Source organism: Escherichia marmotae, from assembly GCF_002900365.1.
In the GTDB taxonomy this organism is placed as follows: domain Bacteria; phylum Pseudomonadota; class Gammaproteobacteria; order Enterobacterales; family Enterobacteriaceae; genus Escherichia; species Escherichia marmotae.
This window is the reverse complement of sequence record NZ_CP025979.1, coordinates 1603898-1661028: the sequence shown is the minus strand read 5'-3', so window position 1 is coordinate 1661028 and position 57131 is coordinate 1603898. Positions and strand designations below refer to the sequence as shown.

Sequence of the window (57131 nt, the reverse complement as noted above, 5' to 3'; positions counted from 1 at the left end):
GGTTTCTACAGATGGGCGTTTCAAAGCGCGTCTTCCGGCAACTGATGGACAGGTCAAATTCCCTGCCTGGTCGCCGTATCTGTGATAATAATTAATTGAATAGTAAAGGAATCATTGAAATGCAACTGAACAAAGTGCTGAAAGGGCTGATGATTGCTCTGCCTGTTATGGCAATTGCGGCATGTTCTTCCAACAAGAACGCCAGCAATGACGGCAGCGAAGGCATGCTGGGTGCCGGCACTGGTATGGATGCGAACGGCGGTAACGGCAACATGTCTTCCGAAGAGCAGGCTCGTCTGCAAATGCAACAGCTACAGCAGAACAATATCGTTTACTTCGATCTGGACAAATACGATATCCGTTCTGATTTCGCTCAAATGCTGGATGCACACGCAAACTTCCTGCGTAGCAACCCGTCTTACAAAGTCACCGTAGAAGGTCACGCGGACGAACGTGGTACTCCGGAATACAACATTTCCCTGGGTGAACGTCGTGCGAACGCCGTTAAGATGTACCTGCAGGGTAAAGGTGTTTCTGCTGACCAGATCTCCATCGTTTCTTACGGTAAAGAAAAACCTGCAGTACTGGGCCATGACGAAGCGGCATACTCCAAAAACCGTCGTGCGGTACTGGTTTACTAAGAGAATTGCATGAGCAGTAACTTCAGACATCAACTATTGAGTCTGTCGTTACTGGTTGGTATAGCGGCCCCCTGGGCCGCTTTTGCTCAGGCACCAATCAGTAGTGTCGGCTCAGGCTCGGTCGAAGACCGCGTCACTCAACTTGAGCGTATTTCTAATGCTCACAGTCAGCTTTTAACTCAACTCCAGCAGCAACTCTCCGATAATCAGTCCGATATTGATTCCCTGCGTGGTCAAATTCAGGAAAATCAGTATCAACTAAATCAGGTCGTGGAGCGGCAAAAGCAGATCCTGTTGCAGATCGATAGCCTCAGCAGCGGTGGTGCAGCGACGCAATCTGCCAGCGTTGAGCAAAGCGGGGCGGCGGCAACAACGCCAACGGCTGATGCTGGTACTGCGAGTGCTGGCGCGCCGGTGAAAAGCGGTGATGCAAACACTGATTACAATGCAGCTATTGCACTGGTGCAGGATAAATCCCGCCAGGATGATGCGATGGTGGCATTTCAGAATTTCATCAAAAATTATCCTGATTCAACTTACCTGCCAAACGCCAATTATTGGCTGGGTCAGTTAAACTACAACAAGGGTAAGAAAGATGATGCGGCATACTATTTTGCTTCGGTAGTGAAAAACTATCCGAAGTCACCGAAGGCTGCAGATGCGATGTTTAAGGTCGGCGTCATCATGCAGGACAAAGGTGACACTGCGAAAGCGAAAGCCGTGTACCAACAGGTTATCAGTAAGTACCCTGGTACTGATGGCGCCAAACAGGCACAAAAACGTCTGAACGCCATGTAATGCATAACACGCGACCAGAAGTCGCATTATTTCTGGTCGTGTCGTGCGAATCATAAGCAGTTGAGTGATCTACATCGAAATTTTTGTTGCGCTCAAATCTGAAATCAGTAATATATGCCGCCGTTGCCACGGGATATCAAACAAACCGAAAGCAACACTAAAGTGGGTCGTTAGCTCAGTTGGTAGAGCAGTTGACTTTTAATCAATTGGTCGCAGGTTCGAATCCTGCACGACCCACCACTAGCATAGTTAGTTGTAGTATCCAGCGTAGTATCGGGTGATTAGCTCAGCTGGGAGAGCACCTCCCTTACAAGGAGGGGGTCGGCGGTTCGATCCCGTCATCACCCACCACCGGGTCGTTAGCTCAGTTGGTAGAGCAGTTGACTTTTAATCAATTGGTCGCAGGTTCGAATCCTGCACGACCCACCACTAATTATGGTGGGTTAGGTGGAAACAGTTAGTAGTATCCAGCGCAGTATCGGGTGATTAGCTCAGCTGGGAGAGCACCTCCCTTACAAGGAGGGGGTCGGCGGTTCGATCCCGTCATCACCCACCACTCGGGTCGTTAGCTCAGTTGGTAGAGCAGTTGACTTTTAATCAATTGGTCGCAGGTTCGAATCCTGCACGACCCACCATCCTGAATGATTAAAGCAGTATAATCCCGCAAGGGGTCGTTAGCTCAGTTGGTAGAGCAGTTGACTTTTAATCAATTGGTCGCAGGTTCGAATCCTGCACGACCCACCAATGTGAAAAGGCACCCTAAAGGTGCCTTTTTGCTATCTTAACATCCCTCGATTTTAATTCGTAAGTTCCCACGCTTGATGAGTGAATAACCTTATGTAGGTCGGATAAGCGCAAGGCGTTGCATCCAATATCACGTACGTAATTCTTGTGACTTTTCCCTGCCATTCGGTTATCTTGTTTAGCATATAAAACAAATGAAATCGGTAATAGCGATATCACGCTTCATATCGGTTTAAATGTTAAGTCTGCAAAACGAGATAGCAAGATGAGCGTGATGTTTGATCCTGAAGCAGCGATTTATCCTTTCCCAGCAAAGCCGACGCCGTTAAGCATTGATGAAAAAGCGTATTACCGCGAGAAAATAAAACACCTGCTAAAAGAACATAATGCGGTTATGGTCGCCCACTACTACACCGGCCCTGAAATCCAACAACTGGCGGAGGAAACCGGCGGCTGCATTTCCGATTCGCTGGAAATGGCGCGCTTTGGTGCAAAGCATCCTGCTTCTACGCTGTTAGTTGCTGGGGTGAGATTTATGGGAGAAACCGCCAAAATCCTCAGCCCGGAAAAAACAATTCTGATGCCCACACTTAAGGCCGAATGTTCACTGGATCTCGGGTGCCCCATTGAAGAATTTAACGCATTTTGTGATGCCCATCCCGATCGTACTGTCGTCGTCTACGCTAACACGTCTGCTGCGGTAAAAGCGCGTGCAGATTGGGTGGTGACTTCAAGCATTGTCGTCGAACTTATTGATCATCTGGATAGTTTGGGGGAAAAAATCATTTGGGCACCAGACAAACATTTGGGGCGTTACGTGCAAAAACAGACGGGCGCAGACATCTTATGCTGGCAAGGTGCCTGCATCGTTCATGATGAGTTTAAGACTCAGGCGTTAACCCGCTTACAAAAACAATACCCTGACGCTGCCATACTGGTACATCCGGAGTCACCCCAGGCCATTGTCGATATGGCCGGTGCGGTCGGTTCCACAAGTCAGTTGATCAATGCTGCGAAAACATTGCCGCATCAACGGCTTATTGTGGCGACGGATCGGGGGATCTTCTACAAAATGCAGCAAGCGGTGCCTGACAAGGAGCTACTGGAAGCGCCAACCGCTGGCGAGGGTGCAACCTGCCGTAGCTGTGCGCATTGCCCGTGGATGGCCATGAATGGCCTCCAGTCCATCGCAGAGGCATTAGAACAGGGAGGAAGCAAACACGAGGTTCATGTTGATGAAAAGCTGCGAGAGAGGGCGCTGGTGCCGCTCAACCGTATGCTGGATTTTGCGGCTACACTACGTGGATAGCTGACAATAAGGCATCATGCTACGCATTGGAGGAAAGATGGATTTTTTTAGCACACAGAACATTCTGGTTCATATACCGATCGGTGCTGGCGGTTACGATCTCTCATGGATCGAAGCGGTAGGGACGATCGCTGGGTTACTGTGTATTGGTCTTGCCAGCCTGGAGAAGATCAGCAACTACTTTTTTGGTCTGATCAACGTTACCTTGTTTGGCATTATTTTCTTTCAGATTCAATTGTATGCCAGCTTACTGCTGCAGGTATTTTTCTTTGCCGCTAACATTTATGGCTGGTATGCCTGGTCGCGACAAACCAGTCAGCATGAAGCCGAGTTGAAAATTCGCTGGCTGCCACTGCCGAAGGCATTAACCTGGTTGGTTGTTTGCGTCGTTGCCATTGGTCTGATGACGGTATTTATCAACCCGGTATTTGCGTTCCTGACCCGCGTGGCGGTAATGATTATGCAAGCGTTGGGTCTACAAGTGGCTATGCCAGAATTGCAACCAGACGCCTTCCCATTCTGGGATTCCTGCATGATGGTACTCTCCATCGTGGCAATGATCCTGATGACACGTAAATACGTCGAAAACTGGTTACTGTGGGTCATTATTAACGTGATCAGCGTGGTGATTTTCGCCTTGCAGGGGGTTTATGCCATGTCGCTGGAGTATCTGATCCTGACCTTTATTGCCCTGAACGGCAGCCGGATGTGGATAAACAGCGCACGCGAAAGAGGTTCACGCGCGCTGTCTCATTAATGGTGATGATGTGAATGGCCGGAAACCCCTTGATTAAGGTGGCAATCCGGCCCATGACAAGGCTGATATTCCATCTGAATCGTGGCGTGCTCAATCTGATAGTTGTCCATCAGATAGTGTTGGATCTTGTCCAACAATGCGTCGTGATCGTGTGGCGGGATCACCTGCACATGCAGCGTCATTACTGGCTTCTCGCCCACCATCCACACGTGTACATGATGCACATTGCGCACTTCCGGGATTTCCCGGCACATGCGGCGCTTCAGTTCAGCGATATCCAGCGAAACCGGCGCACCTTCAAGTAATTCATTCACGCTGTCTTTCAATAATCGCCAGGCACTGCGCAGAACCAGAAGTGAAACGAGAATGGAAAGAATAGGGTCAGCAGGCGTCCAGCCGGTCCAGATAATAATCAACGCCGCGATGATAGCGCCGACAGAACCCAGCAGATCCCCCAGGACATGCAACGCTGCCGCGCGTACATTGAGATTTTTCTCTTCACTGCCACGATGCAGCAACCAGAAAGAAAGCACATTCGCCAGCAATCCAGCCACGGCAATAGTCATCATCATACCGCCTTCAACCGGACGTGGCGTGCGGAAGCGTTCTATCGCCTCCCAGACAATCAAAATAGTAATCACCACCAGGGCGATGGCATTTACAAACGCCGCGAGGGTGGTCAATCGAAGCCAGCCGAAAGTATGGCGAAAGGTGGGGGGACGACGGGAAAATTGAACGGCAAGTAGGGCGAAAAGCAGGGCGGCAGTATCGGTCAGCATATGACCCGCATCGGCCAGCAATGCCAGAGAACCGGAAAGAAAGCCGCCAATAACTTCAACCAGCATAAAACCGGCGGTAACGCCGAAAGCATATAACAAGCGACGAGCATTATTATCTTCTGGCAGATGTGCGGAAGTGTGTGAGTGCGCCATGACGAGTCATCCCTTAATTAATCTCACTTAACTTTATGACATCATACTGCTTTTAGAAGGGAAAAATTAAAAGGGAGAGACTCCGCTCTCCCTGTATTGGCTTTATTGCAGGATTACTGTGTTGTACCGTCGGTTTTGGTATCGACATCATTGTTGATGCCATCACCGGTTTGGACTTTTTTATTGATGTCCGGACAGCGACCATCTTTGCACATCGTATTTTTGTGCTCTTCATCTTTGGTCATGCCATCATTATCCATTGATGAACCGTTCGGGTGCAGCATGGTGCCGCCCGAGTTGCTATTAACCCCGCTATTATCGACGTTATTTGGCGTGACATTTTCACGGGCATCTGGGGCAACCTGGCCCGCATCAGCCGCAGCGTTTGCCTGGCCGTTATTAGTTTGCGCGCCGCTATCGGCAGCCAGTGCAGCTCCGCTGGCAAGACTAAGAGTGGCAGTCAGAAATAGAGTGGCCAGTTTTGTCATTTTCATACGATGCTCCTGTTATGGTCGTTATGTCGGATAACCTCTTCCAACAGTGCATTTGCAGGTGATTGTCAGGCAATGGTTTAAGATTTCAGCCAGAAGAATAAATCCAGCAGAGAATCTTGAAAAAATTAATAAACAAAGAAGTTACAGTTAGAAATTGTAGGTGAGATCTCGTTTTTCGCGACAATCTGGCGTTTTTCTTGCTAATTCCAGGATTATTCCGTTCATAGTGTAAAACCCCGTTTACACATTCTGACGGAAGATATAGATTGGAACTATTGCATTCACTAAATTAAGTATGGCAACACTGGAACAGACATGAATTATCAGAACGACGATTTACGCATCAAAGAAATCAAAGAGTTACTTCCGCCTGTCGCATTGCTGGAAAAATTCCCCGCTACCGAAAATGCCGCGAATACGGTTGCCCATGCCCGTAAAGCGATCCACAAGATCCTGAAAGGTAATGATGATCGCCTGTTAGTGGTGATTGGCCCTTGTTCGATTCATGATCCTGTAGCCGCTAAAGAGTATGCAACCCGCTTGCTGGCGCTGCGTGAAGAGCTGAAAGACGAGCTGGAAATCGTCATGCGTGTCTATTTTGAAAAGCCGCGTACGACAGTGGGTTGGAAAGGGTTGATCAACGATCCGCATATGGATAACAGTTTCCAGATCAACGACGGTTTGCGCATTGCTCGTAAATTGCTGCTCGACATTAACGATAGTGGCCTGCCAGCAGCAGGTGAGTTTCTCGATATGATCACCCCGCAGTATCTGGCCGACCTGATGAGTTGGGGCGCAATTGGCGCACGTACAACCGAATCGCAGGTTCACCGTGAACTGGCGTCTGGTCTTTCTTGCCCGGTAGGATTCAAAAATGGCACCGATGGCACGATTAAAGTGGCTATTGATGCCATTAATGCTGCTGGTGCGCCGCACTGCTTCCTGTCAGTGACCAAATGGGGTCATTCGGCAATTGTGAATACCAGCGGTAACGGCGATTGCCATATCATTCTGCGCGGCGGTAAAGAGCCTAACTACAGTGCGAAACACGTTGCTGAAGTGAAAGAAGGGCTGAAAAAAGCGGGTTTACCGGCGCAGGTGATGATTGATTTCAGCCATGCAAATTCGTCCAAACAATTCAAAAAGCAGATGGAAGTTTGCGCTGACGTTTGCCAGCAGATTGCCGGTGGTGAAAATGCCATTATTGGCGTGATGGTGGAAAGTCACCTGGTTGAAGGGAACCAGAGTCTGGAAAGCGGTGAGCCGCTGGCCTATGGCAAGAGCATCACCGATGCCTGCATTGGCTGGGAAGATACCGACTCTCTGTTACGTCAACTGGCGAACGCCGTAAAAGCACGTCGCGGATAAGGTTTATAGTCCCGACCTGCGAATTGCCATGACTGTACGTTTGTAGGCCTGATAAGACGCGTAGCGTCGCATCAGGCAATGTGCTCCGTTGTCAGTTACGTACGCCTTGTGCAAAAACAAAAAAAGCCGACTCACTTGCAGTCGGCTTTCTCATTTTTTCAACGGATTACGCTTACTTTGCTTTACCCTGGTTCGCAACGGCCGCTGCTTTCGCCGCGATCTCGTCAGCATTACCCAGGTAATAACGTTTCAGAGGTTTGAAGTTTTCGTCAAACTCATACACCAGCGGTACGCCAGTCGGGATATTCAGCTCAAGGATCTCTTCTTCACTCATGTTATCGAGATATTTCACCAGCGCACGCAGGGAGTTACCATGTGCCGCGATGATCACGCGCTCACCGCTCTTCATGCGTGGCAGAATGGTTTCATTCCAGTAAGGGATCACGCGGTCAATGGTCAGCGCCAGGCTTTCCGTCAGCGGCAGCTCTTTTTCGCTCAGTTTAGCGTAACGCGGATCGTGGCCCGGATAACGCTCATCATCTTTAGTCAGTTCCGGCGGAGTTACCGCAAAACCACGACGCCACTGTTTCACCTGCTCGTCGCCATATTTTTCAGCGGTTTCCGCTTTGTTCAGACCCTGCAACGCACCGTAGTGACGTTCGTTCAGTTTCCAGGATTTCTCAACGGGCAGCCATGCCTGATCCAGTTCGTCCAGCACATTCCACAGAGTATGGATAGCGCGCTTCAGCACAGAGGTGTAAGCAAAGTCAAAGCTGTAACCTTCCTCTTTCAGCAGCTTGCCTGCTGCTTTTGCTTCGCTTACGCCTTTCTCAGACAGATCCACGTCGTACCAACCGGTGAAACGGTTTTCTTTATTCCACTGGCTTTCGCCATGACGAACCAGAACCAGCTTAGTTACAGCCATATACTTACTCCTCAAATCATTATTTAATGATAATAATTCTCATTATATTGCCGTGGGATAACAACAGCAATGCTTACGCATAACCATAGCGAAAATAGTGTCGCAGTGTAAGGTTGTTGTGAATATTGAGTTGCAAATATGTCTTCATTTGCTGGCAAGATGAACGATACGATGAGAAAGCCCTCATATTGAGGGCTTGAAGTCACTGTGCAATAAACTGATATTCCGTCTGGCTGGAATACTCTTCGCCTGGGCGTAAGAAACAGTCCGGCTGCGGCCATTCAGGATGGTTCGGGCTGTCCGGCAAAAACTCGCTTTCCAGCGCCAGACCTTGCCAGTCGGCGTAAGGTTCTGTTCCCCGTGAGGGTGTGCCACCAAGGAAGTTGCCGGAGTAAAATTGCAAAGCCGGAGCGGTGGTGTAGACCTTAAGCTGCAATTTCTCATCTGCTGACCAGACATGCGCTGCCACTTTCTTGCCATCGCCTTTGGCCTGCAACAAGAACGCGTGATCGTAACCTTTCACTTTGCGCTGATCTTCGTCGGCAAGAAACTCACTGGCGATGATTTTGGCGCTGCGGAAATCAAAAGACGTACCGGCAACAGATTTCAGTCCGTCGTGCGGAATACCGCTTTCATCTACCGGCAGATATTCGTCAGCCAGAATCTGCAGCTTGTGATTACGCACGTCAGACTGTTCACCGTCGAGGTTGAAATAGACGTGGTTAGTCATATTCACCGGGCAAGGTTTATCAACCGTGGCGCGATAGGTGATAGAGATACGGTTATCATCGGTCAGACGATACTGCACCGTCGCGCCGAGATTACCCGGAAAGCCCTGATCGCCATCTTCTGAAGTCAGGGCAAACAGCACCTGACGATCGTTCTGATTTACAATCTGCCAGCGACGTTTATCGAATCCTTCCGGGCCGCCGTGTAGCTGGTTGACACCCTGACTTGGCAACAGCGTTACAGTTTCGTCGTCAAAGGTATAACGGCTATTGGCGATACGGTTGGCATAGCGACCAATAGAGGCCCCCAGAAATGCGGCCTGATCCTGATAGCATTCCGGGCTGGCACAGCCGAGCAGCGCCTCGCGGACGCTGCCATCGGAAAGCGGAATACGGGCGGAAAGTAAAGTTGCACCCCAGTCCATCAGCGTGACTACCATCCCTGCGTTGTTACGCAAAGTTAACAGTCGGTACGGCTGACCATCGGGTGCCAGTGCGGGAGTTTCATTCAGCACTGTCCTGCTCCTTGTGATGGTTTACACACGTAAAAAGTCTCTTTAATGCCTGTTTTTGCTTCATATTGTTCAGCAACAGCGTGCTGTACTGCAGGCACCAGTTCTTCCGGGATCAGCGCAACAATACAGCCGCCAAACCCACCACCGGTCATGCGCACGCCCCCTTTGTCGCCAATCACTGCTTTTACGATTTCTACCAGGGTATCAATTTGCGGTACGGTGATTTCGAAGTCATCGCGCATAGAGGCATGAGACTCCGCCATCAACTCACCCATACGTTTCAGGTCGCCTTGCTCCAGCGCGTTGGCAGCTTCAACGGTACGGGCGTTTTCGGTCAGAACGTGACGCACGCGTTTTGCGACGATCGGATCCAGTTCATGCGCTACGGCGTTGAACTCTTCAATGGTGACATCGCGCAGGGCTGGCTGTTGGAAGAAACGCGCACCGGTTTCACACTGTTCACGGCGGGTGTTGTATTCGCTGCCGACCAGAGTGCGTTTGAAGTTACTGTTGATAATCACCACCGCCACACCTTTCGGCATGGAAACAGCTTTAGTCCCCAGTGAGCGGCAGTCGAGCAATAATGCATGATCTTTCTTGCCCAGAGCGGAAATCAACTGATCCATGATCCCGCAGTTACAGCCCACAAACTGGTTTTCAGCTTCCTGACCGTTAAGCGCGATTTGTGCGCCGTCCAGCGGCAGATGGTAAAGCTGTTGCAATACAGTACCGACTGCGACTTCCAGCGAAGCGGAAGAACTTAACCCGGCACCCTGCGGCACGTTGCCGCTGATCACCATGTCCACGCCACCAAAGCTGTTATTGCGCAGTTGCAGATGTTTCACCACGCCACGGACATAGTTGGCCCATTGGTAGCTGTCATGCGCGACAATGGGCGCATCAAGGGAAAACTCGTCAATCTGATTTTCATAATCGGCAGCCATAACGCGTACTTTGCGATCATCACGCGGCGCACAGCTAATTACCGTTTGATAATCAATCGCGCAGGGCAGAACAAAACCATCGTTGTAGTCGGTGTGTTCGCCAATTAGATTCACGCGGCCAGGCGCCTGAATGGTATGAGTGGCAGGGTAGCCAAATGCGTTGGCAAACAGAGATTGTGTTTTTTCTTTCAGACTCATTTCTTACACTCCGGATTCGCGAAAATGGATATCGCTGACTGCACGCAAACGCTCTGCTGCCTGTTCTGCTGTCAGGTCTCGCTGGGTTTCTGCCAGCATTTCATAACCGACCATAAATTTACGCACGGTGGCAGAGCGTAACAGAGGTGGATAAAAGTGCGCGTGCAACTGCCAGTGTTGGTTCTCTTCGCCATTAAACGGCGCACCGTGCCAGCCCATCGAGTAAGGGAAGGAGCACTGGAAAAGATTGTCATAACGACTGGTCAGCTTTTTCAACGCCAGTGCCAGATCGCTGCGCTGGGCGTCGGTCAAATCGGTGATCCGCAGAACATGGGCTTTGGGCAGCAGCAACGTTTCGAACGGCCAGGCAGCCCAGTAAGGCACCACGGCTAACCAGTGTTCGGTTTCAACAACGGTACGGCTACCATCAGCCAGTTCACGCTGGACATAATCCACCAGCATGGGGGATTTCTGTTGGGCGAAATATTCTTTTTGCAGGCGGTCTTCGCGCTCAGCTTCGTTAGGCAGGAAGCTATTTGCCCAAATCTGTCCGTGCGGATGCGGGTTCGAGCAGCCCATTGCCGCCCCTTTGTTTTCAAACACCTGCACCCACGGGTACGTTTTTCCCAGCTCTGCGGTTTGTTCCTGCCAGGTTTTGACGATTTCCGTCAACGCGGCAACGCTTAACTCTGGCAGCGTTTTACTGTGATCCGGTGAAAAGCAGATCACCCGGCTGGTGCCACGTGCGCTCTGGCAACGCATCAGCGGATCGTTGCTTTCTGGTGCATCTGGCGTGTCAGACATCAATGCCGCAAAGTCATTGGTGAAAACGTAAGTCCCGGTGTAATCGGGGTTTTTATCGCCTGTAACCCGCACATTACCTGCGCAGAGGAAGCAATCAGGATCGTGCGCAGGCAACACCTGTTTAGCTGGCGTTTCCTGCGCCCCCTGCCAGGGGCGCTTTGCGCGATGCGGTGAAACCAGAATCCATTGCCCGGTGAGCGGGTTATAGCGGCGATGTGGATGATCAACGGGATTAAATTGCGTCATGGTCGTTCCTTAATCGGGATATCCCTGTGGATGGCGTGACTGCCAGTGCCAGGTGTCCTGCGCCATTTCATCGAGTGTGCGCGTTACGCGCCAGTTCAGTTCGCGGTCGGCTTTGCTGGCATCCGCCCAGTAGGCCGGGAGGTCGCCCGCACGGCGCGGTGCAAAATGATAGTTAACCGGCTTGCCGCAGGCTTTACTGAAGGCATTAACCACGTCCAGCACGCTGCTGCCTACGCCTGCACCGAGGTTGTAGATGTGTACGCCTGGCTTGTTCGCCAGTTTTTCCATCGCCACGACGTGACCGTCCGCCAGATCCATTACGTGGATGTAATCGCGAACACCAGTGCCATCTTCGGTCGGATAATCGTTACCAAAAATAGCCAGAGAGTCGCGACGGCCTACAGCAACCTGGGCGATATATGGCATCAGGTTATTCGGAATACCTTGCGGATCTTCGCCCATATCGCCCGACGGATGCGCACCAACCGGGTTGAAGTAGCGCAGCAGAGCAATGCTCCAGTCCGGCTGGGCTTTTTGCAGGTCGGTAAGGATCTGTTCCACCATCAGCTTGCTTTTGCCGTAAGGGCTTTGCGGTGTGCCGGTCGGGAAGCTCTCAACGTAAGGAATTTTGGGTTGATCGCCATAGACGGTGGCGGAGGAGCTGAAGATAAAGTTTTTGACGTTCGCGGCGCGCATGGCGCTAATCAGACGCAGGGTGCCATTGACGTTGTTATCGTAATATTCCAGCGGTTTTTGTACCGACTCGCCAACGGCTTTCAGCCCGGCGAAGTGGATCACGGTATCGATAGCGTGATCGTGCAGGATCTCGGTCATCAACGCTTCGTTGCGAATATCGCCTTCAACAAATGTCGGATGTTTGCCGCCTAAACGCTCGATAACAGGCAGTACGCTGCGCTTACTGTTACAGAGGTTATCAAGAATGATGACATCATGACCGTTTTGCAGTAATTGCACACAGGTATGACTTCCAATGTAACCGCTACCACCGGTAACCAGAACTCTCATAATTCGCTCCATCAGGCTTATGGTATGAAATAACCATAGCATAACAAAGATGCGAAAAGTGTGACATGGAATAAATTAGTGGAATCGTTTACACAAGAATTTAGCCATCTTTTATGTGCGATTAAGCGATTATAAAACAGAGAGTTGGTGAATGATTGCGTCTTTTATCTGAAAAAAGAGGTGTTTTCATGCCTGGATGTGTCTAACCGTAGGCCGGATTAGGCGTTTACGCCGCATCCGGCACAGTCAGCATTACAGACTTAGCTTATTTTTGTCAGCGCATAGCGATAGAGGTTGCCATCCGGCACGAACTCCAGCCGATGGGTAATACAGGCTGGTGCATCTTCAGCGTGGTGCGAAACAAACAACAACTGCGTTTCACCTTCGCTAATCAGTATATCCACAAAACGGCGGATAAGCTGGCGATTCAGCGGGTCAAGCCCTTGTAAAGGTTCATCGAGAATAAGCAATGTAGGATGCTTCACCAACGCCCGCACGATTAACGCCAGACGCTGCTGTCCCCAGGAAAGACTATGGAAGGGCGCGTCAGCGGTGCGTTTATCAATGCCGAGAATATCCAGCCACTGTTGCACCAGTTTTTTCTGGCGATCTGAAACGGCCTGATAAATGCCAATGGAATCAAAATAACCAGAAAGGATCACGTTGCGCACGGTAGTACTGACGCGGTAATCCAGATGCAAACTACTGCTGACGTAACCGATATGTTTTTTGATATCCCAGATGGTTTCACCGCTGCCGCGACGCCGTCCGAAAAGCGTCAAATCGTTGCTGTAACCTTGCGGATGATCGCCAGTAATCAGGCTTAATAACGTCGATTTTCCCGCGCCATTTGGCCCGACAATTTGCCAGTGTTCGCCAGGATTCACCTGCCAGCTAAGGTTGTTAAGAATAGGGCGATCGTTATAAGAAACCACGCCGTTGCTTAGTACAATTCGTGGTTCGCTGGCGGGTAAGGTGTGACGTGCTGAAGGCTCATCCGGCTCTGGTAGATGCACGCCATCAAGCCGCTCACTGTGTGCCAGTTGGGCGACGAGAGCCTGCCGGAGCAGTTCCTCTTTAGCGCCAGTTTCCGTTAATGTGCAATCCGCCAGCACACCGGCAAACTGGACAAATTCCGGGATCTCATCGAAGCGATTGAGTACCAATACCAGAGTAATCCCTGACTGATGTAACGAAGCGAGTAGTTCTGCCAGTTGCTGACGTGAGGCAACATCAAGACCATCGAACGGTTCATCTAAAATCAGCAAGTCAGGCTCCGACATCAGCGCCTGACACAAAAGGGTTTTGCGCGTTTCGCCAGTAGAAAGATATTTAAAACGTCGGTCGAGGAGAGCGGTAATGCTGAACTGTTGCGCCAGTTGAGCGCAACGCTGAGTATCCTTAACTTCATCCTGAATGATCTCTGCCGTGGTGCGCCCGGTGTCATCTTCGCCAGGGCTGAGCATATCGGTGTTATTACGCAGCCATTCATCGCTGACGAGCTTTTGCAATTGCTCGAAGGAGAGACGAGTGATGTGGGAAAACTGGCTTTGCCGTTCGCCTTTCAATAGCGGAAGTTCACCTGCCAGCGCGCGAGCCAGCGCCGACTTCCCGCTACCGTTAGAACCGACAAACGCCCAACTATCACCCGCGTTTAAATTTAGCTGATGCAATTGCAGCGTTTTTGTGTCGCTAAGACGAAACGTGCCTTGCAAAATTTGCAACGATGACATTTTGTATCCCATTTTGTGCAGCGATTACTGACAGGGATACGTGTTTCATAACAAATTGTCAACACGCTTAACACAGCGTGGCGATAATCACACTGTCGGCGTTAAAGTAAGCCGTGACATTTTGCCCTTGCTTAAAAGATGCGGCTTCATTTACCGGCACCGTGGCGCACAGGGTTTGCCCGTCTGGTAACGCCATTAATACTTCGCACTGTTCCGCGCCGCGCTCAATATGACTAATAATACCCGGTAATTGGTTGTCGGCACCCTGGGCCACCGTGTCATCCTGGGTAATGTTCACCCACGGCGCTTTCAGCAGAATCAACACTTCTTTGCCTTCATCCAGCCCCAGACGCGCGCCACTTTGCGCGGTAATTGCGACTTTTAACCGTGTTTTGCCGTCGGCCAGTAAGACATCAACATGCTGTTGAACGTCATCATGATCGCGTGCGGTGATGGTGCCGAACCATTGGTTACGGGCGCTGGTTTGCAGTGAGAAACGTGAGATAGCTGCCAGCAGGCTGTTCAGCGGCAGGGCGTCATCGTCACTTAACACATCAAAGGCTTTTTGCTGGATCTGGGCGAGAAGATCGTAAAGCTGAATCAGCCGCTGACCATAGCGGGTCAGTACCGCACCGCCGCCGCCTTTTCCACCCGTTGCACGCTCAACCAGCGTATGCTCACTTAACTGATTCATCTCGTTAATGGCATCCCAGGCGCTTTTATAGCTGATACCGGCATCTTTTGCCCCCTGGCTGATGGAACCGGAAAGCGCGATGTGCTTTAGTAGCGAAATGCGGCGTGGGTCGGCAAAGAGCTTTTGTTGAAGCTTAAGAGTGAGAAGGATTTCGGCCTGCATAACAATGTCCTGGCAAAAGTCTTATTGTGACGGAAAATGAGCGCCACGCAAAGCTGACCGCACAAAAGGGGAGTGCTTTTCTGTGCTTAGCGGTTAGAATAATGACAGGACTATATCTGGAGTTGACCATGTTAGAGTTATTAAAAAGTCTGGTATTCGCCGTAATCATGGTACCTGTCGTGATGGCCATCATCCTGGGTCTGATTTACGGTCTTGGTGAAGTATTCAACATCTTTTCTGGTGTTGGTAAAAAAGACCAGCCCGGACAAAATCATTGATTCCATGAATGCCCGCTCGGTCGGGCATTTTCTTTGTGTGCCGGGCATGTTCAGCAGCTCGGGGGTGAAAGTCCCCTGTCCAGCCTGATGGTGGCGAAGGACTAGCGAAGCGCAAGGGCGTCGTCGTGAGGCGGGGTCTGAAGGAAGCGTGAAGCAAATCCATGACCTGACGAACAGAAATCCGATACGAGGCCTACCCGGTTGGCGGAGCAAGCAAAGAATTGCGAAGGCCATAACCATCAAGAACCGGGGTGGTAAATCGGACAGGTGTGTGGTGAAGGCGGCTGAACTTACCCCGGGAGGCCTGTCCGTCGTTCTGTATCCAGAACTGAGCGTACCGTAAGGGGCGCTGACCGGCGGACAGGAGTCAGCAGAGGGCATAGTAGGGCATGACACCCGAAGGCCCGAACGGTAATGAGTGACGAGTATCAACGGAGGTTCTGAACGGTCATGCAGCAGAAAACGCATCGCGACCCTGAGGCCGGGGAACGGGGTGAAGCCCCGAACGCCGCCCTTCCGGGGGCTGAAACCGTGCAGGCACCGACGAACAGAGAAAGTCCGTCGTCAACAGTGTGGCTGATGGAAGCCATTTGTGAACCAGTCAATCTCAGGCAAGCCCTGAAAAGAGTTAAAGCCAACAAAGGTGCAGCGGGAGTCGATGGTATGCGCGTAAGCGAACTGCCGGACTACCTGAGGCACCACTGGCCAGAGCTGAAAGCGCAACTGCTGTCCGGCAGATACCGCCCATCTCCTGTGAGAAGAGTGTCCATACCGAAGCCCGGCGGCGGCGAACGTCTGCTGGGCATCCCGACGGTGGTGGATCGCTTCATCCAGCAGGCGATGATGCAGGTATTGCAGGCACAGTGGGATAGCTCGTTCAGCGACAACAGCTACGGGTTCCGTCCCGGTCGTTCGGCCCACCAGGCAGTGATACAAGCCCGGGAACATATCGGGGCCGGGTATCACTGGGTGGTCGACCTCGATCTGGAGAAGTTCTTCGACCGGGTAAATCACGATGTGCTGATGAGCCGGATAGAGAAACGAGTATCGGATAAACGGGTGTTGTCACTTATCCGCAGGTTCCTGAATGCAGGGGTGATGGACGCAGGTCTGGTAAGGCCGGTGACAGAAGGAACGCCGCAGGGCGGCCCACTGTCGCCGCTGCTATCGAACCTGCTGCTTGACGACCTCGACAAGGAACTGGAGAAACGTGGTCTGAAGTTCGTGCGGTACGCAGACGACTGTAATGTCTACGTGAAAAGCGAACGGGCAGGCAACCGGATCATGGCGGGGTTGACGCACTGGCTGAGCCATAAACTGAAGCTGAAGGTCAACGCGAAGAAGAGTGCTGTAGCACGCCCTGAAACGCGCAAGTTCCTTGGATACAGCTTCATAAGGGGGCGGAAGGTATGGTGCGTGGTATCGCCGGAGTCGATAAAACGGTTCAAAATGCGGATAAGAGCACTGACCGGACGCAACACAGGGAGAAGCCTTGAACAGCTAACTCAGCCGCTAAGACGATATCTGACGGGCTGGAAAAGTTACTACGGGCTGAACCAGAGGCCATCGCTGATGCGAGAGCTGAACGGATGGATAAGGCGCAGGCTGCGAAGCATACTCTGGAAACAGTGGAAAACGGGCCGCAACCGCTTCAGGGAGTTGCGCAGTCGAGGCGTAAGCAAGGACCTTGCGGCGCAAACAGCAGGAAGCTGCCATAAAGAGTGGCGGATAAGCTGTAGTCCGGCACTGAATATAGCACTCCCCAATAAGCTGTTCTCCAGACTGGGCCTGCCAGAAGTATAGGCAGGCGACGATCAACATAACCGAACCGCCGTATACGGCCCCGTACGTACGGTGGTGTGGGAGGAAGCTGATCGTGAGATCAGCTCCTATCCGAGCCTGTTTAAGATTCTGTGTAAATGCCTTTTCTCAGAAGTGACCGTCCAGGCGGTCACCGAACTCGATAATAAAGCGGCTCATTGCCATTCGCCAGTCCTTCAACGGCATCGTCCATTTCTGGGACGCAGACTGGATTGCCAGCCACACCACTTTTTTCACCGAGTCGTCTGTCGGGAACACTTTACGCTTTTTGAGCGCATGGCGGATCACGCTGTTTAGCGACTCGATGGCATTCGTCGTATAGATCACTTTGCGGATGTCCGTTGGATAAGCGAAGAACGTGGCAAGATTCGGCCAGTTAGCCTGCCAGCTTCGGCTTATCTGAGGATAGCGACAGTCCCAGGCCGCAGCGAACGCTTCCAGTGCCTGCTGGCCTGCCTCTTCCGTGGGAGCCTGATAAATCGCTTTCAGGTCGCGAGTGACGGCTTTGTAGTCCTTCCATGACACGAAGCGCAGGCTGTTGCGCACCATATGCACGATGCATAACTGGATGCGGGCCTTCGGATATACTGTGTTGATGGCATCCGGGAAGCCTTTCAGGCCATCCACACAGGCGATGAGGATATCGTTCAGACCGCGGTTTTTCAGTTCAGTCAGCACATTGAGCCAGAACTTCGCCCCTTCATTTTCGGCCAGCCACATACCCAGCAGTTCTTTCTGACCTTCGATATTGATGCCCAGTGCCAGGAACACCGATTTGTTGATGACGCGACTGTCCTGCCGAACTTTCAGGACGATACAGTCAAGATAAACAATGGGGTAAACAGCATCCAGTGGTCGGTTTTGCCATTCTACAACCTGCTCCATCACGGCATCGGTAACCTTTGATATCAGTGCCGGTGAAACATCTGCGTCATACAGTTCTTTGAACGCAGCAGCTATCTCACGGGTGGTCATCCCTTTGGCATACAACGAGAGGATCTGGTTATCCATCCCGGTAATACGGGTCTGATTTTTCTTTACCAGTTGTGGTTCGAAGGTACCGTCACGATCGCGCGGAGTACGCAGTTCCAGTGGACCGTCGCCTGTGATAACGGTCTTTGTGGAAAAACCGTTGCGGGAGTTAGCTCCTGGTCTGGACTGATTTTTCTCATACCCAGGATGGTGTGTCATCTCTGCATTGAGAGCGGCTTCAACGCTGAGCTTTTTCAGCAGCCGATCAAACTGACTGAGGTCTTCAGGGGTTTTGAGGTTTTTGGCCAGTTCGTTAGCCAGAGCCTGTAACTGTTTTTCGTCCATAAATTAACCTTCATTTGATGCTGGATTGAACATATCAAAATCAGGCAATTACACAAATCTATGTACAGGCTCTCCTATCCCGATTTCCTCAACTTCCTGCTTTTCCTGCCGATATTTTTTCTAACTACCTCTCAAAGGTTAACAATAACTGCTGGGAAAATTCTGAACTTGCCGTTATATTGACGCCTACATAACGTTAAATAAAGGGGTTACAAATGGCTCGTAAATGGTTAAACCTGTTTGCCGGGGCGGCGCTCTCTTTCACCGTTGCTGGCAACGCGTTGGCGGATGAAGGGAAAATCACGGTTTTTGCTGCAGCATCACTGACCAATGCGATGCAGGATATCGCCACACAGTATAAAAAAGAGAAGGGCGTGGATGTCGTTTCTTCTTTTGCCTCTTCTTCTACCTTAGCTCGTCAGATTGAAGCTGGCGCACCAGCGGATCTGTTTATTTCTGCCGATCAGAAATGGATGGATTATGCAATTGATAAAAAAGGGATTGATACCGCTACGCGTCAGACATTGCTCGGCAATAGCCTGGTCGTTGTAGCACCGAAAACCAGCGAGCAGAAAGAGTTCACCATCGATAGCAAAACTAACTGGACCACTTTACTGAATGGCGGTCGCCTGGCTGTTGGTGATCCGGAACATGTTCCGGCCGGCATTTATGCGAAAGAAGCTCTGCAAAAACTGGGCGCATGGGATACCCTCTCCCCGAAACTGGCTCCGGCAGAAGATGTTCGCGGGGCACTGGCGCTGGTTGAACGCAATGAAGCACCGCTGGGCATTGTTTACGGTTCTGACGCGGTTGCCAGCAAAGGGGTAAAAGTGGTTGCTACCTTCCCGGAAGATTCGCATAAAAAAGTGGAATATCCGGTTGCTGTCGTGAAAGGGCATAACAATGCGACAGTGAAAGCATTTTACGATTATCTGAAGGGACCGCAGGCAGCGGAAATCTTTAAACGTTACGGATTTACAACTAAGTAATGATACTGACCGATCCAGAATGGCAGGCAGTTTTATTAAGCCTGAAAGTTTCTTCCCTGGCTGTGCTGTTTAGCCTGCCGTTTGGGATCTTTTTTGCCTGGTTACTGGTGCGCTGCACGTTTCCGGGCAAAGCTCTGCTCGACAGTGTACTGCATCTACCTCTGGTGTTACCGCCAGTGGTCGTCGGTTACTTGCTGTTAGTTTCGATGGGGCGGCGCGGATTTATCGGTGAACGTCTGTATGACTGGTTTGGCATTACCTTCGCGTTTAGCTGGCGTGGCGCAGTCCTCGCTGCCGCAGTCATGTCTTTTCCACTGATGGTGCGGGCGATTCGTCTGGCGCTGGAAGGGGTTGATGTCAAACTGGAACAGGCCGCAAGAACGCTGGGGGCCGGGCGTTGGCGCGTTTTCTTTACTATTACGTTACCGCTGACGTTGCCGGGAATTATCGTCGGTACGGTACTGGCTTTCGCACGTTCGCTCGGTGAATTTGGCGCCACCATCACCTTTGTTTCGAACATTCCTGGCGAAACGCGAACCATTCCTTCTGCCATGTATACCCTGATCCAGACTCCTGGCGGCGAAAGCGGCGCGGCAAGACTTTGTATTATCTCTATTGCGCTGGCGATGATCTCCCTGCTGATCTCGGAATGGCTGGCCAGAATCAGTCGTGAACGGGCGGGGCGTTAATCATGCTGGAATTGAATTTTTCCCAGACTTTGGGCAACCATTGCCTGACCATTAATGAAAAGCTGCCAGCTAATGGCATCACCGCTATCTTTGGTGTTTCCGGTGCGGGAAAAACCTCGCTAATTAACGCTATCAGTGGGCTGACTCGTCCGCAAAAAGGGCGAATTGTCCTCAATGGTCGGGTATTAAATGATGCCGAAAAAGGTATCTGCCTGACGCCGGAAAAGCGTCGCGTTGGCTATGTTTTTCAGGATGCGCGGCTGTTTCCGCATTACAAAGTGCGTGGCAATCTGCGCTATGGCATGGCGAAAAGCATGGTCGATCAGTTCGACAAACTGGTGGCGCTTTTAGGTATTGAACCCTTGCTTGACCGCTTACCGGGCAGTCTTTCCGGGGGCGAAAAACAGCGCGTGGCGATTGGTCGGGCCTTGCTGACGGCTCCGGAATTACTGTTACTGGATGAACCGCTGGCGTCGCTGGATATTCCGCGTAAACGCGAACTGTTGCCTTATTTGCAACGTTTGACGCGGGAAATCAACATTCCAATGCTCTATGTCAGCCATTCACTGGATGAGATCCTTCATCTGGCAGACCGGGTTATGGTGCTGGAAAACGGTCAGGTGAAAGCCTTTGGTGCACTGGAAGACGTCTGGGGCAGTAGCGTGATGAATCCGTGGCTGCCGAAAGAGCAACAAAGCAGCATTCTGAAAGTGACGGTACTGGAGCATCACCCGCATTATGCGATGACCGCGCTGGCGCTGGGCGATCAGCATTTGTGGGTTAATAAGCTGGACGAACCGCTGCAAGCCGCGCTACGTATTCGCATTCAGGCATCCGATGTCTCTCTGGTTTTACAACCACCGCAGCAAACCAGCATCCGCAACGTGTTGCGCGCAAAAGTGGTCAACAGTTATGACGATAATGGTCAGGTGGAAGTCGAACTGGAAGTCGGCGGTAAAACGCTGTGGGCGCGTATTAGCCCGTGGGCCAGGGACGAACTGGCAATCAGACCGGGTCTGTGGCTGTACGCGCAAATTAAAAGTGTGTCGATAACTGCCTGATTAAATCAGGTGGCTATAAATGAACTGGGCAATGCTGTCAGTGGTATTGTCACCAATCACAATGTTGGCGCGAGCTTTTACCGCGTCATCAGCATTGCCCATTGCCACACCTGTGCCAGCAGCTTCCAGCATACTGATATCATTAAAGTTATCGCCAAATGCAATCACGTTTTCCATTGACCAGCCTTGTGCTTCAATCCATTTCGTCAGGCGTTTGCCTTTACTATTACCGCCGCGCGCAATATCAACCTGATCGTGCCAGGACCATTCACACTCCAACCCCAACTCGTGTTCAACATGTTTACCAAAATGCTGCAATTGCGGCAGATCATCGTGCGTCAGAGCGAATTTCCACACCGCATTAACTTCTTGCGCCGTCTCGGCCAGTGAGGCTACCTGGGTAAAAGTCGGACGTTGTTCCGGTGGCAGTGTCTGTGCCCAGTTAGAGGTACGAATAACATGCCCGGTCGGGTGCTCATAAACCATCGCATCATCCACATACATCAGACCGTGAATGTGGTGTTCATTCAACATCTCAATGAGTTGCAAGGCCTTGTTGACGGGCATTGGGTCAGCTTCCAACACAGTTTTTGCATGATAATCATACAAATAGGTGCCATTACAGCAAATAGCAGGTGTATCCAGCGCCAGTGCCTGATAAAAAGGGTGGATAGCGACGTGATGGCGACCCGTGACGATAATCAATTGATAGCCAGCCTCGCGAGCGCGGGCAAGTGCTTCTATTGATGAAGGAAGTAGGGTCTTTTTCGGGGTCAATAAGGTGCCGTCTAAGTCGAGAGCAATCACGCGTGTGGTCATGGCGTTTTCCAGATTAAGGTTAAGAATTTTCGTCTAAGTGAATGGTACACCGATACCACTATCGGACAAAATTCTGCGCTTTAATTCAGCATTCACCGCCAAAAGCGACTAATTTTAGCTGTTACAGTCAGTTGCTAAATGCAAAGGAGCATTCATGAAGCAAACCGTTTATATCGCCAGCCCTGAGAGTCAGCAAATTCACGTCTGGAACCTGAATCATGAAGGCGCACTGACGCTGACACAGGTTGTTGATGTCCCGGGGCAGGTGCAGCCGATGGTGGTCAGCCCGGATAAGCGTTATCTCTATGTTGGCGTTCGTCCGGAGTTTCGCGTACTGGCGTATCGCATTGCACCAGACGATGGCGCACTGACATTCGCCGCAGAGTCGGCGTTGCCGGGTAGCCCGACCCATATTTCCACCGATCATCAGGGACAATTTGTTTTTGTCGGCTCTTACAACGCAGGCAATGTAAGCGTAACGCGTCTGGAAGATGGCCTGCCAGTGGGCGTGGTCGATGTGGTTGAGGGACTGGACGGCTGCCATTCCGCCAATATTTCGCCGGATAACCGCACGCTGTGGGTTCCGGCATTAAAGCAGGATCGTATTTGCCTGTTTACGGTCAGCGATGACGGTCATCTGGTGGCGCAGGATCCGGCAGAAGTGACTACCGTCGAAGGTGCCGGCCCACGTCATATGGTGTTCCATCCAAACGAACAATATGCTTATTGTGTCAATGAGTTAAACAGCTCAGTTGATGTCTGGGAACTGAAAGATCCGCACGGCAATATCGAATGTGTACAGACCCTGGATATGATGCCGGAAAACTTTTCCGACACCCGTTGGGCGGCTGATATTCATATCACTCCGGATGGTCGACATTTATATGCTTGTGACCGTACCGCCAGCCTGATTACCGTCTTCAGCGTCTCGGAAGATGGCAGTGTGTTAAGTAAAGAGGGCTTCCAGCCAACTGAAACCCAGCCGCGCGGCTTTAACGTCGATCACAGCGGCAAGTACCTGATTGCTGCCGGACAAAAATCTCACCACATCTCAGTGTACGAAATTGTCGGTGAGCAGGGGCTGCTGCATGAAAAAGGTCGCTATGCGGTCGGACAGGGGCCAATGTGGGTAGTGGTGAACGCACACTAACCGTTGACTTACCCGGCGCTGAATCTATTGCGCCGGGCGTATTAACTCATCTCCTGTAACGCATGTCTCTGGCGTTCGACGATATTGGTCCACAAATTGTCTTTATCGTCAGTCCACAAATTAATCAGTAAGGCAAAAAAGCGTTCTGCCGCTGGAGAAAGTACGGCATCTTTGCGGCGAATAATCCCCAATGTCCGACGAATAACCGGTTCCACCAGCGGAATACCGATGATAGAAGAATAGGGCGCATGGGGCATTGCCAGACCAGGAAGCGCCGAAATCCCCAACCCCGCCTCAACCAGTCCTAATGACGTCGAAAGATGACGCACTTCGTAAAACCAGTCCAGCTTCCAGGGCTTGTCGGCCAGTTTTTGCTCAATCAGCAGTCGGTTGCCGCTGGAGGAGCGTACACCAATCATTTTGTAACCCGCCAGTTCCTGCCATTCCACTAGCTGCTTTTTGGCTAATGGATGGTCACGCCGACAGGCCAGCACGAACGGCTCGTTGACCAGTGGGGTAAAATCAATGGATGAATTTGTGATGTTGTTCATGTTTATGCCAAAGTCAGACTCGTTACATAGCACCGACTCCATGCAATTATTCGTGCCTTGTTCCAGAATCCGCACTTTAATATTGGGATATAGCTCATTAAATTTGCCGATCGCCAGCGGTAAAAAATAGAACACCGCGGTTGGAATACACGCTAATGTCACCATTCCTCGATGATGAGCATTCATGCCACGAATATTAAAAAGAGTTTCATCAAATTTATTTATTAATCCCCGAGCCTCTGGTAGCAGCATTTTTCCCGCTTTTGTTAAAGTAACCTTGCGAGTTGTACGCTCAAAGAGCTGGATATGTAAATCCTCTTCCATCTTTTTTATTCTGCGTGTTAATGCAGGTTGCGTAATATTAAGTAATTTAGCGGCGTTGTTAAATGAACTGGACTCTGCCAGCGTGACAAACGCCTTCATACTTGATAATTCATGCTTCATTACTACTCCGAAAAATGGAACCTGTGCTTTTTAGTAATTTACAGTTAAACAGTTTAACTGCAATTTAATTACTTAAATTAATGAAAAATGTTATTAATCGTTGAGCTAAAGTCATTAGAGATGCTTTGCCCTTAATGTGACCATATCGCAATAAGTTATGTTTTTAAATTGAGGGCATTATTATGAAAAAAATACCCTGCGTGATGATGCGAGGTGGAACCTCGAGGGGGGCGTTCCTGTTAGCGGAACATTTACCCGAAGATCAAACGCAGCGCGATAAAATATTGATGGCAATTATGGGTTCCGGGAATGATCTGGAAATTGACGGTATCGGCGGCGGTAATCCGCTGACCAGTAAAGTCGCCATTATTAGCCGTTCCAGCGATTCGCGTGCTGATGTCGATTATTTGTTTGCACAGGTAATCGTCCATGAGCAGCGTGTCGATACTACGCCTAACTGCGGCAATATGTTGTCTGGCGTTGGGGCATTCGCGATTGAAAATGGTTTGATCACTGCAACGTCACCGGTTACTCGCGTGCGTATCCGCAACGTCAATACTGACACTCTCATCGAAGCTGATGTGCAAACGCCAAATGGTGTCGTCGAGTACGAAGGTAGCGCCAGAATTGACGGCGTGCCAGGAACTGCCGCACCGGTCGCGCTCACTTTCCTGAATGCCGCAGGGACGAAAACTGGAAAAGTTTTCCCGACGGATAAACCGATTGATTATTTTGACGATGTTCCGGTGACCTGTATCGATATGGCCATGCCGGTGGTCATTATTCCTGCTGAATATCTTGGAAAAACAGGCTATGAATTGCCTGTGGAATTAGATGCTGATAAAGCATTATTAGCCCGTGTTGAATCTATCCGTCTGCAAGCCGGTAAAGCAATGGGGTTAGGAGATGTCAGTAATATGGTAATTCCTAAACCCGTGCTTATTTCCCCAGCGCAGAAAGGCGGTGCGATTAATGTACGTTATTTTATGCCGCATTCTTGTCATCGCGCGCTGGCGATAACCGGAGCTATTGCCATATCCAGTAGCTGTGCGCTGGAAGGCACGGTCACCCGGCAAATTGTTCCTTCAGTGGGTTACGGCAATATCAATATTGAACACCCCAGTGGTGCGCTTGACGTTCATTTAAGTAATGAAGGTCAGGATGCCACAACGTTACGTGCATCTGTTATTCGGACGACCAGAAAAATATTTTCCGGTGAAGTTTATCTTCCCTGAAAAATTTCTTTGTCGTGATAAGGACAATCAATAAAGGAATTCTGTATTAATAATACAGAAAGTGCAGGATATTAAATGAATAAAAAATCATTATGGAAGCTAATTCTGATATTAGCGATCCCGTGTATTATTGGCTTTATGCCAGCCCCGGCAGGATTAAGTGAACTGGCGTGGGTGCTTTTTGGTATTTATCTGGCAGCAATTGTAGGGCTGGTCATCAAGCCTTTCCCGGAACCTGTCGTGCTGTTAATTGCGGTTGCTGCCTCGATGGTGGTGGTGGGTAACTTATCTGGTGGAGAGTTCAAAACCACCGCCGTACTAAGTGGATACTCTTCCGGTACAACCTGGCTGGTATTCTCTGCGTTCACCTTAAGCGCCGCGTTTGTTACCACCGGCTTAGGTAAACGTATCGCTTATCTGCTGATTGGTAAAATTGGTAGCACTACCCTGGGACTGGGTTACGTTACCGTATTCCTCGATCTGGTACTGGCTCCGGCAACACCGTCTAACACCGCGCGTGCTGGCGGTATCGTATTGCCGATTATCAACAGCGTGGTGGTGGCTCTGGGTTCTGAACCGGAAAAAAGCCCGCGTCGTGTTGGGCATTACCTGATGATGTCCATTTACATGGTCACCAAAACCACCAGCTATATGTTCTTTACCGCAATGGCGGGGAACATCCTGGCGCTGAAAATGATCAACGACATTCTGCACCTGCAAATTAGCTGGGGTGGGTGGGCGCTGGCTGCCGGTTTGCCTGGCATCATTATGCTGCTGGTCACTCCACTGGTGATTTACACCATGTATCCACCAGAAATCAAAAAAGTGGATAACAAAACCATCGCCAAAGCGGGTCTTTCTGAACTGGGGCCGATGAAAATTCGCGAAAAAATGCTGCTCGGTGTATTTGTGCTGGCGCTGCTGGGGTGGATTTTCAGTAAGACTCTTGGGGTTGATGAATCTACCGTGGCTATTGTTGTTATGGTGACCATGCTGCTGCTGGGTATTGTGACCTGGGAAGACGTGGTTAAAAATAAAGGCGGCTGGAATACCTTAATCTGGTACGGCGGTATTATCGGCTTAAGCTCACTATTATCGAAAGTAAAATTCTTTGAATGGTTAGCCGAAGTCTTTAAAAATAATCTGGCATTTGATGGTCACGGTAACGTTGCCTTCTTCGTGATTATTTTCCTTAGCATCATTGTGCGTTATTTCTTCGCTTCCGGTAGTGCCTATATCGTAGCTATGTTACCGGTATTTGCCATGCTGGCGAATGTCTCCGGTGCACCGTTAATGTTAACCGCGTTGGCTCTGCTGTTCTCCAACTCCTACGGCGGCATGGTCACTCACTATGGCGGCGCGGCAGGTCCGGTCATCTTCGGCGTGGGTTACAACGATATTAAATCCTGGTGGTTGGTCGGTGCGGTACTGACGATATTAACTTTCCTGGTACATATCACCCTCGGTGTATGGTGGTGGAATATGCTGATCGGCTGGAACATGCTGTAAATATTCTCAAATATCCCTTCATTATCTTTCTGCGCACTTTACGGTGCGCAGATATCTGGAGTCTCTGATGATCAAGTTGTCTGAAAAAGGCGTGTTTCTCGCCAGTAATAACGAAATAATTGCCGAAGAATATTTCACTGGCGAAATAAAAAAAGAAGAAGCCAAAAAAGGCACGATTTCCTGGTCTATTCTCTCTTCCCATAATACGTCAGGAAATATGGACAAACTTAAAATTAAGTTTGATTCATTGGCCTCACACGATATTACCTTTGTCGGGATTATTCAGACCGCCAAAGCCTCCGGGATGGAGCGTTTTCCGCTGCCGTATGTGCTGACCAATTGCCATAACTCATTGTGTGCAGTGGGTGGCACTATTAATGGCGATGACCATATTTTTGGTTTATCGGCAGCTCAGCGTTATGGCGGTATTTTTGTGCCTCCGCACATTGCGGTAATCCATCAATATATGCGTGAGATGATGGCAGGCGGCGGAAAAATGATCCTCGGGTCAGACAGCCATACCCGCTACGGTGCGTTAGGTACGATGGCGGTTGGTGAAGGCGGCGGCGAGCTGGTTAAGCAACTGCTGAATGACACCTGGGATATCGACTATCCGGGCGTAGTAGCGGTACATCTGACCGGCAAACCAGCCCCCTATGTCGGGCCGTAGGATGTGGCGCTGGCGATTATCGGTGCGGTGTTCAAAAACGGTTATGTCAAAAACAAAGTGATGGAGTTCGTGGGGTCGGGTGTTGCGGCTCTCTCTACCGATTTCCGTAACAGCGTTGACGTGATGACCACTGAAACCACCTGTTTAAGCTCCGTCTGGCAAACTGATGACGAAGTGCATAACTGGCTGGCGCTGCACGGTCGCGGTGAGGATTACAGCCAGCTTAATCCACAGCCAATGGCTTATTACGACGGCTGTATTAGCGTTGATTTAAGCGCCATCAAGCCAATGATTGCGCTGCCATTCCATCCGAGCAACGTCTATGAAATTGACACGCTGAACCAGAATCTGACTGACATTCTGCGTGAGATTGAAATTGAGTCCGAACGCGTAGCGCATGGTAAAGCCAAACTCTCGCTGCTGGATAAAGTGGAAAATGGTCGCCTGAAAGTGCAGCAGGGGATTATTGCGGGTTGCTCTGGCGGTAACTATGAAAACGTCATCGCCGCAGCAAATGCGCTGCGCGGTCAATCTTGTGGCAACGACACTTTCTCGCTGGCGGTTTACCCGTCATCACAGCCGGTGTTTATGGATTTAGCCAAAAAAGGCGTAGTGGCGGATTTGATTGGCGCAGGCGCAATCATCAGAACCGCATTCTGCGGCCCATGTTTTGGCGCGGGTGATACGCCAATCAACAACGGTTTGAGTATTCGCCACACCACGCGTAACTTCCCGAACCGTGAAGGCTCTAAGCCAGCCAATGGCCAAATGTCAGCGGTGGCGTTGATGGACGCTCGTTCTATCGCCGCAACTGCCGCAAACGGTGGGTACTTAACTTCTGCCAGCGAACTCGACTGCTGGGGCAACGTGCCGGAGTACGCCTTCGATGTAACTCCGTATAAAAACCGTGTTTATCAGGGCTTTGTGAAAGGGGCGACTCAGCAACCGCTGATCTACGGGCCGAACATCAAAGACTGGCCAGAATTAGGTGCGCTGACTGACAATATCGTCCTTAAAGTGTGTTCGAAGATCCTCGACGAAGTGACCACTACCGACGAATTGATTCCTTCCGGTGAAACCTCTTCGTATCGTTCAAATCCGATTGGTCTGGCGGAGTTTACTTTGTCACGCCGCGATCCGGGTTATGTCGGCAGAAGTAAAGCCACTGCCGAGCTGGAAAATAAACGTCTGGCGGGGAACATCAGCGAGCTGGCAGAGGTGTTTGCGCGTATTAAGCAGATTGCTGGTCAGGAAAATATTGATCCGCTGCAAACTGAAATTGGCAGCATGGTCTATGCGGTCAAACCAGGCGATGGTTCTGCGCGTGAACAGGCGGCAAGCTGCCAGCGTGTAATTGGCGGTCTGGCGAATATTGCTGAGGAATATGCGACTAAACGTTACCGTTCTAACGTCATCAACTGGGGGATGTTACCGCTGCAAATGGTGGAAGTGCCGAGCTTTGACGTGGGGGATTACATTTATATTCCAGGCATTAAATCGGCGCTGGATAATCCCGGTACGACGTTCAAAGGTTACGTGATCCATGAAGATGTGCCAGTAACAGAAATTACACTCTATATGGAGAACCTGACTGCCGAAGAGCGCGAAATTATCAAGGCGGGGAGTTTGATTAACTTCAATAAAAACCGTCAGATGTAAAAAGCGTCATGTGAATGTAGGTCGCATCCGGCACTTATTGTCGGATGCGATGCTTGCGCATCTTATCCGACCTACGAATCGCATTGAACCGTAGGCCGGATAAGGCGTTTACGCCGCATCCGGCACTTATTGTCGGATGCGATGCTTGTGCATCTTATCCGACCTACAAATCGCATCGAACCTGTAGGCCGGATAAGGCGTTTACGCCGCATCCGGCCAATAGTTAACAGCGCTTACTTCTTCGCCTCTGCAACCACTTTGCTACCCACGCCGCGGTTATTGTATTCCCACATACGGTTGTAGTTTGTGTCATTCAGATTGCGCTGCACTTCGTCATCATCATCAACGCTGCCGGTGTTACCCGCAAACGGACGATTAGAGATCACCGCATCGGCCCACGGTTTGACAGTGTTGAAGCCTTCGTTGATCACACTGTCACGGATTACCACCTGACCGTTGGTATTGGCATCAACATCCAGCGAGCGGCCTAATTGCGCGACACCATCACCAGAAGCATTGAAACGGCTGTTTACCGCGAGGAAACCGTAATAGATGTTAGACAGCGTCGCCGGTGCAAAAACATACGCTTCCTGCTGGGTACGAGAGTTCACCACGCGGAATTCGGTGTTATCGAACACCACTGCGCCACGACCGGAAACGATATCCACATCCCCTTCAATGTAGCTATTTGTCACCAGTGTACGCGGCTGGCGATTGGTTTCCAGACGGTTCTGCACACCGCTGTTGGTGACAAAGAAGGTATTCTGACGACCGAGAATATTGACGTTATTGATCTGCACTTTATCGCCATCGGTACGCAGCGCCACCGCCGGATGATTACCCGCATCTACGCTATCGCCCAGGGTGTTTTCGATGGTCAGATTTTGCAGTTGCAGACCATTGTTTTGCGACCAGAAGACCGCAGAACACAGTACACCGATACTGTCGCTGCGTTTGCTCTGGCAGCTATCGTACATATACCACGCTGGTTTACCTGGCATATATTTGCCGCGTGGGTTGACGTCGTGACGCCAGTCGGCAGGACTCATTCCACCATCAAGGGAAAGCCCAATTTTGACATCAATCGGTTTTTCACCCGTACCGTACAAAGTGATTCCACCCGGAGCTGCAGGAACGTAAACCGTGCCTTCATACTCACCTGGCAGCACGGCAATATACTGGCGCTTATTGGTGCGCTTGATAATTGCCGCATCCACCGCAGCCTGAATGGCCGTGTGCGTCACACCTTGTGTACCCGCCGGTCCAACAACAAAGTCAGGTTGCGCGGGCAGGGTAATCGGTGAAGGGTTCCACGCTGCAGCACCTGGCGTCAGTGAGGAGAAATAGTGCTGCGCATCGAAATTCTGCGCTTCTTTTGCCGACAGAATCGGGCGAGAAGACGTACCAGGTGCGGTTTGATCAGAAGGACGTTGATCGGGCGGTGTTGAGCTACAGGCGGTCAGCGTCACGCCAAAAGCCAGTGCCAGCGCCAGACGGGAAACTGAAAATGTGTTCACAGGTTGCTCCGGGCTTTGAAATGGAAAAATGAATCCGTTGAAGCCTGCTTTTTTATACTAACTTTAGCGAAACGGGAAGGTAAAAAGACAAAAAGTTGTTTTTAATACCTTTAAGTGATGCCAGATGGTATCGCGCCATCTGGCAGAGTATTTAACTGAACATCGCGGTAATCGAGGCACTTGCCAGAGAGTGGAAATGGACGTTAAAGCCGACCATCGCGCCGCTGGCACCTTCATCGACATCAATACGTTCTACATCCAGTGCGTGAACGGTAAAAATGTAGCGATGGGTTTCGCCTTTCGGTGGCGCAGCGCCATCGTATCCGGTTTTACCAAAATCGGTACGCGTCTGCAAAACACCGTCTGGTATAGCCACCAGATCAGAGCCAAACCCTTGCGGCAATACGCGGGTATCGGCAGGCAAGTTAACAACTACCCAGTGCCACCAGCCAGAACCCGTTGGCGCATCCGGATCGTAACAGGTGACAACAAAACTTTTGGTTCCCGCAGGAACGTCGTCCCACGCCAGGTGCGGCGAAATATTATCGCCATCGTAGCCCATGCCATTAAAGACATGACGATGCGGCAACTTATCGCCATCGCGCAGATCATTACTGATGAGTTTCATGAACCCTCCTTTCTTGTTTGCAGAAAGTGTAGCCAGAAACACTCACGCTGACTTCTCGTTATTGGCAAAAAAATGTTTCATCCTGCACCGCTCGGTTAACGGCTGCCGTCAGGCGCTGTAACTGTTCCGGGCGAATAATATAGGGTGGCATCAGGTAGATAAGTTTGCCAAATGGCCGGATCCATACCCCCTGTTCGACGAAGAATTTTTGCAGAGCCGCCATATTTACCGGGCGTGTGGTTTCGACCACACCAATTGCCCCCAGCACGCGGACATCGGCAACCATTTCGGCGTCACGGGCGGGTGTGAGTTGCTCGCGTAGTTGTGCTTCAATAGCCGCTACCTGCTGCTGCCAGTCGCCAGATTCGATAATCGTCAGGCTGGCATTTGCTGCTGCGCAGGCCAGCGGATTACCCATAAAAGTTGGCCCATGCATAAAGCAGCCAGCTTCGCCGTTACTGATGGTTTCCGCAACCAGGCGCGTAGTGAGTGTGGCGGAAAGCGTCATTGTACCGCCCGTTAAGGCTTTGCCGAGACATAAAATATCCGGTGCGATACCCGCATGTTCGCAGGCAAAAAGTTTGCCGGTACGGCCAAAACCGGTGGCAATCTCGTCAGCAATCAGCAAGATACCTTCGCGATCGCACATTTTGCGGATTCGTTTTAACCACTCCGGATGGTACATACGCATCCCGCCTGCGCCCTGAACAATAGGTTCAATGATTACGGCAGCGATTTCATGACGATGCGCCGCCATTAGCCGCGCGAAGCCCACCATATCGCGCTCATCCCATTCGCCGTCCATACGGCTTTGCGGGGCGGGAGCAAACAAGTTTTCCGGCAGGTAGCCTTTCCACAGGCTGTGCATTGAGTTGTCCGGATCGCACACCGACATCGCGCCAAAAGTATCGCCATGATAACCATTGCGGAAGGTCAGAAAACGCTGGCGCGTTTCGCCTTTGGCCTGCCAGTACTGCAACGCCATCTTCATCGCCACTTCTACCGCCACGGAACCGGAGTCCGCGAGAAAAACGCACTCCAGCGATTCCGGCGTCATTGCCACCAGTTTGCGGCACAGCTCAATGGCTGGCGCATGGGTAATACCGCCAAACATCACGTGTGACATGGCATCAATTTGCGATTTCATCGCGGCATTGAGCTGTGGGTGATTGTAGCCGTGGATCGCCGCCCACCAGGAAGACATACCGTCAACCAAGCGTCTGGCGTCAGACAAAATCAGTTCGCAACCTTCTGCGCTCGCCACTGGATAAACCGGTAGTGGGGAGGTCATGGATGTGTACGGGTGCCAGATATGGCGTTGGTCAAAGGCAAGATCATCCGTTGTCATAATCGACTTGTAAACCAAATTGAAAAGTTTTAGGTTTACAAGTCTACACCGAATTAACAACAAAAAACACGTTTTGGAGAAGCCCCATGGCTCACCGCCCACGCTGGACATTGTCGCAAGTCACAGAATTATTTGAAAAACCATTACTGGATCTGCTGTTCGAAGCGCAGCAGGTTCACCGTCAGCATTTCGATCCTCGCCAGGTACAGGTCAGCACTTTGCTGTCGATTAAAACCGGCGCTTGTCCGGAAGATTGCAAATACTGCCCGCAAAGCTCTCGCTATAAAACCGGTCTGGAAGCTGAGCGGTTGATGGAAGTCGAACAGGTACTGGAATCAGCGCGCAAAGCGAAAGCGGCTGGCTCGACGCGCTTCTGCATGGGCGCGGCGTGGAAAAATCCGCACGAGCGCGATATGCCGTACCTGGAACAAATGGTGCAGGGGGTAAAAGCGATGGGCCTGGAAGCGTGTATGACGCTGGGCACGTTGAGCGAATCCCAGGCGCAGCGCCTCGCGAATGCCGGGCTGGATTACTACAACCACAACCTTGATACCTCGCCGGAGTTTTACGGCAACATCATCACTACACGCACTTATCAGGAGCGTCTTGATACGCTGGAAAAAGTGCGCGAAGCCGGGATCAAAGTCTGTTCTGGCGGCATTGTTGGTTTAGGTGAAACGGTGAAAGATCGCGCCGGATTATTGCTACAACTGGCGAATCTACCGACGCCACCGGAAAGTGTGCCGATCAACATGCTGGTGAAGGTGAAAGGCACGCCGCTGGCAGATAACGATGATGTCGATGCCTTTGATTTTATTCGTACCATTGCAGTGGCGCGGATCATGATGCCGACCTCATATGTGCGTCTTTCTGCCGGACGCGAGCAGATGAATGAACAGACTCAGGCGATGTGCTTTATGGCTGGGGCTAACTCGATTTTCTACGGCTGCAAATTGCTGACCACGCCGAATCCGGAAGAAGATAAAGACCTGCAACTGTTCCGCAAACTGGGGCTGAATCCGCAACAAACCGCCGTTCTGGCGGGCGATAACGAACAACAGCAGCGTCTGGAGCAGGCGCTGATGACCCCGGACACTGACGAATACTACAACGCGGCAGCCCTATGACCTGGCAGGAGAAAATCGACGCGGCGCTTGATGCGCGGCGCGAAGCTGATGCCCTGCGTCGTCGCTATCCGGTGGCGCAGGGAGCCGGACGCTGGCTGGTGGCAGATGGTCGCCAGTATCTGAACTTTTCCAGTAACGATTACCTCGGTTTAAGCCATCATCCGCACATCATCCGCGCCTGGCAGCAGGGTGTGGAACAATTTGGTGTCGGTAGCGGCGGTTCCGGGCATGTCAGCGGTTATAGCGTGGTGCATCAGGCGCTGGAAGAAGAACTGGCGGAGTGGCTGGGCTATTCGCGGGCGCTACTGTTTATCTCCGGTTTCGCTGCCAATCAGGCGGTCATTGCCGCGATGATGGCGAAAGAGGATCGCATCGTTGCCGACCGTCTTAGTCATGCTTCGTTGCTGGAGGCTGCCAGTTTAAGTCCGGCGCAGCTTCGCCGTTTTAGCCATAACGATGTCACTCATCTGACGCGTCTGCTTACAGCCTCCTGTCCGGGGCAGCAACTGGTGGTGACAGAAGGCGTGTTTAGCATGGACGGTGATAGCGCGCCGTTGGCAGAAATCCAGCAAGTAGCGCAACAGCACAACGCCTGGTTAATGGTCGACGATGCCCACGGGACGGGCGTTATCGGTGAGCAGGGGCGCGGCAGTTGCTGGCAGCAAAAGATGAAACCAGAATTGTTGGTGGTGACTTTTGGCAAAGGATTTGGCGTCAGTGGGGCGGCGGTACTTTGCTCCGATAGCGTGGCAGATTATCTGTTGCAGTTTGCCCGCCATCTTATCTACAGCACCAGTATGCCGCCCGCTCAGGCGCAGGCATTACGTGCATCGCTAGTGGTGATTCGTAGCGAAGAGGGTGACGCACGGCGGGAAAAACTGGCGGATCTGATTGCACGTTTTCGTAGTGGAGTACAGGGTTCGCCATTTACTCTCGCGGACTCATGCAGTGCCATCCAGCCATTAATCGTTGGTGATAACGCTCGCGCGCTACGCCTGGCAGAAAACCTGCGTCAGAAAGGTTGCTGGGTGACGGCGATTCGCCCGCCAACCGTACCCGCTGGCACCGCGCGGCTGCGCCTGACTTTAACCGCAGGGCATGAAATACCGGATATCGACCGTCTGCTGGAGGTGCTGCATGGCAACGGTTAATAAGCAGGCCATTGCGGCGGCATTTGGTCGGGCAGCCTCACAGTATGAGCAACACGCAGAGTTGCAGCGCCAGAGTGCCGACGCCTTACTGGCAATGCTCCCGCAACGCCAGTACGCCCGGGTGCTGGACGCTGGTTGCGGGCCTGGCTGGATGAGCCGCCGCTGGCGTGAACGTAGCGCACAGGTGACGGCACTGGATCTCTCTCCGCTTATGCTTGTACAGGCACGTCAGCAGGATGCCGCACATCATTACCTGACGGGGGATATCGAATCCTTACCGCTGGCGAACACGACGTTTGATCTCGCGTGGAGCAACCTTGCCGTGCAATGGTGCGCTGAATTATCTACGGCATTACGCGAGCTTTATCGGGTAGTGTGTCCTGGCGGAATTGTGGCGTTTACCACCCTGGCACAAGGCTCATTACCAGAGCTACATCAGGCATGGCAGGCTGTAGACGCACGCCCCCACGCTAATCACTTTTTACCGCCAGCAGAAATTGAACGGGCGTTGAAAGGTTTTCGTCATCAATACAATATTCAACCCATTACGCTGTGGTTTGATGACGCACTCAGCGCCATGCGTTCACTGAAAGGTATTGGTGCAACGCATCTTCACGAAGGGCGCGACCAGCGAGTATTAACACGTTCACAGTTACAGCGATTGCAACTGGCCTGGCCGCAACAACAGGGGCGATACCCTCTGACTTATCATCTTTTTTTGGGAGTGATTACTCGTGAGTAAACGCTTTTTTGTTACCGGGACGGACACCGAAGTGGGGAAAACCGTTGCCAGTTGTGCGCTTTTACAGGCCGCTAAGGCTGCAGGTTACCGGACAGCAGGTTATAAACCGGTGGCCTCCGGCAGCGAAATGACTGCAGAAGGTTTACGTAACAGCGACGCGCTGGCGTTACAGCGCAACAGCAGCTTGCACCTGGATTACGCTACGGTAAATCCTTACACCTTCGCTGAACCTACTTCGCCACATATCATCAGCGCGGAAGAGGGTAGACCGATTGAGCCGAAGGTAATGAGCGCCGGATTACGCGCGCTGGGGCAACAGGCTGACTGGGTGTTAGTGGAAGGTGCTGGTGGCTGGTTTACGCCGCTTTCTGCTACTTTCACTTTTGCCGATTGGGTGAAGAGCGAACAACTGCCGGTGATTCTGGTCGTTGGGATAAAACTGGGCTGCATTAATCACGCGATGCTGACAGCACAGGCAGTACAGCAGGCTGGACTCACTCTCGCAGGCTGGGTGGCAAACGATGTCACGCCGCCAGGCAAACGGCATGGCGAATATATGGCCACTCTCACACGAATGATTCCTGCACCGCTGCTGGGGGAAATCCCCTGGCTTGAGGAAAATCCAGAAAGTGCGTTAACCGGAAGATATATCACTCTCACTTCACTGAAGTAGCAAAAAATTGGTTGAATTGCGAGCGAGCTGGCGTTTTCAGTCGTCCGTAATTTAACCAATCAAAGGCTAAAAAAATCGCGAAAAAATTTTTACCCCTGCATTATACGATTAGTATGGGAATTGCCCAGGCGGCTGGACATAGGGGCTGCAGGCAGTTATCCACTATTCCTGTGGATAACCATGTGCATTAGAGTTAGAAAACGTAATGTAAGCGAGAGAATACGCGGCCTGCACGCAAATTGGCGCTAAAGACGGCTTAAGGAAATATATGTTATTTTTTAATTGGTTAGATAAATGCAATGGCTGTCAGGAAAGTGTCATCTCCTGCAATAAATCCGTCATCAGCCATCTTGACAAATGTTAAAAAAGCCATTGCTCTGGGGATAACCCTGCAACACTGGCGTTTTATCTCGTCACTGCGTCAATTTTGCCTACGGTTGACACCTTAGTTTACGGCGTAACAGAGATATTGTGGTGTGAGCCTGTTTTTTTATCCAGTGTTATTTGTTGGCATTATTAATCATGACGAGTAAAATTACACACCTGCCCGCCCACTCCTTCAGGTAGCGACTCATGAGTAAACCATTCAAACTGAATTCCGCGTTCAAACCTTCTGGCGATCAGCCGGAGGCGATTCGCCGCCTCAAAGAGGGGCTGGAGGATGGCCTCGCGCACCAGACTCTGCTCGGTGTGACGGGGTCGGGGAAAACCTTCACCATTGCTAATGTCATTGCTGATCTGCAACGCCCAACGATGGTGCTGGCACCCAACAAAACGCTGGCAGCGCAACTTTATGGTGAGATGAAAGAATTCTTCCCGGAAAACGCGGTGGAATACTTCGTCTCCTACTACGACTACTATCAGCCGGAAGCCTACGTACCAAGCTCTGATACGTTTATTGAGAAAGATGCCTCGGTAAACGAACATATTGAACAGATGCGTCTTTCAGCAACCAAAGCGTTGCTGGAGCGGCGGGATGTTATTGTTGTTGCGTCAGTTTCCGCTATTTATGGTCTGGGTGATCCTGATTTATATCTCAAAATGATGCTGCACCTCACGGTCGGCATGATTATCGACCAACGTGCGATCCTGCGTCGCCTGGCGGAGTTGCAATATACCCGCAATGACCAGGCATTCCAGCGCGGGACCTTCCGCGTGCGTGGTGAAGTGATCGACATTTTCCCGGCGGAGTCCGACGACATTGCGCTACGCGTGGAGCTGTTTGATGAAGAAGTTGAACGATTGTCGTTGTTTGATCCATTAACCGGGCAAATCGTTTCAACAGTCCCACGTTTTACCATCTACCCGAAAACGCACTATGTTACGCCGCGTGAACGCATTGTGCAGGCGATGGAAGAGATCAAAACAGAACTGGCGGACCGACGCAAAGTGCTGCTGGAAAACAATAAACTTTTGGAAGAGCAGCGTCTGACTCAACGAACCCAGTTTGATCTGGAGATGATGAATGAGCTGGGCTACTGTTCGGGGATTGAAAACTATTCGCGCTTTCTCTCCGGGCGTGGACCTGGCGAACCACCGCCGACGTTATTTGATTACCTGCCTGCCGATGGTCTGCTGGTGGTCGATGAATCTCACGTCACCATTCCACAAATTGGCGGAATGTATCGCGGTGACAGGGCGCGTAAAGAGACTCTGGTGGAGTATGGTTTCCGATTGCCATCGGCGCTGGATAACCGTCCGCTGAAATTTGAGGAGTTTGAAGCGCTGGCTCCGCAAACGATTTATGTTTCTGCGACTCCAGGTAATTACGAACTGGAGAAATCCGGTGGTGACGTGGTGGATCAGGTGGTGCGCCCGACTGGCTTGCTCGATCCGATTATCGAAGTGCGTCCGGTAGCGACCCAGGTCGATGATCTTCTTTCGGAGATTCGCCTGCGTGCGGCAATTAACGAACGCGTTCTGGTGACGACGTTGACCAAGCGAATGGCGGAAGATCTAACGGAATATCTGGAAGAACACGGTGAGCGCGTGCGTTATCTTCACTCCGACATTGATACCGTTGAGCGTATGGAGATTATCCGCGACTTGCGTCTGGGCGAGTTCGACGTACTGGTGGGGATCAACTTACTGCGTGAAGGTCTGGATATGCCGGAGGTCTCATTGGTGGCGATCCTCGATGCTGACAAAGAAGGGTTCCTGCGTTCAGAACGTTCGCTGATCCAGACCATTGGCCGTGCGGCGCGTAACATCAACGGCAAAGCGATTCTCTACGGTGATAAGATAACCCCGTCGATGGCGAAAGCGATTGGCGAAACGGAACGTCGTCGTGAGAAACAACAGCGGTACAACGAAGAGCATGGTATTACGCCACAAGGTCTTAATAAAAAAGTGGTCGATATCCTGGCGCTGGGGCAGAACATTGCCAAAACCAAAGCGAAGGGCAGAGGGAAATCGCGCCCGATTGTTGAGCCGGATAATGTGCCGATGGATATGTCGCCAAAAGCGTTGCAGCAGAAAATCCATGAGCTGGAAGGGCAGATGATGAAACATGCGCAAAACCTCGAATTCGAAGAGGCGGCGCAAATCCGTGACCAGTTGCATCAGTTGCGTGAGCTGTTTATTGCCGCGTCGTGACGAGATGAAGAAGCAGGAATGTTCTTCTTGTTTGAGGCTAATGAGAACGCAAAATTGCCTGATGCGCTACGCTTATCAGGCCTACATGATCTCTGCAATATATTGAATTTGCGCGGCTTGTAGGCCGTATCCGGCATGGATAACGTGCACTTTGTCAGCAATATGAATCCGGAATTCTCTTCCGGCTTCCCGTTAACCCAATGCCTGTAACGCCTTTTCCAGTGCGTTATGTAACAACTGGCGGTCATGGCGATAGGGGATATCGCTGGCCTCCAGTACGTCCTGAATCACTATTCTGTCGCTGACCGCAGAAACATCCACTTTCGGCCCAACGACTACGGCATCAATCACTTTCTTCCCGACATACTGTTCCATAATCGCCAGCTTATTTTCCAGCTTCAGATTCGCCGCAGGCAGGCTCAATTCACGCCCCAGATTGCCGATATAAACCATCGGCGCTGGCGTGCGGCGTAATGCCTGTGCTATTTCCTTAAGCAGCAGAATTGGCATCAGGCTGGTATAAAAACTGCCAGGTCCGATAAGGATCAGATCTGCGTCATTGATAGCATGAACCGCTTCACGCGTTGCGGGCACATTCGGGGTTAAGAGCAATTCCTGAATTGGCGTAGTTAACTGGTCGATATTGACCTCGCCATAAACTTCATGCCCCTGATCGTCAATGGCCATCAGATCAACGGGATGCTCTGACATCGGAATTAATTGCGCGTCCACTTTCAACAGATTACGAATTAAATTGATGGCTTCCAGAGGCCGCACGCTAAGGTGATCCAGCGCCTTTAACATCAAGTTTCCGAGATTATGCCCGGAAAGCTCGCCATTGCCGCCAAAACGGTATTCAAACATCGCGGAGGCGACGCTCGGTTCCGTTATCAGTTGGTTGAGGCAGTTGCGCATGTCGCCCCAGGCAATGCCGCCTTCTGAGCGGCGAATACGGCCTGTTGAACCGCCATTATCGGTGGTGGTGACAATGCCCGTTAAACGAGAGCCTAAAGATGAAAGTGATGAAAGAACGCGTCCTAATCCATGCCCTCCGCCGAGTGCAACAACACGATCAAGGTCAGCCAGCGTACGATTGCGCATATAGATTCCTGAAGTCAGATTATCCGCGCTACAGTAGCGCAACTGACAGGGAAACGGCAATTAACCTGCCAATATTGAGGATACAAATATTTTCTTCTACCTCTAAAGGACGAGGTTCGCTGTGCATCCCTGATGATGTATATCAAAGTAAAACCGTCATATTCCCTTATTCTGTAGCGAAATAGCACGATCATGACGCTATATATATGATTACATAGCGGAAAGTGTGAATGGTAAAAATCTCATTTACACGCTAGTATCGACATAACCACTAAACACTCTAGCCTCTGCACCTGGGTCAACTGATATGGTGCTTTGGCCGTGACAATGCTCATAAAGATTGCCACCAGGGCGAAGGAAGAAATGACTTCGCCTCCCGTATCTGGAAAGGTGTACATGGCTTCACAACTGACTGATGCATTTGCGCGTAAGTTTTATTACTTGCGCCTGTCGATTACCGATGTGTGTAACTTTCGTTGCACCTACTGCCTGCCGGATGGCTATAAGCCGAGCGGCGTCACCAATAAAGGCTTTCTGACCGTCGATGAAATTCGCCGGGTTACTCGCGCCTTCGCCAGTTTGGGCACCGAAAAAGTACGTCTGACAGGCGGTGAACCGTCTTTACGCCGCGACTTTACCGATATCATCGCTGCCGTGCGGGAAAACGACGCTATTCGTCAGATTGCGGTTACCACCAATGGTTACCGCCTGGAACGCGACGTGGCGAACTGGCGCGATGCCGGACTGACGGGGATTAACGTCAGTGTCGATAGCCTCGACGCTCGCCAGTTTTATGCTATTACCGGTCAGGATAAATTCAACCAGGTGATGGCGGGGATTGATGCCGCATTTGAAGCCGGGTTTGAGAAGGTCAAAGTCAATACCGTGCTGATGCGCGATGTCAATCATCACCAGCTCGACACCTTTCTGAACTGGATCCAGCATCGCCCCATCCAGTTACGTTTCATCGAACTGATGGAAACGGGCGAGGGTAGCGAACTTTTCCGTAAGCACCATATCTCTGGTCAGATTCTGCGTGACGAACTGCTGCGTCGCGGCTGGATCCATCAACTTCGTCAACGCAGCGACGGCCCCGCGCAAGTCTTTTGTCATCCGGATTACGCCGGAGAAATCGGCCTTATCATGCCGTATGAAAAAGATTTCTGCGCCACCTGCAACCGTCTGCGCGTCTCCTCCATTGGTAAACTCCATCTCTGCCTGTTTGGTGAAGGCGGCGTTAACCTGCGCGATCTGCTGGAAGATGATGCCCAGCAACAGGCGCTGGAAGCGCGTATTTCAGCGGCGCTGCGGGAGAAAAAACAGACCCATTTCCTGCATCAAAATAACACCGGTATTACGCAAAACTTATCGTACATTGGCGGCTAAAACGTCAAAAGGAGAGATCAGATGAGTCAGGTAAGCACTGAATTTATCCCGACCCGTATTGCTATTCTTACGGTTTCTAATCGTCGCGGTGAAGAAGACGATACCTCCGGTCATTATCTGCGCGATTCGGCGCAGGAAGCGGGCCATCACATTGTCGATAAAGCGATTGTTAAAGAAAACCGCTACGCCATCCGCGCGCAGGTATCTGCGTGGATCGCCAGCGACGATGTGCAAGTGGTGCTGATTACTGGCGGCACCGGACTGACGGAAGGCGATCAGGCACCAGAAGCGTTGCTGCCGCTGTTCGATCGTGAAGTCGAAGGCTTCGGTGAAGTATTCCGTATGTTGTCATTCGAAGAGATTGGCACCGCAACGTTGCAATCTCGTGCGATAGCGGGCGTTGCTAACAAGACACTGATTTTCGCTATGCCGGGTTCGACCAAAGCGTGCCGCACCGCATGGGAAAATATCATCGCGCCGCAACTGGATGCCCGTACACGTCCATGCAATTTCCATCCACATTTGAAGAAATAAGTATGTCGCAACTGACTCATATCAACGCCGCTGGCGAAGCGCACATGGTGGATGTCTCCGCCAAAGCGGAAACTGTACGTGAAGCACGGGCGGAAGCCTTTGTCACCATGCGCAGCGAGACGCTGGCGATGATCATCGATGGTCGTCACCACAAAGGCGACGTATTTGCCACCGCGCGGATTGCCGGTATTCAGGCGGCAAAACGTACATGGGATCTGATCCCACTGTGTCACCCGCTAATGCTCAGTAAAGTTGAAGTCAATTTGCAGGCAGAGCCGGAACACAATCGGGTACGTATAGAAACCTTATGCCGCCTGACCGGGAAAACCGGCGTCGAAATGGAAGCGTTAACCGCGGCCTCGGTGGCGGCGCTGACCATTTACGATATGTGTAAAGCCGTGCAAAAAGATATGGTGATTGGTCCGGTACGCCTGCTGGCGAAGAGCGGCGGCAAGTCGGGTGACTTTAAGGTGGAAGCGGATGATTAAAGTTCTTTTTTTCGCCCAGGTGCGCGAGCTGGTGGGGACCGATGCAACCGACGTTGCCGCGGATTTTCCAACCGTTGAAGCGTTACGCCAGCACCTGGCAGCGCAGAGCGATCGTTGGGCGCTGGCGCTGGAAGATGGCAAATTACTGGCTGCCGTCAACCAGACGCTGGTGAGTTTCGACCATCCGCTAACTGACGGCGACGAAGTGGCTTTCTTCCCGCCGGTAACCGGAGGCTAAGATGGCTGAAACCAAAATTGTTGTCGGACCGCAGCCGTTCAGCGTAGGGGAAGAGTATCCGTGGCTGGCTGAGCGTGATGAAGACGGTGCGGTGGTCACCTTTACCGGTAAGGTGCGTAACCATAACCTGGGTGACAGCGTAAAAGCATTAACCCTCGAACACTATCCGGGAATGACTGAAAAAGCACTGGCGGAAATCGTTGATGAAGCGCGTAACCGCTGGCCGCTGGGGCGAGTCACGGTGATTCATCGTATTGGCGAATTATGGCCGGGTGATGAAATCGTTTTTGTCGGCGTTACCAGTGCGCATCGCAGTAGTGCGTTTGAGGCCGGGCAGTTTATTATGGATTATCTCAAAACCCGCGCACCGTTCTGGAAGCGCGAAGCTACGCCGGAAGGTGACCGCTGGGTCGAAGCGCGGGAGAGCGATCAGCAGGCAGCAAAACGCTGGTAGTTTTTTGTTGGCCGGATAAGGCATAGAGCTGCATCCGGCAATTTCACCGTACCGGACATACGTTTACGCTGCGGCGATGCACACCCTCATCATTTGCAGTATCCTTTAGATATTCCTTATATCTTCAGGAGATCTTCATGGACAGATTCCCACGTTCTGATTCAATCGTACAAGCCAGGACTGGCCTGCAAACCTATATGGCACAGGTCTATGGCTGGATGACCGTTGGCCTGTTGTTGACCGCGTTTGTTGCCTGGTATGCTGCTAACTCCGCCGCCGTGATGGAGCTGCTTTTCACCAACCGCATCTTTTTAATTGGTCTGGTAATAGCGCAATTAGCTCTGGTAATTGTGTTATCAGCGATGATTCAAAAGCTCAGCGCGGGTGTGACAACCATGCTCTTTATGCTTTATTCGGCGCTGACAGGTCTGACGCTTTCCAGCATTTTCATTGTCTACACCGCCGCCTCTATCGCCAGTACTTTCGTTGTTACCGCCGGAATGTTCGGTGCGATGAGTCTGTACGGCTACACCACGAAGCGCGATTTAAGCGGCTTCGGCAATATGCTGTTTATGGCGTTAATCGGCATTGTCATCGCCTCGCTGGTGAACTTCTGGCTGAAAAGCGAGGCGTTGATGTGGGTGGTGACCTATATCGGAGTGATTGTCTTTGTCGGCCTGACCGCCTATGACACCCAGAAACTGAAAAATATGGGTGAGCAGATTGATACCCGCGACACGTCGAACCTGCGCAAATATTCAATTCTTGGTGCATTAACGTTGTATCTCGACTTCATCAACCTGTTCCTGATGTTGCTGCGGATTTTTGGCAACCGCCGTTAATTCCGTTTCCCCTCCAAATCCCGGCCTGGCGTCGGGATTTTTTCTAATTAAAACGACAATGAATAAAAGCCTGTTATAAAATGCGCCCATGACATGGGGGCGCATCCATAAATATAATTTTTTGTATATATGGCTTAAGTAAAGATATCAATAAGATAAATGCTGCCATTGCAGGTGTAATGTATCTTTTTTTAATCTCTTTGGTGGTGATTGTCGTTGCGCTTTTATAGGGGCGTTAACTCTCTATTATTATTTTATCGGCTTCTTCGGGATTCTTGCAGCAATAGCTATAACACTTGTTTGGCAAAGGCATACGCGGTTTTTTCATTAGTCATAGAAAAATAGGTAAATTTCTTTCTTGGGTAAAATTGTGAGGAAACGCAATGAGCCCGATGCGCTACGCTTAGCAGGCACAGAGTGGAATTGTAATCTATTAATTTAGCCCGGTTTTGTAGGGCGGATAAGGCGTTCACGCCGCATCCGCCATGAACAAATAGCACGTTGCTAACAATCTGCACAAACCAAAAGAACTTAATCGAACTTCACATCGCCGCTTCATTTTTCGCCCGTAGCTTCTTCGCCTGACTTTCCAGCAACAGGTAACAGATCAGCGCCAGCAGCAGCGGTATAAAGTAATACAGCACACGGTAAGCGAGTAGGGCGGCGATAATTGTGCCTTTGGATGTATTCTCTCCTGCCAGTAGCGCGATAAACACCGCTTCCAGCACGCCAATCCCCGCCGGAATATGCACGATGACACCAGCAATACTACTAACCAGTAACACGCCTAAGACAAAGAAATAATTCACGCTTTGGTCAAGTAACAGCCAGATAATTGCCCCCATCACCATCCAGTTAACGCTGGAAATCAGCATCTGAGCGAGGGCGAATTTCCATGAAGGCAGCACCAGCTTTTGCCCTTTGATGGTCATATGGCGGTGCTTCGCGAAAGCGCAAAACCATAAATAAACCGCGATAATCATCAGTAAGCCAATGCCGAGAATACGCAGCGTGGTTTGATCGACATACCAGTGATCCGGTAACTCCACCACGCCTGCGGTAAAAATAATCCCGGCTAATAAAATATAGCCCAGCCAGTTGGTGGTAATACTCAGCGAGAAAATGCGTGTGATGGTGCCGCCCGGTAATCCCAGACGCGAATAAAGGCGATAACGCATCCCAATCCCGCCGACCCAGGTACTGAGCGTCAGGTTGAAGGCATAGCAGATAAATGACACCAGCATCACCTGGCGCTTCGCCAGTTTGTGACCGCAGTAGAAACGGGCGAGCAGGTCATAGCAGCCGTAAATCAGATAACTGACGACCACCAGCCCGACCGCACTCAATAGCACAACGCGGTTATAGTCGCGGATGACCTTCCAGACCTCTTCCCAGTCCACTTTTTTGGCGTAGACCACCAGCAACACAATCACCGCGATAAAAAATAGCCAGGTAAGGATCTTCTTTGCTAAGCGCCAGCGAGGATGGGATTTACTCATCAGGGCTTTACCCCCGTATTTTCTGTTTCTACCCGATCCTGCGTTTCCATTGCCGGTTGCGCGGGCGGCTCAACCTGTGCCAGACGCGGCGTATGCGCCGGAAGCCAGCCCACCAGCGCCGGGAAGTGGCGCAAAAAGTGGAATGCCAGCACTCTTTTAGTCAGATTCCACCAGGTGCGTTTTGGCAGCATACTTTCATCTACCTGCCGACAATCGGCGGCGATGATGCCATTAAGATTGTCGCGTAGCGTCTGGTTAAAATTACGATCGTAGATGATGACGTTAGCTTCGAGATTCAGCGACAAACTGAGCGGATCGAGATTACTGGAGCCTACCGTCGCCCAGTGATCATCCATTAACGCCACTTTGCCGTGGAGCGGGCGGCGGCGATACTCAAACACTTGAACGCCGCCTTTAACCAGATAGTTATAGAGCAAACGCGCGCCAACCCTGACAATCGGCATATCCGGTTCACCCTGAATAATCAGTTTGATCCGCACCCCGCGCCGTGCCGCTTTACGTAAGGCGTGTAAAAATCGATAGCCGGGAAAGAAGTAGGCGTTGGCGATAATCACTTCCCGCCGCGCCTGAGTGAGCATTTTCAAATAGTGGCGCTCGATATCGCTGCGATGTTCTTCGTTATCGCGCCAGACCAGTAATACCTGCGCTTCCCCCGGTTGGCGGTTTTCTTCCGCTTTATGGTGACGTCGCCACCAGCGGCGTGCCGCGCTCTGCCCAGGCAAGTTTTCCAGCTCAAACTGCAGAATATCTTCAACAATCGGCCCTTCCAGCCGCACCGCGTAATCCTGTTTGGCCTGTGGGCCGTAGCTGGACATATGCTCGGCGGAGTAATTTATCCCGCCGATAAAGGCGATTCGTGTATCGATGACCACAATTTTGCGATGCATCCGGCGGAACACATTCGTGCGCATACCGAACAGGCGAGGACGAGGATCGTAATAACGAAATACCACGCCAGCCGCGGTCAGTTCGCTGACAAATTCATCGCTGAGATCTGGCGAACCATAGCCATCCAGCAAGACTTCCGCTTTAACCCCACGTTGCGCCGCTGCCAGCAGCGCCGCATGTAGCTGTTTGCCGACGTCATCTTCAAACCAGATAAATGTCTCAAGGATGATGCGTTGCTCTGCTTCGTTAATCGCTTTAAACACAGCAGGGTAATATTGCTCGCCGTTTTCCAGTAACTGAATCTTGTTCCCTTCGCGCCAACCACATTTCATAGATGGATCTCCACACTCAAAGGGGCATGGTCAGAAAGATGTCGCCAGGTCCGCAGCGGCAGCGCTGTGGGCGCACTGGCACTGGCGTTTTTGACGTAAATCCTGTCCAGACGAAGAACGGGAAATTGCACCGGAAATGTTCGCGCCGGGCGTCCGTGGGCGCGGGTAAATATCTCATCCAGCCCAGCCTGTACTTTTAAGGGATGATTGGCTTTTTGCCGCCAGTCGTTGAAATCTCCCGCGACTAATACTGGTTCGCCGTTCGGTAGTTGATTCACCCATTCAGCAAGCATCGCAAGCTGCGCCTGACGGTGCGCCTCCCGCAAGCCGAGATGCACGCACATCACATGAATCGCTTTCCCCGTGACTGGCGGAACAATGCGGCAATAAAGCACGCCGCGCTTTTCCGCGCCATCGACCGAAACATCGCGATTCTCATAATGTTCAATGGGATAGCGTGACAGCACCGCGTTCCCGTGATGCCCTTCCGGGTATACAGCATTACGTCCGTAGGCAAAATCACTCCACATGGTGTCGGCAAGAAACTCGTAGTGCGAAGTATCGGGCCAGTTCTTCACATGCAGTGGATGGACTTCGTGCGCCCCCATCACTTCCTGCAGGCAGACGATATCGGCGCTGACGGCACGCACCGCGTCGCGAAGTTCCGGCAAAATGAAGCGTCGGTTAAATGCTGTAAAGCCTTTGTGAATATTGATGGTGAGCACCTTGAACGAAAAATGTTGTGTTTGGTCGGGCATAATTTTCCTGTTTTTGCCTCTTATCTCATTGAAATAGTGTAGTCGGCGTCACAAAAAGGTGCGGTCTTACGGAATTTTCCGTAAAGTTCGGTACTCTGAATTAGTAGAGATAAATTCTTCAGGAGAGAAGCCATGAAGTGGCAACAACGCGTTCGTGTCGCAACTGGCCTAAGTTGCTGGCAGATTATGTTGCATTTACTGGTAGTGGCGCTGCTGGTTATGGGCTGGATGAGTAAGACGCTGGTTCATGTCGGCGTAGGGTTATGCGTGCTGTATTGTGTAACAGTAGTGATGATGCTGGTGTTACAGCGTCATCCTGAGCAACGCTGGCGCGAGGTAGCAGATGTGCTGGAAGAGTTGACCACCACCTGGTATTTTGGCGCGGCGCTGATTGTGCTGTGGCTGTTGTCCCGCGTGCTGGAAAATAACTATTTGCTGGCAATTGCAGGGCTGGCGATCCTTGCCGGCCCGGCGGTAGTGTCGCTACTGGCGAAAGATAAAAAGTTACATCACCTTGCGTCTAAACATCGCGTACGCCGCTGATCCTGTTGTGGCCGTTATCACCAGTAACGGCCACAAACTATTCCACACAATATCCAGACTCGCATCCTTCAAATAGATCTGCTTGGTAATGTCTGTAAAGTGGCGGATAGGGTTAATCCACGTCAGGTTTTGCAGCCATACTGGCATGTTCTCCACCGGCGAAACGTAACCGGAAAGCAGGATTGCAGGCATCATAAAGACAAATACGCCGATAAACGCCTGCTGTTGCGTTGAACAAAGTGATGAAATCAACAGACCGAAGCCCACCAGCGATAAACCGTAAATCACCATCGTAAAGTAGAACAGCGCCAGCGAACCGGCGAAGGGGATTTGATACGCCCAGATACCAATCGCCAGCACAATGGTGGCCTGGAACGTGGCGACAATTAACGCAGGGACGGCTTTACCAATAAATATCTGCCAGGTGGTGAGGGGTGAAACCAGCAACTGATCGAGCGTTCCCTGTTCACGTTCGCGGGCAACAGAAAGCGAAGTGACGATCATTACGCCGATAGTGGTGATCATGGCGATCAGTGATGGCACCACGAACCATTTGTAGTCGAGGTTCGGGTTATACCAGTTGCGCACCACCAGCTCGCTGTTGTTTGGCTTCGGCTTTCCTTCCAGCAGCTCCTGCTGATAGTTTTTGACGATTTGTTGCAGGTAGTTAGCGGCGATTTGCGCACTGTTGGAGTTACGTCCGTCGAGAATTAATTGCAACGGCGCGGTCTGGAAGGTATCCAGTTTGCGCGAGAAATCAGGCGGGAAGCGCACCAGCAATAACGCCTTTTGCGTGTCGATGGTCGGGCGGATCTCCTGTGGACTTTTCAGCAGCAACACATGGGTAAAGGCGCTGGCGCGGGCAAAACGTTGGGTCAGTTCTACCGAATGTGCGCCGTTATCTTCGTCGTAAATGGCGATGGTGGCGTTGGTTACTTCCAGCGTGGCGGCGAACGGGAACAGGATCACCTGAATCAGCACGGGTAAAATCAGAATCGCGCGCGTCTGCGGTTCGCGCAGCAGCGACTGCAACTCTTTGCGAATTAACGTCCATAAGCGATGAAACATGCTCTTCTCCCTAATCCAGTCGACGTTTGGTTTTCAGCCACGTCAGACCGATAAACATCTCCGCCGAAGCGATCAAAAACAGCACATTCACGACCAGCACTACCGGAATATTCCCGGCGAGAAACAGGCTTTGCAGGGTGCTGACGAAATAACGTGCGGGAATAATGTACGTCACCGCGCGGATCACCGCAGGCATACTGTCGATCTGAAAAATAAAGCCAGAGAGCATAATCGACGGCAAGAACGCGGCGTTCAGTGCGACTTGTGCGGCGTTGAACTGGTTGCGGGTAATCGTTGAAATCAGCAGCCCCATCCCCAGCGTACTGAGTAAAAACAGGCTGGAGATAAAAAACAGAATCAGCAGCGAACCGCGATATGGCACACCGAGAATAAATACCGACACCAGCATACACAGCAGCATTGCCAGCATGCCGAGGACGTAATAGGGGAGCAGCTTACACAGCAGCAGTTCCGTGCGGGTAATCTCCGTAGAGAGCAAAGCCTCCATAGTGCCGCGTTCCCACTCCCGCGCCACCACCAGCGAGGTGAGGATCGCGCCGATCACCGTCATGATAATGGTTACAGCACCGGGAATAATAAAGTGCTGGCTAATCGCCGCCGGGTTAAACCAGTAGCGAGTCTGGACATCAATAAGCGGCTCAAAAGTCTGCCCGTTGTCTTCCGCTCGCTGCATTTGCCAGATCTGCCAGATCCCTTCGACATAACCCTGCACAAAGTTGGCGGTATTTGGCTCGCTGCCGTCGGTAATCACCTGAATTGGCGCGGTGGCGTTGGCACGCTCCATCTGTTCCGCGAAATCCACCGGAATCACCACCAGACCACGAATTTTCCCCGCCTGCATTTTGGCGATTAATTCTTGGCGATTATCGCTGATAGTGGCGTCGATATAAGGTGAGCCTGTCATGGTGTGGGTGAAATCCAGCGCCGCTTCGCTACGCTGTTCAAGCAATATTCCGACCCTCAGCTTGCTGGAGTCTAGGTTAATGCCGTAGCCAAAAATAAACAGCAGCAACAGCGGGATCACCACCGCAATCAGCCAGCTACTCGGATCGCGAATGATCTGCCGCGTCTCTTTAACGCACAGCGCTCGCACGCGACGCCAGGACAGGATCGGATTACTCATTGCCATGCTCCTTATCCCAGTCGTGGATCAACTGAATAAAGGCTTGCTCCATCGTGGGGTCGGGTTGCTCATCGTTGGCCGATTGCGCTTTCAAATCGTCCGGCGTGCCGCTGGCAATCAGTTTCCCGCGATACACCAGTCCGATGCGGTCGCAATATTCCGCTTCATCCATAAAGTGGGTGGTGACCATCACCGTGACACCTTTCTCTACCATGCTGTTGATATGTAGCCAAAACTCGCGGCGGGTGAGGGGATCGACGCCGGAAGTGGGTTCATCGAGAAACAGAATATCCGGTTCATGCATCAACGAGCAGGCCAGCGCCAGCCGCTGCTTAAAACCTAATGGCAGTTCATCGGTAGCATGTGAGGCAATGCTTTTCAGGCCGAACGCTTCGCTCATACGGGTGATTTTTTCAGTCTGCGCCCGACCGCGTAAGCCATACACGCCGGAGAAAAAGCGTAAATTCTGTTCGACTGTCAGGTTGCCATACAGCGAAAATTTTTGCGCCATATAGCCGAGATGCTGGCGCGCTTTACCGGAACTCTCTTTCAGATCCATTCCCAGCACCAGCGACTGACCGGAGGTCGGCACCAGCAAGCCGCACATCATCTTAAAGGTGGTGGATTTCCCCGCACCGTTTGGCCCCAGCAAACCAAAGATTTCACCGCGTTTGACGGCAAAATTGACGTGATCGGTGGCGGCAAAATCGCCAAACTTCTTGGTCAGCTCTTTCGCTTCGATCACCGTCTCGTCCGGTGAGCCTTCTACCGTATGCAATATTGCGCCCAGCGGTGATTCTGAGGTTCCGGCACCGCCCAGCAAATCAATAAACGCATCTTCAAAGCGAGGTGTGGTTTCGTTGATGTTGATTTCCGGCATTCCGTCGGCGCGGCGAATATCGTCTGGTGTGGCCTCTTTTTTGAGGATCAGACGTACTGATTTCCCCTGAATCATCCCGTCGCTGACCTGCGGCAGTTTCAGCGTTCGTTGCAGCAGTTTGCGGTTGCTTTCGTGCGGGCTGGTCATCAGAAAGCTACGTCCGGCCATGGTTTGCGTCAGAGCCTTCGGTTCTCCCTGATACAGCAACTCACCTTCGTTCATCAGCAATACGTCACGGCACTGTTCGGCTTCATCGAGATATGAGGTACTCCAGAGGATCAGCATCCCTTCGCCTGCCAGTTCGTGCACCATCTGCCACAGCTCGCGCCGTGAGATAGGGTCAACGCCGACGCCGGGTTCATCGAGCAGTAACACTTTCGGCTCACCCACCAGGGTACAGGCCAGCCCGAGTTTTTGTTTCATCCCGCCAGAGAGCTTACCCGCCAGGCGTCCGGTAAATGGGCCAAGAGAAGTAAACTCCAGCAGGCGAGCAAACGTCTGTTTTCGCGCTTCACCGGTTACGCTGCGCAAATCCGCGTACAGATTAAGATTCTCCATCACCGTGAGATCTTCATACAGACCGAATTTCTGCGGCATATAGCCGAGCACCGCGTGTAACGCAGCGTCGTTTTTGATCGGATCAAAGCCAATGACCGTAGCACTGCCGTTGTCGGGTTTCAGTAACCCGGCCAGCATCCGCATCAACGTGGTTTTACCCGCGCCATCCGGCCCCACCAGCCCCGTAACATAACCGGCATGAATGGTACAGTTGAGCGGTGCGACGGCGGGCTTGTCCATACCCGGAAAGCGTTTTTCCAGGCCGTTTAGCGTGATAACGGCATCATTCATGTCCTGCCTCGTCACCGAATTGCACCGTTACTGGCATTCCCTGGCGTAACGCATCATCGGCGTCGGTCACCACAATCCGCAGGCGATAGACAAGGTCGGTGCGCAGATCCGGCGTTTCGACGGTTTTCGGGGTAAATTCAGCGGTTGGCGAAACGAAACCAATCTGCCCGTGATACGGCTTGTCCGGGCGACCATCGGTATAGAGCAGCACTTTGCGGCCTGGCTGGGCCTGGTCGAGATTGCGCTCATCGACATAGGCACGCACCCACACCGGACGCGTTAGTGAAACGGTAAACACCGTGCCACCTTCATTGAGCACTGTGCCAGGCTCTACCGCGCGGGTTAACAGCGTGCCATCAGAGGGGGCTACCAACGTTGAGTCCTGTAAATTCAGCTCCGCCTGCGCCAGTTGCGCCTGCGCCTGTTCCAGGCTGGCTTTCGCCTGGGCGATGTCCTGTTCACGGTTACCGGAACGGTACTGACGCAATTTATCCTGTGCTGATTTCAGCGTTGCCTGGGCCTGGTCGCGCGAGGAGCGGGCATTTTCCAGGTCGTTTGCCGAAATAGTGCGGCTTTTCCACAATCCTTGCTGACGAGCATAGAAATTCTGCGCATAGTCGTAAGCGGCCTGCGCCTGTTTTACGGCAGCGGCAGCCTGGGCGATTTCTTCATCGCGATAACCGGCAAGCATCAGATCATATTGTGCCTGCGCCACCGAAACGCCTGCTTTCGCCTGCATCAGCGCAATCTCATACGGCTTGTGATCCAGTTCGCCCAGCACCTGATCCGCTTTGATGGCATCACCTTCGTCTACCGCCAGAGATTCAACGCGACCACCGACACGGAAGCTAAGATTAACAGTGCGAATATCCACGTTGCCATACAGCGTCAGGCCGTTATCCTGGCGGCTTTGATACCACCAGTAGCCTCCGGCAACCACGGCGGCAAGTACCACTACCGCCAGTCCAATCACGACAGTTTTTTTCATCACTACAAACTCCTTTGCGATAATCCTTGCAAAATCAGGTCGATATGACAGGTTACCGTCTGGTTAATCAGTTCGGTCTTTTCTTCATCGAACGCGGTCCAGCCGGTACGTAACAGAATCGTTTCTTTGCCGAGACGAAACGCCAGAATCTCGCCAATCAGCGCATGAGTATGGAGGATCATGCGGGTATCGTTGGCGTCACAGCCGGTCCAGGCGGCAATCAGGCGCGTAAGGTGGCTGTGTAGCGGACTAATCACCTGTTCATGCACCAGATGGTAGGCCGCCGTGGGAGAGAGCTGCTCACGGGAGATAAACTTGCTGAGGTTGACGGTATCATCCTGGGTGAGCAGTTGAATCATGTTCCTGCAAGCGCGAAGGATCAGTTCGCGGATAGCGGCGCGATCCGGCTGTGGTTGTGCGAACAAGCGTTCGGCTTCCTCGGCGTGCGGACGGAACTGCTCGCCAATAAAATCGGCAATCCACTGGGCGCAGGCGAGGTATAAATCTTCTTTCGAACCGAAGTAATAGGTGATGGCTGCGATATTCTGCCCGGCTTGGGCGGCGATATCGCGGGTGGTGGCGTTCATTCCATACTCACCAAACTGTGCCAGTGCCGCAGCAATTAGCTGTTTTTTGGCCTGTTCACCTTTGGTTGTCATGGCAGGACTATTCATCGCACAGCCCATTCTTAATCAAATGATTGATTAAGATTATGACTCATTTTTAGCGTTGTCCAGTATGGCTAAGAATTTTAGCAACGCCAGTCACAGGGATAATTTATGCGCTGCGTCACAAAAACTGCTACACTCCGCTCCCTCATGACATTGTGGTTTTTGTCATTTTCCTTTTCAGTATCTCCCTGAAAACTACACCGGTAACGGTCGGGGCGGTTCGGAGTAGTTATGTCTTTCGATTCTTTGGGTTTAAGCCCTGATATCCTGCGCGCCGTTGCCGAGCAAGGTTACCGTGAACCCACCCCTATTCAGCAGCAGGCGATCCCCGCAGTACTGGAAGGCCGTGATCTGATGGCCAGTGCCCAGACCGGCACGGGTAAAACAGCGGGCTTTACGCTGCCGCTACTGCAACACCTGATTTCCCGTGAGCCGCACGCCAAAGGGCGTCGTCCGGTTCGTGCGTTGATCCTCACCCCGACCCGTGAACTGGCGGCGCAGATTGGCGAAAACGTCCGTGATTACAGCAAATACCTGAACATTCGTTCGCTGGTGGTGTTTGGCGGCGTCAGCATTAACCCGCAGATGATGAAACTGCGCGGCGGTGTTGATGTGCTGGTGGCAACGCCCGGGCGTCTGCTGGATCTGGAACACCAGAATGCGGTGAAACTGGATCAGATAGAAATCCTCGTCCTTGATGAAGCTGACCGTATGCTCGATATGGGCTTTATCCACGATATTCGCCGTGTGTTAACAAAGCTGCCCGCGAAACGCCAGAACCTGCTGTTCTCCGCGACTTTCTCTGACGAGATTAAAGCGCTGGCAGAAAAACTGCTGCATAACCCGCTGGAAATCGAAGTGGCGCGCCGTAATACAGCCTCTGAGCAAGTGACCCAGCACGTTCATTTTGTTGATAAGAAACGCAAACGGGAATTACTGTCGCACATGATTGGTAAAGGTAACTGGCAGCAGGTGCTGGTGTTTACACGTACCAAACATGGTGCCAACCATCTGGCAGAACAGCTAAATAAAGATGGCATCCGCAGTGCGGCGATCCACGGTAATAAATCGCAAGGTGCGCGTACTCGTGCGTTGGCCGATTTTAAATCGGGTGATATTCGTGTGCTGGTGGCGACCGATATCGCCGCGCGTGGCCTGGATATCGAAGAGTTGCCACACGTCGTCAACTATGAGCTGCCAAACGTACCGGAAGATTACGTGCACCGCATCGGGCGTACCGGTCGTGCCGCAGCCACCGGCGAAGCGTTATCGCTGGTGTGTGTTGATGAGCACAAACTGTTGCGCGATATCGAAAAACTGCTGAAAAAAGAGATCCCGCGTATCGCTGTTCCGGGCTATGAGCCGGATCCGTCAATTAAAGCCGAACCGATCCAGAACGGTCGCCAGCAACGCAGCGGCGGCGGTCGTGGGCAGAGCGGTGGTCGTAGTCAACAGCAACCGCGTCGCGCAGAAAGCGGTGCGAAGGCTGGTAACGCGAAGCCTGCAGCAAAACCGTCTCGTCGTCTTGGTGATGCCAAACCGGCAGGCGAGCAACAACGTCGCCGCCGTCCGCGTAAACCTGCCGCAGCTCAGTAATCTTTTATGCCGGGTAATGCCCGGCATCTGAGACTGATGACAAACGCAAAACTGCCTGATGCGCTACGCTTATCAGGCCTACGTGGTTCCTACAATATATTGAATTTTAACAACTTGTAGGCCGGATAAGGCGTTCGCGCCGCATCCGGCATATCACTACAAGCGCTAGTCAGCAATTTGCAAGCGCGGCAAAAAGATTTCTCTGTTTTACCGCCCACAAGCCACCCGATGCGTTACTTCTCCGCAGCCAATTGTTCGCGCAGCTCCATTAAAAGGTAGCCCAGGCGATTCTTGCCCTGACCATTACCGCCATCTCCCCAGTAAGCATCATTTTTCGTATGCTCAACCAGTTTCGCTGACGCGGTTGCCAGCAGGAGCGCGCGCAGTTCTGCGTGTTGTTCGAATTTAGCGCGAAGCGCTTTGCGCATCACCTCTTCTTTTATCGACTCCCAGTTTTTACGCAGGGGCTTAGAACGGTCACGCCCCATACGCGCGGCGATCATGGGTGAGGAAATCCGGCGGATCTCTTCGTGGTATTTTTCATCAAGGAACTTTTGTGCCTGAAAATAGTGTTCTGAGGTGGGCCAGGTTTTGCCGTCAATCTTGATGGCCCAGGCGGCAAAGTTAGAAAAATCCCCGTAGTCGTCACTGGTGCTGTAGAAATTTATGATGGTGTCTTGCATGACGTGTTGAATCCTTTGTTGTCGAACAGGAATTAGACCGTATTATCCTGGCGGTTATTGCGAGCCACTTTCCAGAAACAGAAAAATCATTACCCCTGAAAACTGAAAAATGCCACAATATTGGCTGTTTATACAGTATTTCAGGTTTTCTCATGGCATTAACCGCCGCGCTTAAAGCGCAAATTGCCGCCTGGTATAAGGCGCTTCAGGAACAGATCCCCGACTTTATTCCCCGTGCGCCGCAGCGGCAGATGATTGCGGATGTCGCCAAAACACTGGCCGGAGAAGAAGGGCGGCATCTGGCGATTGAAGCCCCCACCGGCGTTGGGAAAACGCTCTCCTATTTGATCCCCGGCATCGCCATTGCCCGCGAAGAGCAAAAAACGCTGGTGGTGAGTACCGCTAACGTGGCGTTGCAGGATCAGATCTACAGCAAAGATTTGCCGCTGCTGAAAAAGATCATTCCCGATCTAAAATTCACCGCCGCTTTCGGGCGTGGGCGCTACGTTTGCCCGCGTAACCTGACGGCGCTTGCCAGTACCGAACCCACACAACAGGATCTGCTCGCGTTTCTCGACGATGAACTGACACCGAACAATCAGGAAGAACAAAAACGTTGTGCAAAGCTGAAGGGCGATCTCGATACTTATAAATGGGATGGCCTGCGCGATCACACTGATATCGCCATTGATGACGATCTCTGGCGTCGTCTGAGTACCGACAAAGCCAGTTGCCTCAACCGTAACTGTTATTACTACCGCGAATGTCCGTTTTTTGTTGCCCGCCGGGAAATTCAGGAAGCGGAAGTGGTAGTGGCAAACCATGCGCTGGTGATGGCGGCGATGGAAAGCGAAGCGGTATTGCCAGAACCGAAAAATTTGCTGCTGGTGCTGGATGAAGGTCATCACCTGCCGGACGTGGCGCGGGATGCGCTGGAAATGAGCGCGGAAATTACTGCCCCCTGGTATCGGCTACAACTGGATCTGTTCACAAAACTGGTCGCCACCTGCATGGAGCAGTTTCGCCCGAAGACCATTCCACCGCTGGCGATCCCTGAACGGTTGAATGCGCATTGTGAAGAGTTATATGAGCTTATCGCCTCTTTAAACAACATCCTCAATCTCTATATGCCTGCCGGGCAAGAGGCAGAGCACCGTTTTGCGATGGGCGAATTGCC

The 57131-nt window shown here is 51.6% G+C and carries 53 protein-coding genes, 6 tRNA genes, 2 pseudogenes and 1 riboswitch (2 of these 62 running past the window's edge); of the genes and pseudogenes, 36 read left to right on the top strand and 25 right to left on the bottom strand.

Annotation, left to right across the window (positions count from 1 at the left end; translation table 11 throughout):
• The 11 genes from tolB to pnuC form a co-directional block, all read left to right on the top strand.
• Nucleotides 1–85, top strand: partial view of a Tol-Pal system beta propeller repeat protein TolB gene (gene tolB, locus C1192_RS08640; protein ID WP_010352214.1) — the 3' end only. 1208 nt of this gene lie to the left of the window's left edge; only the last 85 of its 1293 coding nucleotides appear in the window; the start codon falls outside the window, past its left edge; the stop codon is at nucleotides 83–85.
• 34 nt (nucleotides 86–119) lie between these two features.
• Nucleotides 120–641 (top strand): peptidoglycan-associated lipoprotein Pal, encoded by a 522-nt coding sequence (gene pal / locus C1192_RS08635; RefSeq protein ID WP_001295306.1) that lies wholly within the window; start codon nucleotides 120–122, stop codon nucleotides 639–641.
• Nucleotides 642–650: 9 nt separating this feature from the next.
• Complete coding sequence (gene cpoB, locus C1192_RS08630; RefSeq protein WP_000097584.1) at nucleotides 651–1439, top strand: cell division protein CpoB; 789 nt, start codon at nucleotides 651–653, stop codon at nucleotides 1437–1439.
• Nucleotides 1440–1603: 164 nt separating this feature from the next.
• A tRNA-Lys gene (locus tag C1192_RS08625) sits at nucleotides 1604–1679 on the top strand.
• Between the two features lie 35 nt (nucleotides 1680–1714).
• Nucleotides 1715–1790: transfer RNA gene (locus C1192_RS08620), tRNA-Val, on the top strand.
• Between the two features lie 2 nt (nucleotides 1791–1792).
• Nucleotides 1793–1868 (top strand) — tRNA-Lys (locus tag C1192_RS08615).
• 51 nt (nucleotides 1869–1919) lie between these two features.
• Nucleotides 1920–1995: transfer RNA gene (locus C1192_RS08610), tRNA-Val, on the top strand.
• A gap of 3 nt (nucleotides 1996–1998) precedes the next feature.
• A tRNA-Lys gene (locus tag C1192_RS08605) sits at nucleotides 1999–2074 on the top strand.
• Between the two features lie 33 nt (nucleotides 2075–2107).
• A tRNA-Lys gene (locus C1192_RS08600) sits at nucleotides 2108–2183 on the top strand.
• 265 nt (nucleotides 2184–2448) lie between these two features.
• Nucleotides 2449–3492 (top strand): quinolinate synthase NadA, encoded by a 1044-nt coding sequence (nadA, locus tag C1192_RS08595; protein WP_038355584.1) that lies wholly within the window; start codon nucleotides 2449–2451, stop codon nucleotides 3490–3492.
• 37 nt (nucleotides 3493–3529) lie between these two features.
• Complete coding sequence (pnuC, locus tag C1192_RS08590) at nucleotides 3530–4249, top strand: nicotinamide riboside transporter PnuC (protein ID WP_038355585.1); 720 nt, start codon at nucleotides 3530–3532, stop codon at nucleotides 4247–4249.
• Here pnuC and zitB read toward each other — a convergent pair.
• Nucleotides 4246–5181, bottom strand: a complete 936-nt coding sequence (zitB, locus tag C1192_RS08585) for a CDF family zinc transporter ZitB (RefSeq protein WP_038355586.1) — start codon at nucleotides 5179–5181, stop codon at nucleotides 4246–4248. The two genes, pnuC and zitB, sit on opposite strands and share 4 nt — an antisense overlap.
• A gap of 113 nt (nucleotides 5182–5294) precedes the next feature.
• Nucleotides 5295–5675 (bottom strand): YbgS-like family protein, encoded by a 381-nt coding sequence (locus C1192_RS08580; RefSeq protein ID WP_038355587.1) that lies wholly within the window; start codon nucleotides 5673–5675, stop codon nucleotides 5295–5297.
• Between the two features lie 315 nt (nucleotides 5676–5990).
• Here C1192_RS08580 and aroG point away from each other — a divergent pair, with 315 nt between their 5' ends.
• Complete coding sequence (aroG, locus tag C1192_RS08570) at nucleotides 5991–7043, top strand: 3-deoxy-7-phosphoheptulonate synthase AroG (protein WP_001109190.1); 1053 nt, start codon at nucleotides 5991–5993, stop codon at nucleotides 7041–7043.
• 172 nt (nucleotides 7044–7215) lie between these two features.
• On the opposite strand, the gene gpmA is transcribed toward aroG, so the two are convergent.
• The 7 genes from gpmA to modE all read right to left on the bottom strand — a co-directional run bounded on the left by gpmA (nucleotide 7216) and on the right by modE (nucleotide 15018).
• Complete coding sequence (gene gpmA, locus C1192_RS08565; RefSeq protein WP_001295305.1) at nucleotides 7216–7968, bottom strand: 2,3-diphosphoglycerate-dependent phosphoglycerate mutase; 753 nt, start codon at nucleotides 7966–7968, stop codon at nucleotides 7216–7218.
• A gap of 202 nt (nucleotides 7969–8170) precedes the next feature.
• Nucleotides 8171–9211: a galactose-1-epimerase gene (gene galM, locus C1192_RS08560; RefSeq protein WP_000931379.1), complete on the bottom strand. Its 1041-nt coding sequence runs from the start codon at nucleotides 9209–9211 to the stop codon at nucleotides 8171–8173.
• Complete coding sequence (gene galK / locus C1192_RS08555; RefSeq protein ID WP_001516014.1) at nucleotides 9205–10353, bottom strand: galactokinase; 1149 nt, start codon at nucleotides 10351–10353, stop codon at nucleotides 9205–9207. Before galK ends, galM begins: the two co-directional genes overlap by 7 nt.
• 3 nt (nucleotides 10354–10356) lie before the next feature.
• Nucleotides 10357–11403 (bottom strand): galactose-1-phosphate uridylyltransferase, encoded by a 1047-nt coding sequence (gene galT, locus C1192_RS08550; protein ID WP_000191515.1) that lies wholly within the window; start codon nucleotides 11401–11403, stop codon nucleotides 10357–10359.
• Nucleotides 11404–11412: 9 nt separating this feature from the next.
• On the bottom strand, nucleotides 11413–12429 hold the full coding sequence (gene galE / locus C1192_RS08545) for a UDP-glucose 4-epimerase GalE (RefSeq protein WP_001265440.1): 1017 nt from the start codon (nucleotides 12427–12429) through the stop codon (nucleotides 11413–11415).
• Between the two features lie 260 nt (nucleotides 12430–12689).
• Entirely contained in the window at nucleotides 12690–14162 is a 1473-nt protein-coding gene (gene modF / locus C1192_RS08540; RefSeq protein ID WP_038355588.1) for a molybdate ABC transporter ATP-binding protein ModF, read from the bottom strand.
• A 67-nt stretch (nucleotides 14163–14229) separates the two neighbouring features.
• Nucleotides 14230–15018, bottom strand: coding sequence for a molybdenum-dependent transcriptional regulator (modE, locus tag C1192_RS08535; protein ID WP_038355589.1), 789 nt, complete (start codon nucleotides 15016–15018; stop codon nucleotides 14230–14232).
• 128 nt (nucleotides 15019–15146) lie between these two features.
• On the opposite strand from modE, the gene acrZ reads away from it, so the two are divergent.
• Together acrZ and ltrA are read left to right on the top strand one after the other, a co-directional pair.
• Entirely contained in the window at nucleotides 15147–15296 is a 150-nt protein-coding gene (gene acrZ / locus C1192_RS08530; RefSeq protein ID WP_000891515.1) for a multidrug efflux pump accessory protein AcrZ, read from the top strand.
• A gap of 450 nt (nucleotides 15297–15746) precedes the next feature.
• On the top strand, nucleotides 15747–17099 hold the full coding sequence (gene ltrA / locus C1192_RS08525; RefSeq protein ID WP_103194782.1) for a group II intron reverse transcriptase/maturase: 1353 nt from the start codon (nucleotides 15747–15749) through the stop codon (nucleotides 17097–17099).
• Between the two features lie 126 nt (nucleotides 17100–17225).
• Here ltrA and C1192_RS08520 read toward each other — a convergent pair whose 3' ends face one another.
• Complete coding sequence (locus tag C1192_RS08520; protein WP_103194764.1) at nucleotides 17226–18434, bottom strand: IS256-like element IS1414 family transposase; 1209 nt, start codon at nucleotides 18432–18434, stop codon at nucleotides 17226–17228.
• A 215-nt stretch (nucleotides 18435–18649) separates the two neighbouring features.
• Between C1192_RS08520 and modA the strand changes: the two genes are divergently transcribed.
• The 3 genes from modA to modC are packed head-to-tail and all read left to right on the top strand — an operon-like array spanning nucleotide 18650 to nucleotide 21173.
• Nucleotides 18650–19423, top strand: a complete 774-nt coding sequence (modA, locus tag C1192_RS08515) for a molybdate ABC transporter substrate-binding protein (RefSeq protein WP_038354543.1) — start codon at nucleotides 18650–18652, stop codon at nucleotides 19421–19423.
• Nucleotides 19423–20112 (top strand): molybdate ABC transporter permease subunit, encoded by a 690-nt coding sequence (gene modB / locus C1192_RS08510; RefSeq protein ID WP_000604034.1) that lies wholly within the window; start codon nucleotides 19423–19425, stop codon nucleotides 20110–20112. The genes modA and modB overlap by 1 nt, the downstream gene beginning before the upstream one ends.
• A gap of 2 nt (nucleotides 20113–20114) precedes the next feature.
• Nucleotides 20115–21173 (top strand): molybdenum ABC transporter ATP-binding protein ModC, encoded by a 1059-nt coding sequence (gene modC, locus C1192_RS08505; protein WP_000891658.1) that lies wholly within the window; start codon nucleotides 20115–20117, stop codon nucleotides 21171–21173.
• Here modC and ybhA read toward each other — a convergent pair whose 3' ends face one another.
• Entirely contained in the window at nucleotides 21174–21992 is an 819-nt protein-coding gene (ybhA, locus tag C1192_RS08500) for a bifunctional pyridoxal phosphate/fructose-1,6-bisphosphate phosphatase (protein ID WP_000213424.1), read from the bottom strand. It lies immediately after the preceding gene.
• Between the two features lie 154 nt (nucleotides 21993–22146).
• Here ybhA and pgl point away from each other — a divergent pair, with 154 nt between their 5' ends.
• The gene (gene pgl / locus C1192_RS08495) at nucleotides 22147–23142 is read left to right on the top strand and encodes a 6-phosphogluconolactonase (protein ID WP_000815435.1); all 996 of its coding nucleotides are present in this window, start codon (nucleotides 22147–22149) and stop codon (nucleotides 23140–23142) included.
• Nucleotides 23143–23183: 41 nt separating this feature from the next.
• Here pgl and C1192_RS08490 read toward each other — a convergent pair whose 3' ends face one another.
• The gene (locus tag C1192_RS08490; RefSeq protein WP_001516019.1) at nucleotides 23184–24137 is read right to left on the bottom strand and encodes a LysR family transcriptional regulator; all 954 of its coding nucleotides are present in this window, start codon (nucleotides 24135–24137) and stop codon (nucleotides 23184–23186) included.
• Between the two features lie 182 nt (nucleotides 24138–24319).
• On the opposite strand from C1192_RS08490, the gene C1192_RS08485 reads away from it, so the two are divergent.
• The 3 genes and pseudogenes from C1192_RS08485 to C1192_RS08475 all read left to right on the top strand — a co-directional run bounded on the left by C1192_RS08485 (nucleotide 24320) and on the right by C1192_RS08475 (nucleotide 29210).
• Nucleotides 24320–25372, top strand: a complete 1053-nt coding sequence (locus C1192_RS08485) for a 4-oxalomesaconate tautomerase (protein WP_001516020.1) — start codon at nucleotides 24320–24322, stop codon at nucleotides 25370–25372.
• A 75-nt stretch (nucleotides 25373–25447) separates the two neighbouring features.
• Entirely contained in the window at nucleotides 25448–26881 is a 1434-nt protein-coding gene (locus C1192_RS08480; RefSeq protein WP_038354542.1) for an anion permease, read from the top strand.
• Nucleotides 26882–26948: 67 nt separating this feature from the next.
• Nucleotides 26949–29210, top strand: a pseudogene (locus C1192_RS08475) (hydratase).
• A gap of 233 nt (nucleotides 29211–29443) precedes the next feature.
• Here the strand turns inward: C1192_RS08475 and C1192_RS08470 are convergent.
• From C1192_RS08470 to bioA, 3 genes are all read right to left on the bottom strand, one after another.
• Nucleotides 29444–30727, bottom strand: coding sequence for a putative acyl-CoA thioester hydrolase (locus tag C1192_RS08470; protein ID WP_038354541.1), 1284 nt, complete (start codon nucleotides 30725–30727; stop codon nucleotides 29444–29446).
• 151 nt (nucleotides 30728–30878) lie between these two features.
• Nucleotides 30879–31355: a kinase inhibitor gene (locus C1192_RS08465; protein WP_001516024.1), complete on the bottom strand. Its 477-nt coding sequence runs from the start codon at nucleotides 31353–31355 to the stop codon at nucleotides 30879–30881.
• Between the two features lie 58 nt (nucleotides 31356–31413).
• Nucleotides 31414–32703, bottom strand: a complete 1290-nt coding sequence (gene bioA / locus C1192_RS08460; RefSeq protein ID WP_001516025.1) for an adenosylmethionine--8-amino-7-oxononanoate transaminase — start codon at nucleotides 32701–32703, stop codon at nucleotides 31414–31416.
• Between the two features lie 86 nt (nucleotides 32704–32789).
• On the opposite strand from bioA, the gene bioB reads away from it, so the two are divergent.
• The 5 genes from bioB to uvrB all read left to right on the top strand — a co-directional run bounded on the left by bioB (nucleotide 32790) and on the right by uvrB (nucleotide 38991).
• On the top strand, nucleotides 32790–33830 hold the full coding sequence (gene bioB / locus C1192_RS08455; RefSeq protein ID WP_000951218.1) for a biotin synthase BioB: 1041 nt from the start codon (nucleotides 32790–32792) through the stop codon (nucleotides 33828–33830).
• Nucleotides 33827–34981 (top strand): 8-amino-7-oxononanoate synthase, encoded by a 1155-nt coding sequence (gene bioF / locus C1192_RS08450; RefSeq protein ID WP_038354540.1) that lies wholly within the window; start codon nucleotides 33827–33829, stop codon nucleotides 34979–34981. Before bioB ends, bioF begins: the two co-directional genes overlap by 4 nt.
• Entirely contained in the window at nucleotides 34968–35723 is a 756-nt protein-coding gene (gene bioC / locus C1192_RS08445; RefSeq protein WP_001516028.1) for a malonyl-ACP O-methyltransferase BioC, read from the top strand. Before bioF ends, bioC begins: the two co-directional genes overlap by 14 nt.
• A complete protein-coding gene (gene bioD, locus C1192_RS08440; protein WP_016248499.1) occupies nucleotides 35716–36396 on the top strand; it encodes a dethiobiotin synthase in 681 nt (226 codons plus the stop codon). Before bioC ends, bioD begins: the two co-directional genes overlap by 8 nt.
• Nucleotides 36397–36969: 573 nt before the next feature.
• Nucleotides 36970–38991 (top strand): excinuclease ABC subunit UvrB, encoded by a 2022-nt coding sequence (gene uvrB, locus C1192_RS08435; RefSeq protein WP_000042544.1) that lies wholly within the window; start codon nucleotides 36970–36972, stop codon nucleotides 38989–38991.
• A gap of 192 nt (nucleotides 38992–39183) precedes the next feature.
• Here the strand turns inward: uvrB and yvcK are convergent, their stop codons facing one another.
• Entirely contained in the window at nucleotides 39184–40092 is a 909-nt protein-coding gene (gene yvcK / locus C1192_RS08430; RefSeq protein ID WP_038354539.1) for a uridine diphosphate-N-acetylglucosamine-binding protein YvcK, read from the bottom strand.
• 264 nt (nucleotides 40093–40356) lie between these two features.
• Nucleotides 40357–40501: riboswitch (molybdenum cofactor riboswitch) on the top strand.
• Here yvcK and moaA point away from each other — a divergent pair.
• The 7 genes and pseudogenes from moaA to C1192_RS26080 all read left to right on the top strand — a co-directional run.
• Nucleotides 40489–41478 carry a GTP 3',8-cyclase MoaA gene (gene moaA, locus C1192_RS08425; protein WP_001516029.1) on the top strand — a complete coding sequence of 330 codons (990 nt, stop codon included), beginning with the start codon at nucleotides 40489–40491 and terminating at the stop codon, nucleotides 41476–41478. (Overlaps the previous riboswitch by 13 nt.)
• A gap of 21 nt (nucleotides 41479–41499) precedes the next feature.
• Nucleotides 41500–42012 (top strand): molybdenum cofactor biosynthesis protein B, encoded by a 513-nt coding sequence (gene moaB, locus C1192_RS08420; RefSeq protein ID WP_001516030.1) that lies wholly within the window; start codon nucleotides 41500–41502, stop codon nucleotides 42010–42012.
• A gap of 2 nt (nucleotides 42013–42014) precedes the next feature.
• Nucleotides 42015–42500: a cyclic pyranopterin monophosphate synthase MoaC gene (gene moaC, locus C1192_RS08415; protein WP_000080885.1), complete on the top strand. Its 486-nt coding sequence runs from the start codon at nucleotides 42015–42017 to the stop codon at nucleotides 42498–42500.
• Nucleotides 42493–42738, top strand: coding sequence for a molybdopterin synthase sulfur carrier subunit (gene moaD, locus C1192_RS08410; protein WP_001516032.1), 246 nt, complete (start codon nucleotides 42493–42495; stop codon nucleotides 42736–42738). Before moaC ends, moaD begins: the two co-directional genes overlap by 8 nt.
• Nucleotide 42739: 1 nt before the next feature.
• On the top strand, nucleotides 42740–43192 hold the full coding sequence (gene moaE / locus C1192_RS08405) for a molybdopterin synthase catalytic subunit MoaE (protein WP_000852287.1): 453 nt from the start codon (nucleotides 42740–42742) through the stop codon (nucleotides 43190–43192).
• A 137-nt stretch (nucleotides 43193–43329) separates the two neighbouring features.
• Nucleotides 43330–44034 carry a Bax inhibitor-1/YccA family protein gene (locus C1192_RS08400; protein WP_000373618.1) on the top strand — a complete coding sequence of 235 codons (705 nt, stop codon included), beginning with the start codon at nucleotides 43330–43332 and terminating at the stop codon, nucleotides 44032–44034.
• Between the two features lie 214 nt (nucleotides 44035–44248).
• Nucleotides 44249–44365, top strand: a pseudogene (locus C1192_RS26080) (Bax inhibitor-1/YccA family protein); the annotation flags it as partial.
• Between the two features lie 211 nt (nucleotides 44366–44576).
• Here the strand turns inward: C1192_RS26080 and C1192_RS08390 are convergent.
• From C1192_RS08390 to C1192_RS08380, 3 genes are read right to left on the bottom strand one after another with little or no spacing between them, the layout of a single operon-like run.
• Nucleotides 44577–45533 carry a lysylphosphatidylglycerol synthase domain-containing protein gene (locus C1192_RS08390; RefSeq protein WP_016261832.1) on the bottom strand — a complete coding sequence of 319 codons (957 nt, stop codon included), beginning with the start codon at nucleotides 45531–45533 and terminating at the stop codon, nucleotides 44577–44579.
• Nucleotides 45533–46774, bottom strand: a complete 1242-nt coding sequence (gene clsB, locus C1192_RS08385) for a cardiolipin synthase ClsB (RefSeq protein ID WP_038354538.1) — start codon at nucleotides 46772–46774, stop codon at nucleotides 45533–45535. Before clsB ends, C1192_RS08390 begins: the two co-directional genes overlap by 1 nt.
• Nucleotides 46771–47532, bottom strand: coding sequence for an endonuclease/exonuclease/phosphatase family protein (locus tag C1192_RS08380; RefSeq protein WP_001113330.1), 762 nt, complete (start codon nucleotides 47530–47532; stop codon nucleotides 46771–46773). The genes clsB and C1192_RS08380 overlap by 4 nt, the downstream gene beginning before the upstream one ends.
• A 132-nt stretch (nucleotides 47533–47664) precedes the next feature.
• Here C1192_RS08380 and C1192_RS08375 point away from each other — a divergent pair, with 132 nt between their 5' ends.
• Entirely contained in the window at nucleotides 47665–48075 is a 411-nt protein-coding gene (locus tag C1192_RS08375; RefSeq protein WP_000871975.1) for a YbhQ family protein, read from the top strand.
• Here the strand turns inward: C1192_RS08375 and C1192_RS08370 are convergent.
• Genes C1192_RS08370 through cecR form a run of 5 tightly spaced genes read right to left on the bottom strand, consistent with a single transcriptional unit; the run spans nucleotide 48037 to nucleotide 53678 of the window.
• Entirely contained in the window at nucleotides 48037–49143 is a 1107-nt protein-coding gene (locus tag C1192_RS08370; protein ID WP_000469021.1) for an ABC transporter permease, read from the bottom strand. The genes C1192_RS08375 and C1192_RS08370 overlap by 39 nt on opposite strands.
• Nucleotides 49144–49153: 10 nt before the next feature.
• Nucleotides 49154–50287, bottom strand: coding sequence for an ABC transporter permease (locus C1192_RS08365; RefSeq protein WP_038354537.1), 1134 nt, complete (start codon nucleotides 50285–50287; stop codon nucleotides 49154–49156).
• Nucleotides 50280–52016 (bottom strand): ATP-binding cassette domain-containing protein, encoded by a 1737-nt coding sequence (locus tag C1192_RS08360; protein ID WP_038354536.1) that lies wholly within the window; start codon nucleotides 52014–52016, stop codon nucleotides 50280–50282. The genes C1192_RS08365 and C1192_RS08360 overlap by 8 nt, the downstream gene beginning before the upstream one ends.
• Nucleotides 52009–53004, bottom strand: coding sequence for a secretion protein HlyD (gene hlyD, locus C1192_RS08355; protein ID WP_038354535.1), 996 nt, complete (start codon nucleotides 53002–53004; stop codon nucleotides 52009–52011). Before hlyD ends, C1192_RS08360 begins: the two co-directional genes overlap by 8 nt.
• 2 nt (nucleotides 53005–53006) lie before the next feature.
• Complete coding sequence (gene cecR, locus C1192_RS08350) at nucleotides 53007–53678, bottom strand: DNA-binding transcriptional regulator CecR (protein WP_024191852.1); 672 nt, start codon at nucleotides 53676–53678, stop codon at nucleotides 53007–53009.
• Between the two features lie 228 nt (nucleotides 53679–53906).
• Between cecR and rhlE the strand changes: the two genes are divergently transcribed.
• Nucleotides 53907–55271: an ATP-dependent RNA helicase RhlE gene (gene rhlE, locus C1192_RS08345; RefSeq protein WP_000007078.1), complete on the top strand. Its 1365-nt coding sequence runs from the start codon at nucleotides 53907–53909 to the stop codon at nucleotides 55269–55271.
• Nucleotides 55272–55504: 233 nt separating this feature from the next.
• Here the strand turns inward: rhlE and ybiA are convergent, their stop codons facing one another.
• Nucleotides 55505–55987, bottom strand: coding sequence for a riboflavin biosynthesis intermediates N-glycosidase (gene ybiA, locus C1192_RS08340; RefSeq protein WP_072274915.1), 483 nt, complete (start codon nucleotides 55985–55987; stop codon nucleotides 55505–55507).
• Between the two features lie 119 nt (nucleotides 55988–56106).
• On the opposite strand from ybiA, the gene dinG reads away from it, so the two are divergent.
• Nucleotides 56107–57131, top strand: the 5' portion of a protein-coding gene (gene dinG, locus C1192_RS08330; protein ID WP_052462994.1) for an ATP-dependent DNA helicase DinG. It continues 1126 nt past the right edge of the window; the window shows 1025 of its 2151 coding nt (coding positions 1–1025); its start codon is at nucleotides 56107–56109; its stop codon lies off the right edge, out of view.

Excerpts from the sequence above, each read along its gene's own strand:
- galK (WP_001516014.1), bottom strand. The coding sequence starts at position 10,353 with ATGAGTCTGAAAGAAAAAACACAATCTCTGTTTGCCAACGCATTTGGC.
- galE (WP_001265440.1), bottom strand. The coding sequence starts at position 12,429 with ATGAGAGTTCTGGTTACCGGTGGTAGCGGTTACATTGGAAGTCATACC.
- aroG (WP_001109190.1), top strand. The coding sequence starts at position 5,991 with ATGAATTATCAGAACGACGATTTACGCATCAAAGAAATCAAAGAGTTA.
- C1192_RS08480 (WP_038354542.1), top strand. The coding sequence starts at position 25,448 with ATGAATAAAAAATCATTATGGAAGCTAATTCTGATATTAGCGATCCCG.
- ltrA (WP_103194782.1), top strand. The coding sequence starts at position 15,747 with ATGCAGCAGAAAACGCATCGCGACCCTGAGGCCGGGGAACGGGGTGAA.
- C1192_RS08390 (WP_016261832.1), bottom strand. The coding sequence starts at position 45,533 with ATGAGTAAATCCCATCCTCGCTGGCGCTTAGCAAAGAAGATCCTTACC.
- moaB (WP_001516030.1), top strand. The coding sequence starts at position 41,500 with ATGAGTCAGGTAAGCACTGAATTTATCCCGACCCGTATTGCTATTCTT.
- C1192_RS08380 (WP_001113330.1), bottom strand. The coding sequence starts at position 47,532 with ATGCCCGACCAAACACAACATTTTTCGTTCAAGGTGCTCACCATCAAT.
- pnuC (WP_038355585.1), top strand. The coding sequence starts at position 3,530 with ATGGATTTTTTTAGCACACAGAACATTCTGGTTCATATACCGATCGGT.
- modA (WP_038354543.1), top strand. The coding sequence starts at position 18,650 with ATGGCTCGTAAATGGTTAAACCTGTTTGCCGGGGCGGCGCTCTCTTTC.
- gpmA (WP_001295305.1), bottom strand. The coding sequence starts at position 7,968 with ATGGCTGTAACTAAGCTGGTTCTGGTTCGTCATGGCGAAAGCCAGTGG.
- pgl (WP_000815435.1), top strand. The coding sequence starts at position 22,147 with ATGAAGCAAACCGTTTATATCGCCAGCCCTGAGAGTCAGCAAATTCAC.
- modE (WP_038355589.1), bottom strand. The coding sequence starts at position 15,018 with ATGCAGGCCGAAATCCTTCTCACTCTTAAGCTTCAACAAAAGCTCTTT.
- C1192_RS08360 (WP_038354536.1), bottom strand. The coding sequence starts at position 52,016 with ATGAATGATGCCGTTATCACGCTAAACGGCCTGGAAAAACGCTTTCCG.
- C1192_RS08490 (WP_001516019.1), bottom strand. The coding sequence starts at position 24,137 with ATGAAGCATGAATTATCAAGTATGAAGGCGTTTGTCACGCTGGCAGAG.
- yvcK (WP_038354539.1), bottom strand. The coding sequence starts at position 40,092 with ATGCGCAATCGTACGCTGGCTGACCTTGATCGTGTTGTTGCACTCGGC.
- bioF (WP_038354540.1), top strand. The coding sequence starts at position 33,827 with ATGACCTGGCAGGAGAAAATCGACGCGGCGCTTGATGCGCGGCGCGAA.
- C1192_RS08365 (WP_038354537.1), bottom strand. The coding sequence starts at position 50,287 with ATGAGTAATCCGATCCTGTCCTGGCGTCGCGTGCGAGCGCTGTGCGTT.
- moaD (WP_001516032.1), top strand. The coding sequence starts at position 42,493 with ATGATTAAAGTTCTTTTTTTCGCCCAGGTGCGCGAGCTGGTGGGGACC.
- C1192_RS08370 (WP_000469021.1), bottom strand. The coding sequence starts at position 49,143 with ATGTTTCATCGCTTATGGACGTTAATTCGCAAAGAGTTGCAGTCGCTG.
- ybhA (WP_000213424.1), bottom strand. The coding sequence starts at position 21,992 with ATGACCACACGCGTGATTGCTCTCGACTTAGACGGCACCTTATTGACC.
- C1192_RS08400 (WP_000373618.1), top strand. The coding sequence starts at position 43,330 with ATGGACAGATTCCCACGTTCTGATTCAATCGTACAAGCCAGGACTGGC.
- modF (WP_038355588.1), bottom strand. The coding sequence starts at position 14,162 with ATGTCATCGTTGCAAATTTTGCAAGGCACGTTTCGTCTTAGCGACACA.
- C1192_RS08520 (WP_103194764.1), bottom strand. The coding sequence starts at position 18,434 with ATGGACGAAAAACAGTTACAGGCTCTGGCTAACGAACTGGCCAAAAAC.
- rhlE (WP_000007078.1), top strand. The coding sequence starts at position 53,907 with ATGTCTTTCGATTCTTTGGGTTTAAGCCCTGATATCCTGCGCGCCGTT.
- uvrB (WP_000042544.1), top strand. The coding sequence starts at position 36,970 with ATGAGTAAACCATTCAAACTGAATTCCGCGTTCAAACCTTCTGGCGAT.
- moaC (WP_000080885.1), top strand. The coding sequence starts at position 42,015 with ATGTCGCAACTGACTCATATCAACGCCGCTGGCGAAGCGCACATGGTG.
- hlyD (WP_038354535.1), bottom strand. The coding sequence starts at position 53,004 with ATGAAAAAAACTGTCGTGATTGGACTGGCGGTAGTGGTACTTGCCGCC.
- galT (WP_000191515.1), bottom strand. The coding sequence starts at position 11,403 with ATGACGCAATTTAATCCCGTTGATCATCCACATCGCCGCTATAACCCG.
- bioA (WP_001516025.1), bottom strand. The coding sequence starts at position 32,703 with ATGACAACGGATGATCTTGCCTTTGACCAACGCCATATCTGGCACCCG.
- C1192_RS08580 (WP_038355587.1), bottom strand. The coding sequence starts at position 5,675 with ATGAAAATGACAAAACTGGCCACTCTATTTCTGACTGCCACTCTTAGT.
- zitB (WP_038355586.1), bottom strand. The coding sequence starts at position 5,181 with ATGGCGCACTCACACACTTCCGCACATCTGCCAGAAGATAATAATGCT.
- cpoB (WP_000097584.1), top strand. The coding sequence starts at position 651 with ATGAGCAGTAACTTCAGACATCAACTATTGAGTCTGTCGTTACTGGTT.
- nadA (WP_038355584.1), top strand. The coding sequence starts at position 2,449 with ATGAGCGTGATGTTTGATCCTGAAGCAGCGATTTATCCTTTCCCAGCA.
- moaA (WP_001516029.1), top strand. The coding sequence starts at position 40,489 with ATGGCTTCACAACTGACTGATGCATTTGCGCGTAAGTTTTATTACTTG.
- C1192_RS08465 (WP_001516024.1), bottom strand. The coding sequence starts at position 31,355 with ATGAAACTCATCAGTAATGATCTGCGCGATGGCGATAAGTTGCCGCAT.
- bioC (WP_001516028.1), top strand. The coding sequence starts at position 34,968 with ATGGCAACGGTTAATAAGCAGGCCATTGCGGCGGCATTTGGTCGGGCA.
- C1192_RS08375 (WP_000871975.1), top strand. The coding sequence starts at position 47,665 with ATGAAGTGGCAACAACGCGTTCGTGTCGCAACTGGCCTAAGTTGCTGG.
- clsB (WP_038354538.1), bottom strand. The coding sequence starts at position 46,774 with ATGAAATGTGGTTGGCGCGAAGGGAACAAGATTCAGTTACTGGAAAAC.
- pal (WP_001295306.1), top strand. The coding sequence starts at position 120 with ATGCAACTGAACAAAGTGCTGAAAGGGCTGATGATTGCTCTGCCTGTT.
- C1192_RS08485 (WP_001516020.1), top strand. The coding sequence starts at position 24,320 with ATGAAAAAAATACCCTGCGTGATGATGCGAGGTGGAACCTCGAGGGGG.
- modB (WP_000604034.1), top strand. The coding sequence starts at position 19,423 with ATGATACTGACCGATCCAGAATGGCAGGCAGTTTTATTAAGCCTGAAA.
- cecR (WP_024191852.1), bottom strand. The coding sequence starts at position 53,678 with ATGAATAGTCCTGCCATGACAACCAAAGGTGAACAGGCCAAAAAACAG.
- modC (WP_000891658.1), top strand. The coding sequence starts at position 20,115 with ATGCTGGAATTGAATTTTTCCCAGACTTTGGGCAACCATTGCCTGACC.
- moaE (WP_000852287.1), top strand. The coding sequence starts at position 42,740 with ATGGCTGAAACCAAAATTGTTGTCGGACCGCAGCCGTTCAGCGTAGGG.
- acrZ (WP_000891515.1), top strand. The coding sequence starts at position 15,147 with ATGTTAGAGTTATTAAAAAGTCTGGTATTCGCCGTAATCATGGTACCT.
- bioB (WP_000951218.1), top strand. The coding sequence starts at position 32,790 with ATGGCTCACCGCCCACGCTGGACATTGTCGCAAGTCACAGAATTATTT.